This is a genomic window from Promicromonospora sp. AC04 (assembly GCF_003058225.1).
GTDB lineage: Bacteria > Actinomycetota > Actinomycetes > Actinomycetales > Cellulomonadaceae > Promicromonospora.
Window position 1 is genome coordinate 400873 of the sequence record NZ_QBUG01000003.1, and the last position, 57671, is coordinate 458543.

Below are 57671 nucleotides of genomic sequence, written 5' to 3' on the forward strand. Positions count from 1 at the left end.
GCAGTCCAAGGACAAGGTGCTCGAGGGCTACGTCAACACCATCTACCTGGGCCGGGGTGCATACGGCGTCGAGGCCGCGTCGCAGGCGTACTTCGGGCACTCGGCCAAGGAGATGACAATCTCCCAGTCGGCCTTCTTGGCGGGCATCATCCCGAACCCGACCTACTGGGACCCACGGCAGGGCGAGGCCGCCGAGGCGCAGGCGAGGTCCCGCTGGGGACGCACGCTGAACCTGATGCTGGAGCAGGGCTACATCACCAAGCAGGATCGCGCCTCTGCGAAGTACCCGAAGCTCGTCAAGTACGCCCAGGGCTCGGGCGACAACCGGACCGCCTATCTGCTGGAGCAGGTGGCCAACGAGCTCGACGGGAAAGGGATCACGGCCGAGGACCTCACGAAGAGCGGCTACGAGGTCCACACGTCGATCGACCGCAAGATGCAGGCCGCTGCGGCCGAGACCATGAAGCTGCCGGAGGATGCGAGCAAGTACGCCCGTGCGTCACTGACTTCCATCGACCCGAAGACGGGTGAGATCAAGGCGATGTACGGCGGCCCGGACTATTCGGTCTACCCGACCAACGCCGCGACCTTTGAGGCGCAGGGTGCGTCCACCTTCAAGCCGTTCACGCTGATCGGAGCGCTGAAGGAAAATATCCCGCTCAGCAAGAGATACAGCGCCATCGACGGCACGGTGATCGAGGGCTGGAACCAGGTGGACGGTGGCCCCGACGTGCCGCTCTACAACTTCAACAACGAGTCGTGGAGCAGCCTCGACCTGACGCAGGCGACGGCGGACTCGGTGAACGTCGTGTACGGCCAGCTCAACAAGGAAATCGGACCGGAGATGACGGCGCAGGTCGGGTACGAGCTCGGCATCCCGCAGGCCGACGACAACCCGGACACCCGCGACTGCTGCACCATCGGCAGCAACCTGGCCAACGTGCTGGGCACCGCTTACGTGACCAACGTGGACCTGGCGCGTGCCTACTCGACCATCGCCGCGCAGGGCTACCGCACCGAGCCGCACATGGTGACCAGGGTGATGAACGGCGAGCAGCTGATGTACGAGGGGCGCACCACGAGCGAGCAAGTATTCGACCCGCAGGTCATGGCGGCGGCGACCTATGCCATGAGCAAGGTGGTCGAGGAGGGGTCGGGCGTGCCCGCCCTAGCACTCAACCGCCCGGCCGCGGGCAAGACGGGCTCCTCGAACGACAACCAGTCGGCGTGGTTCGCGGGCTTCGTGCCGCAGCTCACGACGGTGGTCGGGCTCTACGAGTACAACACCGACGCGAACGAGTACGAGCAGATCAAACCGTTCGGTGGCTACGAGCAGATCACCGGTGGCTCCTGGCCGGTCACTGCCTGGACCGACTACATGATCAAGGCCACCGAGGGCATGGAGGTCGAAGAGCTTCCGGAGTACGAGCCGCCGGCACCGCCGCCGTCGCCCACGCCGACGCCGTCGCCTTCGCCGTCGAGCAGCCCGTCGGACGAGCCGGAGACGGTAGTGGTGCCCGACAACCTGGTCGGCCAGCAGATCGTCGCGGTGGCGCAGGCACTCGGGGGCCTCCAGCTCGTTCCCAATCAGGTGAATGTGGACAGCGACAAGCCCGCGGGCGAGGTGCTCTTCGTGGAGAACGCGGGCCAGGAAGTGGACGTGAACTCGGAGATCGAGGTGCAGGTCTCGAACGGTTCCGGTTACGAGGAAGAGACCACGAACGTGCCCTTTGGTCTGACCAACCAGGAGCAGAGCTACGCCGAGGACCAGCTCAAGGCCGCCGAGCTGAATCCGGTCATCCAGGAGGAGTCGTCGGACAGCGTGGCCGAGGGCTCGGTGATCTCCGTCGACCCGGGCGAGGGCGAGGAGGTGCCGGTGGGCAGCGACGTGACGCTTGTCATCTCCACCGGGCCGGAGGGCGGCGGCGACCCGACCGGCGACCCGTCGGACGGGGGCGGCATCTTCGGATAGCGGGTCTCGACGGGCTTGACCAGCGATGGTCATCAGCGCAGGTGGCGGGCTCGGCCGGCGGCGGGTGAAAACCCCGGCCGACGGCGGGTGAAAATGCTGGCCGAGCCCGTCGCGACCTGCGCCGTCGGACACGGGGCGTACACAAGGTAACCCCGTTTGTGCTACTTGCTGCGAACATCGATCCTCTATCGTTTCCTCGGTTCAGTGCCCTCACTGAACCGATTCGAGGAACGAGGAAGACGTGGCGAACTGGAGTCCCCCTCCGATCTGGCCGCAGACGCCCCGACGCCGGCAGGGCATCTGGAACTACCCCCGGCCGCACCGCACGGGGATCCGCGCCTGGGTCCCGTCGTGGCGAGTTGTCGTCGGTACCGTACTGACCGGGATGTCGCTGGTTGTCGGCGTGTTCACCGCCGGGTGGATTGGCTGGGCGGTCCCATCGGAGCGCCCCGAGATCGGCTCGGAGACCACTACCGTCTACTACGCGAACGGCCAGGTCATGGGCAAGTTCGCGGCCGTGGACCGGACCATCCGGTCCCTCGACGAGTTTCCCGCGTTCGTGCCCGCGGCCGTCCTGGCATCCGAGGACCAGAACTTCGAGAACCACATGGGCGTCGACCCGGTGGGCATCGTCCGCTCACTGGTCAACAACGTGACCGGCGGGGCCCAGCAGGGCGCGTCCACGCTGACGCAGCAGTACGTGGAGAACACCTACTTCCAGCCGGGGCAGTCGAGCTACGCGGACAAGTTCCGCGAGATCGTCCTCGCCCTGAAGGTGGACCAGGAGAAGTCGAAGGACGAGATCCTCGAGGGCTACCTGAACAGCATCTACCTGGGCCGCGGCGCCTACGGGTTCGAGGCTGCGGCGAAGGCGTACTTCGACAAGCCGGCGGCCGAGCTCACCGTCTCCGAGACCGCGATGCTGGTGGGGATCATCCCGTCGCCGTCGTACTGGGACCCCCGGTTCGGTGAGGAGTCGCGGGCCATCGCCGAGGCGAGGTGGGCGCGCGTGCTGCGGAACATGGCCGAGACGGGGGCCATCACCGAGGAGGAGCGCAAGTCCGCCACCTTCCCCGAGCCGGTCGAGTACAAGCCGGTGTCGCGCGCGGGTCAGGTGGGATACCTGCTCGAAGAGGTCCGCAAGGAGCTCGCGGAGCAAGGTATCGCCGAGGACGATCTCATGAAGAACGGGTATGAGATCCAGACGACCATCAACCCGAAGTGGCAGAAGGCGGCGGTCACTGCGGCGAACACCATCCCGTACGACGGCGACAACCCCGCGTCGAAGGGACTTGGTGTCTCGATCGTGTCGGTCGATCCCGCGGACGGGTCCATCCGCGCCCTCTACGGCGGCAAGGACTACGAGAAGGTCCAGTTCAACGCCGCCACCGACGGCAAGGCGCAGCCCGGCTCCACGTTCAAGCCGTTCACGCTCATAGGCGCGCTCGAAGAGGGGCACGAGCTCAACGAGCGCTTCACGGGAAACAGCCCGATGCAGATCCCGGGCTGGAGCGTGCTCAACAAGGAGACCGGGGTCGAGGAAGAGGTGGAGCTCACGAACTTCGGCACCGAGGAGGGCGGCGAGTCGTTCGGTGAGATCGACCTGATCGACGCCACGGCGAACTCGGTCAACACGGTCTACGCGCAGCTCAACGTGGCGATCGGGCCGGAGAAGTCGCAGGACGTCGCGATCCGCGCTGGGATTCCCAAGGAGTCCACGAACGCCCAGCTGTCCAACGTGCTCGGCACCGAGTCGGTGCGCGCCGTCGACCTCGCGGGCGCGTACGCCACCTTCGCCGCCCAGGGCACGCGGAGCGAGACGCACATGGTGACGTCGGTGACCGAGGGCGACAAGCTCATCTACGAGTGGGACAAGGTGCCCGTCACGGGCGCCATCAGCTCCGAAGTCATGGCCAAGGCGACGTACGCGATGGAGCAGGTGGTCGAGGAGGGTTCCGGCGCTACGGCGCAGGAGCTCGGGCGTCCCGTTGCAGGCAAGACCGGGTCCACCAACGGGAACAAGTCGGCGTGGTTCGCCGGCTACATCCCGCAGCTCGCGACGGTCGTGGGTCTCTACCAGAGCGACGAAAACGGGGACCAGGCCTCGATCACCCCGTTCGGCGAGTGGGCGGACGGCAGCATCACCGGTGCCACGTGGCCGGTCACGGCGTGGACCGAGTACATGAAGCTGGTGACCGAGGGCATGGAGGTCAAGGAGTTCCCGGAGTACGAGCCGCCGCTCCCGTTGCCGTCGCCCTCGCCGACACCTTCGCCCACGCCGACTCCGACGGACAACCCGAATGACAAGGTGAGAGTCCCGACCGGGCTGGTCGGTCAGCAGTTCGCGTGGGTCGCGTCCGCGCTCGCGGGCGTCCAGCTCATCCCGCAGCAGGTGGACGTCGAGAGCGACCAGCCCGTTGGCACCGTGCTCTCCGTGCAGAACGAGGGCCAAGAGGTGAAGCGGAACTCGACCATCAGGGTCGAGGTCTCGTCGGGGCCGACTGAAGAGACCACGACAGTGCCGAGCGGCCTTGTCGGGGGCGACGAGGGCAACGCCGAGCGGCAGCTCCAGCGCGCGGGACTCGAGGCGGCCATCGAGTACCAGTCCTCCGAGACCGTGGCAGAAGGCACCGTCATGGACGTCAATCCGGACGAGGGCGCTACTGTGACCGCGGGCAGCCAGGTGCAGGTGATCGTCTCCTCGGGTACGGCAGTGTTCCCCAGCAGTGACCCGAGCGCCACGCCGACAGGCAACGGGAACGGGGGCGGAGGCGGTGGTGGTTAGCAGCCGCCGTCGCCGGAGCCCGTGATTGAGGGGCCGTCTCCTTCGGGAGGCGGCCCCTCAGCCGTGGCCGTGGCCCGACGGCGGACGGCGGGGGATCGCCTGTGAGAGGGGTCTCGCCCGCTCGATTCCGCCGTCGTGCACATGGCGGGTAGGCTTGGCCCTTGCTGTGAACCCTCCTGTCACGGAACGACCGTGACCGCTGAGACCAGAGGAGGTGGGTATACACATGCGTCAGTACGAACTGATGGTGATCCTGGACCCGGAGGTCGAGGAGCGCACCGTTGCCCCGTCGCTCGACAAGTACCTGTCGGTCATCACGACCGAGGGTGGCACCGTTGACAAGGTGGACATCTGGGGTCGCCGCCGCTTGGCGTTCGACATCACGAAGAAGTCCGAGGGCATCTACGCCGTGGTCGACTTCACCGCGACGTCTGCTACCGCCAAGGAGCTGGACCGCCAGCTCGGCCTCAACGAGGTCGTGCTCCGGACCAAGATCCTGCGCACCGGCGACAAGTGAGTCGTCGGGACTGAACCCTCCTACGCCCGCGCGAGTGTCAGTGGTTCGTGGTTGCATTCACCGCGAACCCACGTACCGCGTACGGAACGTCGACTGAATCGAGGAATTGGCATGGCTGGTGAAACTGTCATCACAGTGATCGGGAACCTCACCGGGGACCCCGAACTGCGCTTCACCCCTTCAGGTGCGGCGGTCGCCAACTTCACGGTGGCGTCGACCCCGCGGACCTTCGACCGCCAGAGCAACGAGTGGAAGGACGGGGAGACCCTGTTCATGCGCTGCTCGATCTGGCGCGAGGCCGCGGAGAGCGTCGCGGAGTCGCTGACCAAGGGCACGCGCGTCATCGCGCAGGGTCGCCTGGTCCAGCGCTCCTACGAGACCCGTGAGGGCGAGAAGCGCACCGTCGTCGAGCTGCAGGTGGACGAGATCGGTCCGTCCCTGCGCTACGCCACGGCCAAGGTCACCCGGGCCCAGCGGTCCGGTGGTGGCGGCTTCGGTGGCGGTGGCGGTGGCTACAACGGAGGCGGCGGCCAGCAGGGCGGCGGCTCCGGTGGAGGATTCAGCTCTTCCGGTGGCGGTCAGAGCAATGACGACCCGTGGGCCACGGCAGGCCCGGCGTCGTCCGGTGGTTCGTTCTCGGACGACCCGCCGTTCTGATCGGCACCACCCAGTTCACCTTTTTTGCTCGCACGGCCCGCCAGGCCGAGTGAGCAGCACCTGACAAAGGAGCAACACCATGGCGAAGCCTGTGGTGCGCAAGCCCAAGAAGAAGATCAACCCGCTGAAGTCGGCGAAGATCAACAACATCGACTACAAGGACACGGCGCTCCTGCGCAAGTTCATCTCCGACCGCGGGAAGATCCGTGCGCGTCGTGTCACCGGCGTCTCCGTGCAGGAGCAGCGTCAGATCGCGAAGGCCGTGAAGAACGCCCGCGAGATGGCCCTGCTGCCGTACACGTCGACGGCTCGCTGAGGAAGGGATCGAGAACAATGGCAAAGCTGATCCTGACCCACGAGGTGACCGGCCTGGGTGAGCCCGGCGACGTGGTTGAGGTCAAGGACGGGTACGCCCGTAACTTCCTCATCCCGCGCTCGCTGGCGACGCCCTGGACCAAGGGCGCCGAGTCCGACATCAACGCGATCCGCAAGGCTCGCAAGAGCCGCGAGGTCGCATCGCTGGACGACGCGAAGGCACTGGCCGACTCGCTGTCCGCGAAGCCGGTAGTCGTCGCTGCGAACGCCGGCCCCGGTGGCCGTCTGTTCGGTGCGGTGACCACGGCGGACATCGCCGGTGCGGTTGCCGCTGCCGGCGGCCCGTCCGTCGACAAGCGCAAGATCGAGATCGGTCAGTCCATCAAGGCGACCGGTGACTACACCGTGTCGATCCGCCTGCACCCTGAGGTGTCGGCCAAGATCGGCGTGAAGGTCGTCGCCGACTGAGCTTCGGCTCGGTTGATCGTTTGACTGCGCGGTCGTCTGATCGCGAGAAGCCCCGGTTCCCCTGTGTGGGAGCCGGGGCTTCTGTGTGCGTGGTGCCAGGTCTACGGCTCCGGCAGGATGTCCGACTCGTTCGAGAGCAGCGCGTCCAGCGTCAGGGCCGCGGTCCAGGAGAACTGGCAGGTTCCCCGGCCGGCCCCCGTGTCAGGGTCCACGTACTCGGGAAACCCCTCTGGTGCGGCGACGGCGAAATGCTCCCGCAGGCGAGCTGCCAGGTCGTCGCGGCCCAGTGCCCGGACGGCGCGCAGCAGCAGCCACGACATGTTGAACCACGCGGGTCCCCGCCAGTACAGCGCGGGGTCGAACGCCGGGTCCTTGCGCGAGGTGCTCGGCACGAACGGCCCGCCGCCGAGGAACCCGGCGCCGGTGAGCGTCGCGAGCATCCGCTCGGCCCGTCCGGCCCTGACTGATGCGGCCAGGAGCAGCGGGACCAAGCCGTTCACTGTTGCCCGGCGAACTTGCTCCCCGGTCGTGTCGTCCAATGCCACGTACAGCCCGAGCTCCTCGTCCCAGAGGTGCTCGTCCATCGCGGCGATCACTCGAGCGGCGGCTGCCTCGTGCGCTCTGCTCCCGAGGCTCGACGACGTGCCGCCGTCGTCGTCCGATGGCGTGTCGTCGCCGGTACCCGACGGCCCTGGACCTCCAGGGCCGGGCAGCACGCCGCGGGCAGTATCTGGTCGGCTTCCATGGCCACGTTCCTGCCCGCCTCCTGCGTCCGGCAGCGACTGCGCCATCCGGGCCAGGGCGAGCTCCGAGACCGCTAGTACCGAGCTGAACAGGGGGCAGACCATGGCGAAGCCGATGGGGACGTCGTCGGCGCAGCCTGCGTCACGGTAGGTCTCGGCGAGCCGGTAGTAGCGCCGGTAGTCACGGCTGCCAGGGCGTTCGCCGGCCCCCGCGTGCTGTAGATCCGGGCGCTGGATGGGGGTGCGCGCCTCCGGTGGCACACGTTCGAGCGCGTCGTCCCACAGGGGCGAGTTGTCGGTGCCGGTCTCCCACGGATGCTTCGTCACCGGCAGGCCGACGCCGCCCGCGCGCCGGACGTGCAGGTATTCATGCCAACGCGCGAGTCGCGGGTACACCCACGCGAGGAATCCCTCCCGCGCGGAACCGGCCGGATCCGCGCAGTGCACCAGCCACGCGGCCCAGGCGTGCATCGGCGGCTGCACAAGCCCGGAGGTCGCCGGCCTCGGCAGCGCCGATTCCGCCGCCGCCCCGGCCGCCGCGCGTTCCGGCCGCCAGAAGCCGGGCCCGGGGGCGTAGTCGTCGTCGCGTCCGACGTCGTAGACGATCTGCGGCACGCGCCCGTCGGACCACTGGGCGTCGAGGAGCGCGACCAGCTCCGCCCGGGCGCGCGCCGGCTCACGGTGCCGGGTGCCGATCGCGATGAACGCCGAGTCCCAGCTCCACTGGTGCGGGTACAGCCCCGTGGCCGGGACGGTGTGCCGGCCGGTCCAGTTGGTGTCGAGGACGCGGGCGGCGGCGTCGGCGGCGTCTTCCCGCAAGTCCTTGTGCATCTTCCGACAATAGGCTAGACATAAGTGCAAGATCCACTCGCTCGATGACGAGGAGATGTCATGCTCCGGCAGAACCGGGCGGCTACGGCCCGCCTGACGATCGCAGCGACGGCGGCCGCGGCCGCCGTCCTCACGCTCACCGCCTGCGGCAGCGGCGGCCCCGAGTCCGACGGGACGATCACCGTCTGGACCGTCGAGACCCAGCCCGAGCGTCTCGCGATCCAGGAGGCCGCGATGGACGCCTGGGCCGCGGACGCCGGCGTCGAGACCGAGCTGGTGCCGGTCGAGGAGGACCAGGTCTCCCAGCTCCTGTCCGCGGCGGCCCTGTCCGGCGAGGACATGCCGGACGTGGTCAACGCGATCAGCCCCGGCCTGGTCCGGTCCTTCGACCGGGACGGCTACCTCGACCGCGACGCAGCGGCCGAGGTGGTCGAGGCGCTCGGCGAGGACACGTTCACGCCGTCGGCCCTGGAGCTGACGAGTGACGGCGACGAGCTGCTCGCGGTGCCCTCGGACGCCTGGCCGATGATGGTGTTCTACCGCACCGACCTCTTCGAGGAGGCCGGCCTGGAGCCGCCCGCCACCTACGACGACCTGCGCGCGGCCGCCGAGGAGCTCACGACGAGCGGCCGGTACGGGATCACGCTGTCCACGGACGCGGCCGACCCGTTCACCCAGCAGACGCTCGAGTTCCTGGCCCAGGGGAACGGCTGCGAGCTCGTGGACGACGCGGGGGAGGCGACCCTCGACAGCCCCGAGTGCACCGAGACGATCGAGCTGTACGGCGACCTGGCCAGCGAGTTCTCGCCGGAGGGCTCGCAGGGCGTCGAGTCCACGCGCTCCTCCTACTTCGCCGGGCAGGCGGCGATGACCGTCTGGTCCTCCTTCCTGCTCGACGAGATGGCCGGCCTGCGGGAGGAGTTCACGCCGTCGTGCGACGAGTGCGCCGACGACCCGGGCTGGCTCGCCGAGAACACCGGCGTGGTGCCCGTGGTGGAGGGGCCGTCCTCGGGTGGCGACGCCGCCGGCTACGTCGAGTTCGTGTCCTGGGGTATCACCGACGGTGCGGACCCGGAGACCACGGACTTCGTGGAGTACATGATGTCCGACGCCTACGTGGACTGGCTGGCCATGGCCCCCGAGGGCAAGGTGCCGGTGCGCACCGGCACGGCCGACAACAGAGGCGAGTACACGGACGCGTGGTCCGAGCTGGAGATCGGCGTCGACACCAAGGCGAAGTTCTCCGACGTCTGGCCCGCCGAGGTCACCGACACCCTGGCCGCGGCCCCCGAGTCCGCGGACCGCTGGGCGCTGCCGCAGGGTCAGGGCGCGATCCTGGGCCCGATCACGAGCGAGCTGCCGCTCGCCAAGGCGGCGGCCGACCTCGGGTCGGGCAGCATCGACGCCGCCGAGGCGCAGACAACCATGCAGGAAGCGGTCACGGAGATCGCCACCCGCGACTGACGCCGTCGGTTGTGGGCGCGACCGTTGCGACTACGTGCCCGTTCTAGGCGCAACGATCGCGCCCACAACGAAGTAAGGAGGGAGGTAGGGGTGGCTTCGAAGTTGCGGAGGTTCGAGAACCGGGACGGGGTCACGCTCGTCGCGCCCGTTGTGCTGGTGGTGGCCGCGATCATCGTGGTCCCCATCGTGTGGACCGTCGTGCTCTCGTTCCAGGACGCGCGCTACGTGGACGTGGCCCGCAACGGCCTGTTCAACGAGCTCACGCTCGACAACTACGCGGACGTGCTCGCCTCGCCCGCGTTCTGGCAGGCGCTGCTCACCACCGTCCTGTACTCGGTGGCGACCACCGTCGGCTCGATAGCGGTGGGCCTCGTGGCGGCGCTCGCGTTCCGGGACCGGTTCCGCTTCCGTGCGCCGCTGCGCGCGGTGATGCTGCTCCCGTACGTGGCGCCGGTCGTCGCCACCACGTTCGTGTGGCAGGTGGCGCTGAACCCGCAGTACGGGGTGGTGAACGCGTTCGGCACGCAGGTGCTCGGGTGGGAGCACCCGGTCAACTTCCTCAGCTCCGCGCCCACGGCCCTGATCACCGTCATCGTCTACGACATCTGGCGGTACTTCCCGTTCGCGTTCATGTTCCTCGGGGCGGCCCTGACGGGCCTCAGCCGCGAGATCGAGGAGGCCGCGGTGGTCGACGGCGCCACTCCGGTGCAGAAGTTCTGGTTCATCGTGCTGCCCCAGCTGCTGCCCACGGTGGCGCTGCTGGTGCTGTTCCGCATGGTCATGGCCTTCAACGAGTTCGACGACGTCTACCTGCTCACCGGTGGCGCCGCCGGCACCCAGGTCGCCTCGGTGCGGGTGTTCGAGCAGCTCACCGGGTCGAGCGACATCGGCGGCGCGAGCGCGACCGCCGCCGTGATGGCCGTGTTCCTGGGCGTCGCGCTGGTCATCTACCTGCGCCTGACCGCCCGGCAGCGGGAGGAGACACGATGAGCACGATAACCACCCAGAGCAGCGTCCTGCGGGTGCTACGCGTCGTCACCATCGTGGCGCTCGTCCTGGCCACGGTGGTGCCGTTCCTCTACATGCTCAGCTTGAGCTTCGTGCGCATCGACGACCTGCTGCGCGACCCGTTGCGTGTGCTGCCCGCGCTCGACCGGATCACTGCCGAGACCTACCGCGAGGTGCTGGCCTCGGAGGAGGACGGTGGGTACGGGTTCGCGCGGTTCATGCGCAACTCCGCGATCGTCGCGGTCGCGGCCTCGGCGCTGACCGTCGCGCTGGTGGTCCCGGCGGCGTACGCGCTCACGCGTCTGCGGTTCGCCGGCCGCTCGCAGGTCTCCTGGCTGTTCCTGGCCGTGTACCTGTTCCCCACGATCATCATCGCCGTGCCGGTGTTCGTCGGTTTCCAGGTGCTAGGGCTCGGATCGTCCCTGGTCGGGCTCGTGATCGCGTACATCGCGCTGACCGTGCCGGTCTCGGTGCACATGCTGCGCAACTACCTGGCGGGCATCCCGGAGTCGATCGACGAGGCGGCGGTGATCGACGGCGCCTCGCGCCTCCAGATCCTGACCCGCATCACGGTGCCGCTCGCGATGCCGACCATCATGTCGACAGCGCTCTACTCGTTCATGATCGCGTGGAACGAGTTCCTGTTCGCGCTCCTGTTCCTCTCGGCCAAGCAGGACCTGTGGACGGTGTCGCTCGGGCTGACCCGCCTCGCCGACGGTCAGGAGGTCTCCAAGACCGTTCTCATGGCGGGCAGCGTGCTCCTCACCGTGCCGATCGTGATTCTGTACGGAGTGGCCGAGCGGGCCCTCACCGAGGGGCTGACCGCCGGCGCCGACAAGGGATAATCGGCCCAGGGGAGAAACAGAGGCTAGAGAGTGGCAGCAGGCGCGGGCGAGATCCTGCAGCTCATCCGGAGCGGGCGGGCGACCACGCGCACCCAGGTGCTCGAGGCGACCGGGCTGTCGCGCGTCACGGTGGCGCAGCGGATGGACGCGCTCGTGGCGGCGGGCATCGTCCGCGCGGCGGGCTCCGCCGGGGCCACGGGCGGACGGCGCTCGGAGCGGTTCGTCTTCGACCCGGCCGACTCGCTGGTGCTCGTGGCGGCCCTGGAGCTGGGTGAGCCCGTGCCTGACGCCGCTGCCCAGCGCGGCCCGCAGGCTCGTCCTTCGGACGCTGCGTCCGATTCCGCGCCCTTGCGGGGCTCGCAAGCTCACTCCTCGGACGCGGCCGAGCTCGCCGTCGTCGACCCGCACGGGGCCCTGCTGGCCCGGATGCCCCTCGCCGTGGACGTCGCGGCGGGGCCCGGCGTCGTGGTGCCGCAGCTGCTCGACGCCTTCGACGAGCTCCTGGCCGACGCCGGGATCAAGCCGGCCGCCGTCGGCGGAGTCGCGCTGTCCGTGCCCGGACCCGTCGACCCGCAGGACCACCGCCTGTCCGACCCGCCCGTCATGCCGGGCTGGGGCGCGTGGCCCGTCGTGGAGGCCGTGCGCGAGCGGTTCGACGTTCCCGTCCACCTCGAGAACGACGCCGACGCGATGGCGTACGGCGAGTTCACCGAGCTCGGCGCGGGGCGCGGTAACCGGCCGCAGCCGTTCGTGCTGGTCAAGGTGTCCGGATACCTCGGGGCGGGGCTCGTCATCGACGGCAACACCTATCGCGGGACCGACGGCGGAGCGGGCGACGTCGGGCACGTCGACGTGGGTGGCGACGCCATCTGCCGGTGCGGCAGGCGGGGCTGCCTCGCCGCGGAGGCCGGCGGGGCCGCGCTGCTGCGCCGCCTCGCGGAGGCGGGGTCCGACGTCGGCTCGCTCGCCGAGCTGCGAGCGCTCGCCGAGCGCGGCGACCCGCTCGTGACCGCCGAGCTGGACCGGGCCGCCGGGCTGATCGGGCGGGTGCTGGCGGTGGTGGTCGGGGTGCTCAACCCGGCCGACCTCGTCGTGGCCGGCGAGCTCGCGGTGCCGACCATGATCGCCGGGATCCGCGCGGGCGTGTACGCGGGGGCGCAGCCTCGGGCGACCGCACGGCTGCGGATCCGGCCCGCCGTGCTGGGGCCGGACGCCGTGCTCATCGGGCTGGCGCGCGTCGCCGTCGACGACCGGTTCTCGGCCGAGGCGGTCGACGCCCGGCTGGGCTGATTGCCGCGAGAACGATGCAGGCCTTCGCGATGTCCCGGCGTCGGCGTCGGGCTGGCTCTTGCATGAGCGGGTGATCTTCGGCGTTTTACTGAGTTGTGATCAGTAAAAGCGTTCCGCCGGGCCGTACCCACAGGTAACTTCTGCGCAGACGCCCGCGACGACGGGCTTCCTGCTCGCCAACGGTGGCGAGCCCGGCGGACAGGGGCGCCGGTCCGACAACTTTCCGCGGGGCAACGACGCCCGCGGAGCGAGAGGCGAACCGATGACGCAACTCCATGCATCCCGAGCACCAAGACCAGGCCCAGGACCCACGATCCTGACGGCGGTGGGCGTCGCCATGCTGCTCGCCGGCGCGATCGTGGCCACAGCCTTCATGCTGCTGTTCCAGGGCGGCGTCGCCGACGGCGCGGAACAGCTGGCCGACGGCGCGGGCCAGCTGAACGACGGCGTCCAGGCCGACCTGGTCTCCGGCGTCGGCGACCTCGGCGCCGGGGCCACGGACCTCAACACCGCCGTGCAGGAGGACGTGGTGCCGGGCGTCGAGGCGCTCGCGGACGGGGCGGGACAGCTCGACTCGGGCGCCGGCGACCTGCGCGAAGGCGTGATCAAGCTGCACGACGGATCCAAGAAGATCGCGGACGGCACCGCCGAGACGGCGGAGGACGTCTCCGACCTGGCTGACGCGTCACTGCTGCTCACGGCTGGGTCGACGAAGCTGAACGCGGGGCTCGGCGAGCTGAACGACGGTTCGGCGGAGCTCAACGCCGGTCTCGGGACCTTGAACTCGAAGGCTCCGGTGTTGGCTGACGGTGCGGAACGGCTCGCGGGCGGGTCTCTGCTTGTGGCGGCCGGTGTGGCGACGGTCAGCGACGGCGTGACCCCGCTCGACGCGGGTGCACGACAGCTTGCCTCCGGGGCGCAACTCGTTGCCGACGGCGTCGGGGAGGTCGACTCCGCCGCGGCGCAGATCGCGGGCGGTTCCGCACAGGTCCGTGACGGCAACCAGGCGCTCAGCGCCGGGCTCTCGCAGCTCGCGGCCAACAACAGCACGATCCTCGGCGGGACCACTGCTCTCCAGGCCGGTACCAACAAGCTCGCGGCCGGAGCAGTGACCCTCGACGCGGGGGCGGAGCAGGTCGCCGGCGGCCTCGCGCAGCTCAATGCCGGGGCGCCCGCGCTGGCCAAGGGCGCACGCGACGCGGCCACGGGCGCGGAGGAACTGGAGTCCGGGGCTGCGGCAGTGGCCGGTGGCGTCTCGGCGGCACAGGCAGGGGCGGACACGCTGGCCGGGAAGATCGGTGGCCTGGTCGCCGGGGCGGACCAGGTGCAGGGCGGCAACCTGGCCCTCCAGGACAAGCTGACCCAGCTCGCCGGCGCCACGGACGACCCCACGCTCAAGGCGCAGCTCGAGGCGCTCGCGTCGTCGTCGGGTGGCCTGGCGGCCGGTGCCGGTCAGGTCAGCGCCGGAGCTTCTCAGGCGCAGGCCGGTGCGTCAGGGCTCGCCTCATCGCTCGTCGACCTGTCTGCGGGAGCGTCGAAGGTGGCCGGCGGTGCGGAGAAGCTGGCTGACGGCACGGCTCTGGTGTCGGCCGGTGCACAGAAGGTCGAAGGTGGCCTCGCGCCCCTCACGGCCGGTGCGGCCAACCTGGCGGCCGGCTCGGAAGACCTCAAGGTCGGCAGTGCGAACCTGCAGGCAGGACTCGGGCAGCTCGCACCTGGGATCCAGCAGTACGTGGCCGGCGTCGGCTCGGCGTACGCGGGCAGCACCGAACTCGTCGCGGGCGCGAAGACCCTTGCAGGCGGCACTGCGACGCTGGCTCGGAACACGCCGGTGCTCGCGGCGGGAGCCGAGTCGCTCGCAACCGGGAACGCCTCGCTGGCGGCTGGCACGGGACAGCTCAAGGGTGGCCTGCCTGCCCTGCTCACGGGTGCAACCCAGGTCGCTGGCGGAAACGTCGAGCTGGCCGCGCAGACACCGGCCCTCGTCTCGGGCGTTCAGCAGCTGTACGCCGGATCCGGAAGGCTCGTCGACGGGTCCGGGCTGCTCTACGACGGTTCCGGCCGCCTCGTCGACGGCATCATCGAGGTGCGCGACCGCGTCGTGCCGAAGGTGGAGAAGTCGCAGCGCCTCGCCGACGGGTCGGTAACCGTCCGCGACGGGCTCAAGGCCGCCCGACTGGGCACACGCACGCTCGTCGAAGGTACGGGTGCGCTCGACGAGGGCACGCAGGCGCTCGCGGCGGGTGCCACCACCCTGGCCGACGGCACGCAGCAGCTCGCCGACGGCTCCACGGAGCTCGCGGCCGGCACCACGGAGGTGGCGTCCGGTACAGCGCAGCTCTCCGACGGTACGGGCCTGCTCCGCACCAGCGTGAACGGATCGGGGGCAGGCACCGTCGGCGTCGTCGTGATCGTCATCGCGGCGCTCGGGGCTCTGGTGGCGGTCGCGGGCCTGATCCTGCTGCGTCGGCGCCACGCCTGACCCGGTGACCAGATCGCCGGGGTGGAGCGCACCGCTCCGCCCCGGCGATCGGCGCGTCAGAGGACGGCGAGCATCTGGTCCAGCCGGTCGATCTCCGCCATCTGGTCGGCGGCGATGTTGTTCGCCAGCTCGAGGACCCGCTCCTCGCTGCCGGACCCCGCGATCTCCTCGCACATGGTGAGCGCGCCCTCGTGGTGCTTGATCATCCCCTCGAGGAACAGCCGGTCGAACTCCGTCCCGGACGCCTCCTCGAGCTCCGCCATCTCGGCGTCGGTCAGCATGCCCGGCATGTCGGCGTCGTGCCCGTGCTCCGGTGCCCGAGGCCCTGAGCCGTCCCCGCCCTCGGCGGTCACCGGCACGGGGTACTCGTTCTCCTCCAGCCAGCCGGACATGAGGTCGACCTCGCTGTCCTGCACCACGTCGATGCGGTTCGCGAAGGTCTTCAGCTGTTCGGACGCGGCACGCTCCGGGGCCAGCTCCGCCATCTCGATCGCCTGCCCGTGGTGCCAGATCATGTCGGTCAGGAAGTCGGCGTCGGCCTTCGAGAAGGGTGCCTGGGCGGGGGCTCCCTCGTAGTCCTCGGGCGCGATCGTCTCGGCCGTCTCGCCCGGCTTCCCGGGCTGCAGGACGACGGAGCTGGGCGTCGAGACCGGCTCCGGTTCGGCGTCGGGCCCGCAGGCGGACAGGACGAGGGCCGGCACGACCACGACCAGACCGATCGCGAAAGTCCGGACGCGCGAGCGTCGTACGGCACCTGTCAGCATCTCCACGGGGCGATCCTCTCGTACGCGCTGTCGCGCCTGCGTCATCTCTCGGGCATCGGCCGCCCTGGCTCCGGGCCTTCGCGGACCGGCGGGTGACGCTAGCGCCGGAATCTACCAAGGTGCGATCACGTGCATGCGTCGTCGCCGAATGCACCTTCCGCGCCACTAGGTGATGGTTTGTCACCACCATGTTAAAGATCCCGAAACTCCTGGTCCTGAGAGGTCCCTGTGAGTGACACTGCCTCAACCGACCTAGGAGGTGTGACGCCCGTGCGTCGTCCAACCTTTACTCGATCGCGTGCTCGGGGTGCCGCTGGTGCCGCCCTGACCGTGATGTTCGCTGCTGCGGCCGTGGCATTCGCCGGCCCGGTGGCGGCGTCCGCCGCGGATCCGGACGTTCCCCCGGGTGAAGTCGCGTCCTCGAACATGACCCACCTGAGCAACCAGCCCAAGGACGGCGCGCTGCAGGGCACGGGCTCGGACATCGCGTTCCAGGGCAAGTACGCGTTTGCCGGCAACTACGACGGCTTCACCGTCTACGACCTGTCCGACCCGGAGAACCCGGAGCAGGTGGTGCAGGTGTACTGCCCGGGCTCGCAGAACGACGTCTCGGTCTACAAGGACATCCTGGTGCTGTCCACGGACTCGTCCCGCAGCGACGACTCGTGCGCGTCGACGTCGCTCCCGGCCACCGAGAAGGCGGCATGGGAGGGCATCAAGATCTGGGACATCTCGAACCCGCTCGCCCCGGAGTACGTCAAGTCGATCGAGACCGAGTGCGGTTCGCACACGCACTCGCTCGCGCCGGCCAAGGACGGCCGGAACCTCTACGCGTACGTCTCGTCGTACTCGCCGAACGCGACGTACCCGGACTGCCAGCCGCCGCACGACTTCGTCTCGATCGTGAAGATCCCGGTGAAGCACCCGACGTCGGCCGAGCTGGTCGCCACGCCGAACCTCTTCCCGGACGGCGGCTACGAGGGCAGGCCCGGCGCCTCCGCCACGAGCGGCTGCCACGACATCACGACCTACGCCAAGTACGACCTGGCCGCCGGCGCGTGCATGGGCGACGGCATCCTCATGGACATCTCGAACCGTGAGCGTCCGAAGGTGATCAGCCAGGTGCGGGACACGGAGAACTTCGCGTTCTGGCACTCGGCCACCTTCAACAACGACGCCACCAAGGTGGTCTTCACCGACGAGCTCGGCGGCGGTGGTCTCGCGACCTGCACCGGCGAGTACGCGCCGGAGCTGGGTGCCAACGGCATCTACGACATCAAGCGCTCGTGGAGCGGTAAGAAGAAGCTCGAGTTCGCCGCCTACTACAAGATCCCGCGGATCAACACGGCGAACGAGAACTGCGTGGCGCACAACGGCTCGCTGATCCCGGTCAAGGGCAAGGACCTGATGGTCCAGTCCTGGTACCAGGGCGGCGTCTCGGTGTACGACTTCACCGACTCGGACAACCCGCGTGAGGTCGCCTGGTTCGACCGTGGCGAGGGCCTGAGCGGCGGCGGCACCTGGTCCACGTACTACTACAACGGGTACGCCTACTCGAACGACCTCTCGATCGGGTTCGACACGTTCGAGATCGACGACTCGATCGACGGCCGTGCCGAGCGGGTCCAGCAGTACGACCTGAACCCGCAGATGCAGACGCCGTTCCGGTACTGATCGCCGGCACCTGACGAGGGCCGCACTCACCCAGCCGGGTGGGTGCGGCCCTCGGTCGTTGGGACGGCCGGCCGGCAGGACCGCCACGGCCTGGCGTGCCCAGGGGTTTGTATGGGAACCTCCCGGACATGACGTCCCAGGGCTCGACGACCGAGGAGACCACCCCGCCGTCGGGCGACGTGCCTGATCCGGGGCCGACGACGCCGTCGGCCTACGGGCTGGGGCGACGGCTGCGGATCATGGGCGCCGTGCTCGCCGGAGGCCTCGCCGTGGTGCTGGCGCTGCTGCTGTGGCTCGGCGTGCTGGTCCCGGCCAAGCAGGAGGCCGCGGGGTACTCGGAGGCCGACTCCGCCTACGCCGCGGTGGCGATCGAGCACAACGCGCAGGCCGTGCAGCTCACGGCTCTAGCGCCGGGGCGGTCCACCGACGACGACGTGCTCGCCCTGGCGGTAGAGGTGGGCGAGGCGTCGGCGGGACGCGTCGGCGAGCTCGCCGCCTGGCTGGAGGCGCGCGAGATCCCGGTTCCGGCGTCGGGCAGGGAGGCGCTGGCGCTCGCCGAGGGTGGCCTCGAGACCGAGCTGCCCGACAACGGCAGCGGGCCGAGGGCCGGCTCCAGCGCGCACTCGCACGAGGGCGGGAACCACGGCATGCTCACCGACGACCAGGTCGACGCGATCGCCGGGCTCGACGGGTCGGAGTTCGACATCGCGCTGCTGGCCGCGCTCGTCGAGCACCACTACGGCGGGCTGCAGCCGGCCGACGAGGAGATCACGGGCGGTGAGGACGCCGAGGCGAAGGCCCTGGCGCAGTCGGAGGCCGACGCGATCCGGGTCGAGGTGGAGGACGTCCGTGACGTGCTGGCCGCCATCGGCGGACCGGGCTCCAACGACGGTTCCGGTTCCTAGCAGGGCGTCCCGGCGGGGCGTCCCGACAGGGCTGCCTGGCGGAGCGTCAGGGCGCCGTCACGAAGATGTCGAACAGCTCCGGGTGGTGGCCGTGCACCAGGACGGCGAACACCACGGCGTCGAACAGCAGGTGCACCGCCACCACGTAGCTCAGCGACTTGAACTTCGCGAAGATCCAGCCCTGGACCAGGGCGAACGGCACGGTCAGCAGCGGCCCCCACTCGCGGTAGCCGAGCTCCCACAGGAACGACACGAAGATCATCGACTGCAGGACGTTCGCCTGCCACATCGGGAAGTGCTTGCACAGCAGGGCGAACACGACGCAGATGAAGAACAGCTCGTCCCAGATGCCGACGGCGTTCACGCCGATGAACAGCCGCCAGATGTCCTGCGTCCCGTCGAGGTCGGGCCAGTTCAGGTACGCGCCCGAGCCCAGGAAGTAGAACGGCAGCAGGAAGTACCCGATGACCACCACGAGCGCGAGGTAGATCCACTGCCCGGGGCTCCAGCGCTTTCCGGTCGCCACGGGGAACTGGATGGTGTCCTGCTTGAGCACGAACCGCGACAGTGCCCACGGCACCAGCACGGACCCGCCGAGTGCGAGCGTGAAGCGCAGCATCCCGGCGTCGGAGAGGTCCGCCTGCAGGGAGATCGTCGAGATGATCCCCATGCCGACGCCGATCAGCGCGAGGTCGCGGCCCAGGGCGCGGTCGGCCCACAGGCCCAGCGCGATGCCCAGCACCAGCGGCACGTACGCGACCGGCCGCACGTGGATGGCGAACAGCAGGATCGCCGACGCCGACACGAGGAAGGCGGCGGTGAGGCGCGCTGGGCCGACCAGCGAGGCAGGCAGAGTGAGGGTCACGGGGACGAGGCTCCCACACCGGCTGGGTACGTTGTCGATGCCTGGGCCTGGTTCTTCGTGTTCCGGGGCAACTAGAGTCTGTGGCCGGTAAGGAATTATCCAGGATCCGGCCCCCATGACGGGCCGGCCACCCCGGCAAGGAGGCCGCTGTGCGCTCACCCGAGCACGTTGAGCTGGTTCGGAACAATCCGGACCTTCCCCCGGTCGCGGTCATCGACCGCAGACCCATGACCACCGGCAAGAAGCTGATCTTCGCCGCAATCGGACTCGTCGCCGCGATCGCGTGGGCCCTCGTCGCGTTCGTGCGGGGCGAGTCGGTCAACGGCGCGTACTTCGTGGTCGCCGCCGTCGGCACGTACGTCATCGCGTACCGCTTCTACGCCCGGCTGATCGAGTACAAGGTCGTCCGGCCGCGGGACGACCGTGCCACGCCCGCCGAGGAGCACGAGAACGGCCGGGACTTCGCGCCCACGGACCGCCGCGTGCTGTTCGGGCACCACTTCGCCGCCATCGCGGGCGCGGGCCCGCTGGTCGGCCCGGTGCTCGCCGCCCAGATGGGGTACCTGCCCGGCACGCTGTGGATCATCATCGGTGCGGTCCTGGCGGGGTGCGTCCAGGACTACCTCGTCCTGTGGCTGTCCACCCGCCGCCGCGGCCGCTCGCTGGGCCAGATGATCCGCGACGAGATGGGCTCGATCGGCGGTGCCGCCGGCCTGATCGGCGTGTTCGTCATCATGATCATCATCCTGGCCGTCCTCGCCCTCGTGGTGGTCAACGCCCTGGCGGAGTCGCCGTGGGGCGTGTTCTCCGTAGGCATGACCATCCCGATCGCCCTGTTCATGGGCGTGTACCTCCGATACCTGCGGCCCGGCCGGGTGGCGGAGGTGTCCGTGATCGGTGTGGCGCTGCTGGTCCTCGCGATCGTCGCGGGCGGCTGGGTGGCGGACACCGCCTGGGGCGCCGAGACGTTCACCCTCGAGCCGGTGACCGTCGCCTGGCTCATCGTGGGCTACGGGTTCCTCGCGTCCGTGCTGCCGGTCTGGCTGCTGCTCGCCCCGCGCGACTACCTGTCCACGTTCATGAAGGTCGGCACCATCGTGCTGCTCGCCGTCGGCGTGATCATCGCGCAGCCAGCGGTGCAGGCCCCCGCCGTGTCGAGCTTCGCGATCGAGGGCAACGGCCCGGCGTTCGCCGGTTCGCTGTTCCCGTTCCTGTTCATCACCATCGCCTGTGGTGCGCTGTCCGGGTTCCACGCCCTGATCTCGTCCGGCACGAGCCCCAAGCTGGTCGAGAAGGAGAGCCAGCTGAGGCTCATCGGCTACGGCGGCATGCTCACCGAATCGTTCGTGGCGATCATGGCGCTGGTCACGGCCATCTCCATCGACCAGAACCTGTACTTCACGATGAACGCCCCGGCCACGCTCACCGGCGGCGAGCCGGGTACCGCCGCGGACTACGTGAACGGCCTCGGCCTGGCGGGCCCGCCCGCCACGGCGGCGGACATCCAGGGGGCCGCCGACGCCGTCGGCGAGGAGTCGATCATCTCCCGCACCGGCGGTGCACCGACGCTCGCGTTCGGCATGTCCCAGATCCTCGGTTCGTTCCTGGGCGGCGCCAGCCTGCAGGCGTTCTGGTACCACTTCGCGATCATGTTCGAGGCGCTGTTCATCCTCACGACGGTCGACGCCGGAACGCGCGTCGCCCGCTTCATGCTCTCCGACACGCTCGGCAACCTCGGCGGCCCGCTGCGCCGGTTCCGGGATCCGTCGTGGCGCGTGGGCGCGTGGATCTGCTCGGTAGTGGTGTGCGGCCTGTGGGGCGCGATCCTGCTCATGGGCGTCACCGACCCGCTGGGTGGCATCAACTCGCTCTTCCCGCTGTTCGGCATCGCGAACCAGCTGCTCGCCGCCATGGCGCTCGCCCTGGTCACGGTCGTCGTGGTCAAGAAGGGCTACCTCAAGTGGGCGTGGATCCCCGCGGTCCCGCTGGTATGGGACCTGGCGGTGACCATGACGGCGTCGTTCCAGAAGATCTTCTCGCCCGAGCCGAGCCTCGGGTTCTGGGCGCAGCACAACGCGTTCCGCGAGGCGCGGGACGCGGGCGAGACGTCGTTCGGGACCGCTGCCGACCCGGCGGCGATGGATTCCGTCATCCGCAACACGTTCCTGCAGGGCACCCTGGCGATCGTGTTCGCGGTGCTGGTGCTGATCGTCGCCCTGGTGGCGCTGTGGGTGTGCGTCAAGGCGATCCGGGCCGGCGGTCTGCCGACCACCGAGGAGCCGGACTCGCGGTCGGCCACCTTCGCGCCGTCGAGCCTCGTGTCCACGGATGCCGAACGGGAGGTGGCGGCCCAGTGGACCGCCTACTACCAGGAGCACCCGGACCAGCTCCGGACGGGGACGCACGCGTGAGTGCGGTTCCCGCGCAGGGCCCGACGGCGGACGGCGGCGCGCTCGGCGTCGTCCGCCGGGGCTGGCGCGCTCTCGCCTGGTACGTCACCGGCGTGCTGGGCGAGAGCGACTACCAGCGGTACGTGGCGCACCTGCGCCGCGTGCACCAGGACGCCGAGGTGCCGACCGTCCGGGACTACTGGCGCGACCGGTACGCGGCCCAGGACGCGAACCCGGGCGCGCGCTGCTGCTGAGCCCGGGCGTGTGCGCCGGGGCGCATGATCGGTAGCAGGTCAGGAGATCGGCAGCTTGGACTGCCGGTCTCCTGACCTTTTCCGATCCCCGGCTCGTCTACGTCAGGTGGTCGTAGTCGCCTCTGGTCCACGCGGCGTGGCGCTCCGCGGAGCGCAGCACGATCTGACGGGCGTCGACCGGGATGACGCCCCGGAAGTTGTTGTAGAGCCGGTCGAACTCGAACCGCCGCACGTGGTGCGCGACCCGTAGCACCACCGGTCCCGACAGCGGGAGCCGGTTCGGATAGCTGCGCATGAAGGACACCGATGTCCGGTCCGGGTTCGCGAAGATCGTGTCGCCACTCAGCAGCACGCCCTTCCCCGCCGCGCCGGACGCCCAGTGCGCCACCGCGGAGCCCGGGAAGTGCCCGCCCGGCTGGCTCAGCGTCACGCCGGGCAGCACCTCGCGGTCGTCCTTCCACAGCTCGACGGCGTCGTCGGACCGGGCGAGCCAGCCGGCGTCGGCCTCGCTGACCAGGATCGGGACCCCGCCCAGCCGACGGCTCCACTCGACCTGCACCCCGTACATGTGCGGGTGGCTCGCCACGATGTACGCGAGCCCGCCGAGGTCGCGCACGGCGTCGACCGCAGCGTCGTCGACGAAGCCCGGGACGTCGAACAGGAGGTTTCCCGCCGCGGTCCGGACGAGCTTCGCGGTGGGGCCGATGCCGACGTCGGGCACCGTGGTGAGGCCGAACAGGTCCGGCTCCAGCTCTTCGACGGCGATGCTCTGCCCGTCGGCCTCGAGCTCCGCCAGTGTGGTCCAGTGCTGGCCGTCGGCGGGCACCCACTGGCGCTCGTCGGCGCAGACGGCGCACACATCGGGCCGGGACTCGTGCTCTACGCCGCAGGTGCGGCAGATCCAGAACGTCATTGAACGGCTTCCCTTCGTCGGGCAGGTGCTCTGTCACCATGCGCCAGCCGGCGGGTCGTGTCCAGCAAGTTTCGCCGGCTCCGAATCGTGGCTGCGGCCCGGTCGGCGTGGCCTCCCGGCGCGTCGGCAGGTGAATCGTTTCGGATCCCGGGGAGCCCTGGTGCGCGGCCCCCTCGATCCCTACCCTCGTGACCACCTGAATCTACAACGATGTAGGACTCAAGGAGGAATGACCATGGCACCAACGTCACAGCGTCGTCCGCGGCTTCTCGCCGCGGGGGCCGCAGCACTGTCGATAGTCGTCTCCCTGCTCGGCGCGCCGACGGTCGCCGCAGCTCCCGGCGGCGCGACGCCAGGCGTCGCGGATCCCGGCACGACGCCGGCCGTCTCCCCGGCGTCCGTCTCCCCGGCGTCGGACGTCGCACAGGCCGCTGCCTGCGGCGACGGCGCCGACGCCCTGGTCACCGGAAGCCAGTCGTCGGGGTTCACCACCACTTACCGCGGCCGAACCGTCTACCAGGGTGAGTACTACATCACCGCGATCTGGGAGGCGCTCGGCGCGCTCACGCCGGGGCGCACCAGCCAGGAGAAGGTGTCGGTCATGGCCAGCGCCTGGATCGGCAACAACACGATCGACCTCCCGAGCCATACGGCGTTCGAGGTCTGCGGCACCCTGGACACCGGGTACGTCGCCGGAGGGGGCGCGATCCAGGCAATCGGGGTCCAGGACGTGTCCATCCCCAACCTGAACCTGACCGGGGCCCCGTACTTCGGCCTGCGCTTTGCCGACGTGCACGGCCTGCACCTGGGCCAGATCAACCTGCGGATGAGCGGTGGCCTCGGCATCCGGTTCGAGCGCGACCTGCCGGGCAGCACGGACGTGCGCATGGACAACATCTACGTGTCGGGCGCGGGCAGCCACGCCGTCGAGACCTGGCACATCGACGGACTGACCATCGGCACCGTCACCGCGCGGAACGTCGGTGAGTCGGGGCTGCTGCTGCAGGGCACCAGCGACGCCACCGTCGGGACAGTCGACGGCGAGAACGTCGCCACCGGTACCGGCTACGCCACGTTCCGCATGGCCAACGAGAACGGCCCCGACGTCACCGTGAACCACGTCCGGTCGCGGGGCGGCGGCCGGGGCGTGTTCTGCGTGTCCAACTCGCGGGGCGCGCGCATCAACTCCGTCGACCTGGCGAGCAACGGCAACAACTCGATCCTCATCGAGAACTGCTCGGACATCACGATCGCCGGCGGCACGGTCAACGGGGGCGGCGAGGTGCGGCTTGCCGCGCGGACGGAGTTCCCCAACAACCGGAACATCAACATCACGCTCCGCGTCGACAACACCTCCGTGCGCGAGTCGCCGTGCGGGGAGAACACCACGTGGAACCTGAGCGGGAACGGAGCGCGCAACATCTGCTGATCCGACTCCGCCTCAAGGTGGAAGCGGCCATGCCCCCGGCTTCCTAGGCTGGGGGCATGGCCGATGCTCCACCTCAGTCCGACTCGCGGCAGCCTGACGTCCCCGACGTCCGGCGTCCCGCCGCAGCGCCTCGACCCGTCGAGCGTGCCGCCGGCCGGCTGCTCGACTGGTTCGGCGTCGACTCCGACTGGGAGCGGGTCCCCGCGGGCCGCGACGCCTATCGCAGGGACCTGCTGCTCGGCGCCGGGTTCGCGGTGTTCGCGGCGGTCTCCATCGAGCTGGGCCGCAGCATGGGCATCTTCGAGGACGTGGAGGAGCCGCTGTGGCTCGTCTTCCTGCTCGGGGTGCTCAGCACGGTCCCGCTGGCGTGGCGCCGCCGCTACCCGCTGGTTTCGCTCGTGCTCGTGTACGGGTCGTTCCTCGGGCTCGGCCTGACGATCCCCCCGGTCACCGTGCTCGTGCCGATGCAGGTCATGTACTTCGTCGCGCTGTTCACGGCGGTGGCGTGGGCGCGGGACCGGCGGGCGATGCTCGTGGTGGTCAGCATCTGCGTGCTGGTCATGTTCACGTGGCTCATCTGGATGTTCGCGGTGCAGCAGGGCATCGAGACCATCATCGAGGAGTACCCGACCCCCGCGGACTGGCCCGGCCTGGTCGAGCCGTATCTCGCGAACACCATCTACCAGCTCATCATGAACATCGCGTTCTTCGGCGGCGCGGTGCTGGCGGGCCAGATGCGGTGGAACGCGGCCCGACGCCGGGAGCAGCTCGCCGAGCAGGCAGTCACCATCGAGATGCAGGGGGCCGCCCTGACCGACCAGGCAGTGGTGACCGAGCGGGTGCGGATCGCGCGCGAGCTGCACGACGTCGTCGCGCACCACGTGTCCGTGATCGGCATTCAGGCGGCCGCGGCCCGCCGGGTCCTGGACCGTGACCCCGCCCTCGCGGCGGAGGCCCTGGCCACCATCGAGCGCGAGTCGCGCGAGGGCGTCGCGCAGATGCGGAACCTGGTGGGCACCCTCCGCTCCGTGCCCGACGGCGGTGCGCCCGCCGGGTCCGACGGCGCCTCCCGGGCGCCCGAGCCGGGGCTGGCCGACCTCCCGGCCCTGACCGCCGCCGACCACGACGGCCTCGACACCACGTTCCGCCAGGTCGAGGAGCCGCCGGGCGCAGCACTCGACGTGCCCGCTCCCATGGGGCTCAGCCTGTTCCGAACCGCGCAGGAGGCGATGGCGAACGTGCGGAAGCACTCGACGGCCCGGTCCGCGACGGTCACGCTGCGCGTGGTGCGTGGTCCCGAGGCGCTGACCGACCAGCGGTTCGCGCACGGTTTCGCGGAGGTGGAGGTGCTCGACGACGGCCGTCCTCGCCACGGGACGTCCGGCTCCGGGCTAGGACAGCTCGGGATCCGGGAACGCGCGGCGACGCACCAGGGCTTGGTCGAGATCGGGCCGCGCGCGACCGGCGGGTACCGGGTGAGGATGCGGCTGCCGCTGCCCGCGCAGGCGTCTGCGCCCGCTGCGACGGCGGCCAGGACAGGACGGGCGGCAGCGGTCCGGCCGGGCGCCTCGTCGGATGCCCAGTCGGGGGTGGCCGGATGACGCGCGTGCTGCTGGTCGACGATCAGGCGCTCGTGCGTTCCGGCTTCTCCCTCATCCTCTCGGTGGAGGACGACCTGGAGGTGGTCGGCGAGGCGGGCGACGGCGCGGCGGCGATCGAGCTGACGCGCGAGCTCCGGCCCGACATCGTGCTCATGGACGTCCAGATGCCCGTGATGGACGGCATCGAGGCGACCCGCCGGATCGTGGCGGAGGGCCTCGCGAAGGTGCTGGTCCTGACCACGTTCGACCACGACGAGTACGTGTTCGACGGTCTCGCTGCCGGGGCGTCCGGGTTCCTGCTGAAGAACTCGGACGCGGAGCACCTGGTCGAGGCCGTGCGGACGGTGGCGGCCGGCCACGCGCTGCTCGCTCCGCAGATCACGCGGCGCGTGATCGAGCAGATGGTGGCGGGGGAGCGAACGCCGTCGGGCACGGTGGGTGGCACGCGAACCGCTCACGAGCCGGCTCCCGCGGGCTTCGCCCACCTCACCCCGCGCGAGCGCGAGGTGCTGGAGCTGGTGGGCACCGGTCTGTCGAACGCGGAGATCGCCTCGAGCCTGTTCCTCGGCGAGGCGACGGTGAAGACGCACGTCTCGAACCTGCTGTCCAAGCTCCACCTGCGCGACCGGGTCCAGGCGGTGGTCCTCGCCCACCGGGCGGGCCTGGTCTGAACGAGCGGTGCGACCGACGGATGTCACCGATCGTTGACATTGGGTCGACATGTCATCGATCGGTGACACACGCTCGGGGTGTCACCGATCGTTGACACCAAGCCGATATAGCCGATCTTCTTGTTCGATGGGGCGGCCAATGGAGCCCTGTTCAGGGTGAATTTCATGGCCGGTCTGCGAATGCGAAAGAAGCGGGGCCCGTAGCAGGGCCCCGCTTCTTTGCTTCTGTTGTTGCGCCGGAATGGCCTCCGGTAATTCGGACTATTCGGCCGATTCTGCTGAGGGGCTCGCCGACGGTTCCGGCGAGGGCTCTGTTGTCGGTTCCGTTGACGGCTCCACCGACGGTTCTGTTGACGGCTCGGGCGACGGTTCCGTGGTCGGCTGCGCCGTGGGCTGCACGGTCGGCTCCGCGGTCGGCGGGTCGGTGGGCTCCTCCGACGGCGGGTCGGACGGCTCCGGCGTTGGAGTCGGCGTCGGCGTCGGGCTCGGTGTCGGCGTCGGCGTCGGAGTGGGCGAGGGTGTCGGAGTGGGCGTCGGCCGAGGTGTCGGCTTGTGCGTCGGCGGCTTCGTCGGCTCCTGCGTGGGCCGGTCGGACGGAACGGACGGCCTGGCGGGACCGGCGCCGTTCCCGAGGTCGACGTCCGGCTCGGGCGCGATCGGGAAGTCGGCGACCGGCGGTTCTGTGTACGGCCCCGGCGCGTCCTCATGCTCGCTCTCGGGCGCCGGCGTGTACGTGAACGGGTTGGCCTGCGGCGCGGGCTTGCCCTGCACGTCGACCGTGCCGCCCTCGCTCGGCGCGGACACGGGCTCGCGCTTCAGCATCATGGGCGGCAGGCCCTGCAGTGTGTCGGGCATCGAGGCCCCGGCCGTGGTCAGCCGGTCCTGCTCCTTCCCCGGCGGCTGCACTGCCACTGCACCCATGATCCCTGCCGTCAGCACCAAGGCTGCGGCCGCTCCTGTGACGATCAAACGCTTGCGCACGCTTTGCTCCCCCTGCGGGTTCAGATATTGCCTTGTGCCCCTCTGCCATGACGTTCCGGTCTCTGTGGACCGGGCCGCGAATCATCCTCAGGAGTAAGTCGCTCATTCCTCCGAGGACGGGCCGTCAAGCCATTCAGCGCCGCGTTCATTACATGCGGCGTTCCGGACGGGACAATACGTGGCAGAACGCCGTCGGCAACCGGTGCCTGTAATACCAGGTCAACCGCTGTTACCGCGATGACGGTGCGCAGTGCGATCGGCAGAATGGCGTGCAAGATCGGCGGCTTGAAATGTCCATTTCATGACATTCTTCCGGCCGCGCCTCACGCGGCCGCAGCGGGCCGCAGGAGCCCCGGCAGGCCACGCCCGTCGCCCGGCGGAGTGCGGTTCCGTCTCGAGGCGGATCCACCCCCGACGTCGGACCCATAGCGTGATGGCCATGAGCGATCTGGAAGTGCGGGACCTGACCCGCGTGTTCGCCTCGGGCGACACACCCCGGCGGGCGGTGGACGGCGTGAGCTTCACGGCGTCGTCGGGCCTGCTCACGGGGTTCGTCGGCGGGAACGGGGCCGGCAAGACGACGACCATGCGGATGATCATGGGAGTCCTGGCGATCACGAGCGGCGAGGTGCGGTTCGGCGGCGCACCCGTGACCCGGCGCGATCGCCGCGAGTTCGGGTACATGCCCGAGGAGCGCGGCCTCTACCCGAAGCAGCCGGTGCTGGAGCAGCTGGTCTACCTGGCGCGGCTGCGCGGCATCGATGCGCCGGTAGCCCGGCGCGAGGTGCTGGAGCACCTCGACCGGCTCGGGCTCGCCGGCCGGGCGAAGGATCACGTGGAGAAGCTGTCGCTCGGCAACCAGCAGCGGGTGCAGATCGTCGCCGCGATCATGGGACAGCCGAAGGCGCTCGTCCTGGACGAGCCGTTCAGCGGCCTCGACCCCGCCGCCGTCGACGCGATGGCGGACCTGCTGCGCGAGCACACGCGGCGCGGCGTCCCCGTGCTCTTCAGCTCGCACCAGCTCGACCTCGTGGAACGGCTGTGCGAGCGGCTCGTCATCCTCGGCGGGGGCAAGGTCCTCGCGGACGGCACCCCCGACGACCTGCGGGCCACGGGCGTGACGCGGCACCGGCTGATCCTGTCGGGCGACGCCGGATTCGTGCGCGGCGTGCCGGGAGTGCTGGCCGTGGACGTGGACGGCTCGTCCGCGCTCGTCGAGGTGCACGACGACGCCGCGGCCACCCGCCTCCTGTCCGCCGCCCTGCAGCGGGGTGCGGTCCAGGAGTTCTCCCCCGTACGGCCGACGCTGGCCCAGATCTACCGCGAGGTGACCGCGTGAGCCGCGGGCTCTCGCGGAGAGGAGATGGCATGAGGAACGCATGGATGCTGGTGGCGACCCGCGAGGTCGTCGTGCGGGCGCTCAACAAGGGGTTCCTGATCGGCCTCGCGGTCAACATCGTGCTGATCGGCGGGCTGATCGGCTTCTCGGCCTTCATGGACGGCCGCACCGAGTCGTTCGACGTCGCAGTCGTCGCCGGGGACGACGCAGCGGCGGCGGCGGTCGAGGCTGCCGGCCAGGAGGCCGCGGCGTCGGACCAGGAGATCGAGCTCAGTCCGGTGCGGGTGGACGACGCGGCAGCGGCCGAGGCCGCCCTCGAGGACGAGACCGCTGACGCGTGGCTCAGCTCCGGCGCCGACGGCGCCACCTGGTCCCTGTCGGGCTGGCGGGAGCCCGACGCGGACCTCGCCGAGCTGGTCGAGACCACGGTGCGCGACCAGGTCATGGCAGACCGGGCGACCGACCACGGCACCACCATGGAGGCCCTCACGGCGGGCACCGAGATCGAGACCGAACGCCTCGACGGCAACCCGGTGGACCCGCAGATCGTGTTCATGGCCGGGTTCGTGCTCGCGTTCCTGTTCTTCATGGGGACCGTCGGGTCGGGCGCGATGATCGCGGGCAGCGTGATCGAGGAGAAGCAGTCCCGGCTCGTCGAGATCATCGCGACCGCCGTGCCGCTGCGGCAGCTGCTGGCGGGCAAGATCATCGGCAGCTCCGTGATCGCGCTGGCACAGAACGTGCTCCTGGTGGTCGTCGGCCTCATCGGGGCCTCGTTCACCGACCTCTCGGCCGTCCTGCCCGCGATGACCGCCACGATGGTCTGGTTCGTCGTCTTCTTCACCGTCGGGTTCGTCGCGGTGGCTGCCCTGTACGCGGTGGCGGGCTCGCTCGCGTCCCGCACCGAGGACCTCCAGTACACGACGAGCCCCCTGATGATGCTGCTCATGGGCGTTTACATCGTGACGTTCTCGGCCGACGGCGTGTTCGAACGCGTCCTGTCCTACATCCCGCCGGCGTCCATCGTGTCGATGCCGGTCCGGGTGCTCAACGGGGACACCCTGTGGTGGGAGCCGCTGGTCTCGCTCCTCATCCTCGTGGCCGCGACGTTCGGTGCCGTGCTGCTGAGCGAGCGCGCCTACCGCGGGGCACTCATGCAGACCGGCGGCCGGGTCACGTGGAGATCGGCACTGACCTCGGACCGGGGCACTACCCTCGGGGCGTGACCGAACGCACACAGCACGATGACGCAGCGCCCGGGAGCCCCGAGCCCAAGAAGGTACACACCTTCGACCTGATCGACGAGGTCCCCGGTGCGTCCGACGGCGAGGCCGGTCCGGACGGCTCCGAGTCCGCCGCCGACGGGGCCGGCACCGAGAACGACTTGGCCGAGGAGCCCGCGCCGCGCGGGCCCGGCCGGGCGGCGGTGGCGCTCGCGGGTGCCCGGACCGCCGTCGGGCGGACGGCGCGGCGTGGTGGGGCGGCCGTCCGACGGCGGCTGCCCACCACCCGCCGCGGCAGGGTGCTGCTGGTCGGCGGGACGGCCGCCGTGGTCGTGCTGGCGGTCGTGGCCGGGGTGCTGGTGAACGCCCAGCTGCGCGAGCGGGCGCTCATCGCCGCCCCGGGGGGCGTGCGGAGCCTGGCGGAGAAGCCCAGCGAGCAGTGGTCGATCGATCTCGACGACCCGATCATGGCGACCCTGGTCGAGATGCCGGGCGTGCTCGCGATCGCCGGGGACGAGAAGGTCCGCGGTGTGGACCCGGCTTCGGGCGAGGTGCTCTGGACCGTCGATGTCGGCGAGAACCTGAACTGCGGCCCGACGACGCACCTCGGCATCGGCGGGCCGGGCGCCCTGGACCCGGTCGATCCCCTGGTCTGCGTCAGCTCCTCCGGCGACGACAAGCAGGAGGTCACGGCCATCGATCCGGACGGGGCGGCCACGACCCGCGAGCTCGACCCGGACGCCCTGGTCGCTCCGGCGGCCGGCGGTGGTCTGCTCTCCTTCGAGCTCACGGGCGGCGAGCAGGAGCAGCGGCCAGTGGTGGTCGACAAGGTGGGCGCCCCGCACCTCCCGAAGGGGTTCGTGGGGCCGGACCTGGTGGTTCGTCAGGAGGACGCCGCCACCGGCGCGGAGCGTTGGAGCGAGACCGTCGCGTTCAGCGACCCGCGGGCCGAGAACTGCGTCACCTACAGCGACGACGACCCGGCGCCCGACAACGAGCCCGAACCGGCGCTCGACGTCGCCGGCTCGCTGGGCTGGGAGCTGACCGGCGACATCGTGGAGGTGCAGGGCTGCGGCGTCTCGGCGGCGTTCCTGCTCGACGGCACACGCCTCGACGACCCGAAGGATCCGGCGGACCCCCCGGCCGACGGCGTGGACACCGCATCGTTCGCGTCTCTGCCCGACGGCGGCTGGGTCGGGCCCGGCGCGACGCCCAGCGACGCCGGTGTGCCCAACGACGTCGCGCACCTGCCGGAGGGCGGCACCGTCACGCTCGACGGCCAGGTCCTCGTCCCGTGGGCCACCGACGGCCGGGACCCGGGGCTGCTGCTGACTCGCGCCGGGACGGGCACCGACGCCGTGTCCACCGACAAGGACGACGCGGGTGCGCAGCTCTGGACGGACCCCCGCCTCGGGGCGACGGTGGTGCTGGTCCGGGTGTCCGGTACCGCCGTCGTCGTGGACGAGGAGGGCGCGGTGCGTGCGATCGACCTCGGTACGGGCGCGGACCGCTGGACCCTGGATCCCGAGGTCTTCTCGCTCGCCGACATGGCCTGGGCCGCTGAATCGCTGATCTTCGGGGCCTTCACGGACGGTGACACCCTGCTGCTCCCGGTGACGGCGGACCCGGACGGAGAGAGCTCCGGCCTGCGGCTGCTCGCCATCGATGTCCGCGACGGCTCGATGCGCTGGGACATCAAGCAGGACACCCCGTACACGCAGCTGGTGAGCGTCGACGGGTACCTCGCGCAGATCACGCAGCAGGGCGTCGTCGGGCTCGGCTGAGCCTGCCGTTCCGCCGGCCTGCGGGCTCGGCCGAACCCGCAGGTCACCCGGATAGGCTCTCGTCATGTCACGGCACGACGAGCGGGAACCCGTTGTCTTCGACCTGGTCGAGGACAACGGGCCGGATGCTGGCCCGGGCGAAGGCCCGGACGCCGCCGACGTCGCCTCGCCGGACTCCCCCGACCGGCGGCCGTCCCGGCTGCCCCGCTTGCCCCGGCTGTCGCGGCGCACCTGGCTGGTCGCTGCCGCCGCGGTCACCGTCGTGGTGGTGACGGTGGCCGCGGTCGATCTCGTCCGTGACCAGCGGCGTGCGGACCTGATGCGCACCTCGTCGGTGGGGGTGGCGTCGCTCGCCTATCCGCCGGAGGAAGTCTGGACGGTGCCGTTCGACGTCCCCGCCACGGTGGACCAGAGCTGGTTCATGAGCCAGCAGCTCGTGATCATGGACGGGCGGCTGGTGGTGCCCCCGGGCAGAGCACAGAGCTTCACGGTCGATGCTTCGGACGGGGCGGCCGAACCGGCGCCGGTCGGGTTCGAGGATGTTGTGGCCGTCGACCCGGGCTCGGGCGAGGTGGCCTGGCGGGTCGCCGTGGGCGAGCGCCCCGTGTGCGGCCCGGTCGGCTACGACGCGTCGATCTCGACAGACACGCTGGTGTGCGTGCACGGCCCGGAGAACGAGCGGGAGGTGCTCACGATCGCACCGGACGGGAGCACCCGGTCCCGGGCCGCGGACCTGGCCGAAGGAGAGCAGGTCTTCCCCGCGCCGGACGGCATGGTCGTGCGGGTGGCGCGGATCGGGGACGCCGGGGACGCAGCGGAGCAGGTTGAGTGCAACAGCATGGGCGCGTGCACGCCGGCGGTCCTGACCGAGGGGCGCGACGTCCTGGTCACCGCCGAGGACGCCGAGACGGGCACCGAACGCTGGACGCGCACCATCGCGTTCGCGCCGGTGGATGCGTCCAACTGCCAGCAGTACGACGGCATGGGCGAGGTGACGGGCGTCGACCCCGATCAGGTAACGGTCCATGCCGGGGCCAGGATGGTCGACGTGGACGGCTGCGGTATCCGGGGGACGCTGTCGGCGCTGGGCGTGCGGCTCGATCTCGCGGGTGGCGACGGGTCCGGCCAAGCATGGGTGACCGAGCTCGGCAAGGGCGCCTTCGGCGTGGGGGCCGGGACGGACACCGTCGTCGTCGACGAGGCAGGGAAGACCCTGCGCACCCTGTCCGGCTGGGTGCAGACCGGTGCGGTGTCCCCCGACGCGCCCGACGACCTGTGGTTCGTCGCCGACGGGAGCGGTTTCGGGTTCGACGCCGTGCGCGAGGACGGGTCGGTGGCCTGGACGGACAAGTACAGCGGGGGCGTGCTGCTCGTCGCGCGGGACGTGGTGGTCGTCGACCGCGGGAACAAGGTGGCGGGCCTGGACCGTGTCACCGGCGCGGAGCTCTGGACCTGGTCCGGCGAGCACGTGCTCGGGCTGGCTCGCTACCGGACCCTGACCGACGGCGAGACGGTGGCCCTGGAGCATCTGCCGCAGGAGAGCTCCGGCGAGGGGCTGCTCGTCGCCCTCGATCTCGACACCGGCGAGCAGCTCTGGGACGCGCCGCTGACCAATACGGCAGTCGCGGTCGACGGGCACATCGTCGAGATCACCCTGGACGGCGTAGTCGGCCGGGGCTGACGCCGTGCGAGGACCGAGCCGAAGGCGCGGCGCCGGGGCGGGCCCGGCAGACGGGGACTGATCAGGGGGTCCCGCCCGGAGTTACGCTCAGCCGCATGGGGCGCGACCCGGACGAGGGTGCCGCGTTCGTCTTCGACCTGGTCGACGACGAGGCGGCCGATGCCGACGCGCCGACGAGCCCGGCCGGAGCGGACGGCGACGATTCTCAGGAGGGCGAGCCGCCACCGGGCGGCCTGGGACCGAGGTGGCGCCGCGCGGTGCCGGTCGTGACGGTCCTCGCGATCGCGCTGGGGACAGGGATCGCGGTCGACGGCGTGCGCGACGCCGCCCGGATGGAGCGGATGCGGGACGTCTCCGGGGGCGTGACGGACCTGTCCTCGCCGCTCGACGTGATGTGGGCCTGGACCGGGGCGGTCGACCTCGGCGAGGGCACCACCGACGTCGCGGTGCTCGGCGACGAGCTGGTGTTCGAGTCCGAGGGTCGGCTCGTCGCGCTGGACCCGGCCACCGGAGACGAGACCTGGACCGTCTCGCTCGGCGAGGACCCGGAGTGCGGCCCGATGGCCTCACCGGCGTGGGACGACCCGAGGACGCCATCACTGGTGTGCCTGCAGGGGCGCGTCGCGGAGCGCGAGGCGATGGTGGTCGGGCCCGGCGGCGCGACGTCGGCCCCGCGGGTGCTCGGCGCCGCGGACGCGGCGGAGCACGGGCTGCCCCATACCGGGCCGGACGGGACGGTGCTGCGCGGGAGGCGAGCAGGACCGGCGTCGGAGGTGGATCGCGACGTGACGTGCGACCTGGTGGGAGAGTGCTCCGGGTACGTCCGGACCGGGCGGGACCTCGTGCTTCGCGCGGAGGACGCCGTCACGGGCGAGGAGCGCTGGACCGTGACCGTCCCGTTCCGGGTCACCGAGGCGGTCCAGTGCACCAGGAGGTTCGGCGGGGAGTGGGGCGGCTCGGAGAACCGCGTCGACCTGAGCGGGCAGCTGGACCCGGATGCCTTCGGCGCCCGCGTCTGGTCCGACCTGGTGAACGTGGAGGGCTGCGGGGTCCAGGCGGCCGTCACCCCGGACGGCGTGCTCCTCGGCGCCGAGCTCGAACCGGGCACCAGCTACATGGACGCGCTCGGTACTGGTGGGTACCTGGGGACGTCCTGGAGCGACGTGCCACGCACCACCCTGTACGACGCGGACGGCGACGTCGTCGCCGAGGTCAGCGGGTACGTGATCGTTCAGAAGTCCACCGACGAGTCCGGTGCGGCGGTACTTCTCGCGATCGACGACCTCGGGCGACGGCTGTCGGCCTACGAGACCGACGGGACCGCGCGCTGGGACATTGCGCTCCAGTCGAGCGGCCAGGAGTTCCTCGCCCAGGTGGGCGAGACGGTGGTGATCACGACAGGGGCCGGGACCGTGCGCGGGCTGGACCTGGCCACGGGAGAGGGCGAGTGGCTCTGGGACGGTTCCACCGCGCCGGGAGACTCGGACGGCGGCTACTTCGGGACCGCCTACGTGGTCCAGACGTTCACCGACGGCGAGCTCGTGCTGCTGCTGACCGAGACGGACGGCACCGGGACCCGGGGCATGGTGGCGCTCGACGCGGCCACGGGCGAGATGGTCTGGGAGCAGGCCGGAGGCGGGGCGGCAGGCGTGTTCGACCCGCGGGGCGGCGACGTCCTCGAGCGGGGAGTCACGGGCGACCTGATCGCGGTGGACGGCAACCTGCTGGAGGTCAGCTCGGTCGGCGTCCGCCGGCTCGGGTGAGCCGCCTGCCGCGCCCCGGGTGACCTCCCCGACATACTCTCGACCGCATGGCACGTGATCCGGGCGAGGGCGGTGCATTCGTCTTCGACCTGGTCGACGACGAGGCGGCCGATCCCGAGGCTCCACGTGCCCGGTCCCGGCCAGCCGGCGCGGACGATCCGGACGATGACGATCCGGGCGATGACGATCCCGGGACAGATGAGCCGCCGCCGTCGGGCGGACCGAGCAGGAACGTGCGAGCCGTCGCGCCGGTCGCGGCGGTCCTTGCGATCGTCCTCGGCACGGGCCTGGCGGCGGAGGGCGCGCAGGACAACGCGCGGATCGAACGGATGCGCGACGTCCACGGGGGCGTCGCCGACGTCTCCTCCCCGCTGAGGGAGACGTGGAAGTGGGAGGGCCTCGTCGGTTCCCGCCGGGCGATCGAGGAGGGGCGGGGGAACGAGGTGGCCGTGCTCGGCGACGTGCTCGTCTTCGAGTCCGACGGCGAGCTGGTCGCCCTGCGCCCGGCTACCGGCGAGGAGGTGTGGACCGTCCCCCTGGGAGAAGCCCCGGACTGCGGACCGCTCGGTGCCGCGGGCTGGGAGGAGACCACGACGCCCGCTCTGGTCTGCCTCGCGGGTTCCGGCGCGAACCGCGAGGTCACGGTGGTCGGGCCCGACGGCGTGGCCTCGGCCCCGCGGCTGCTCGGCGCCGCGGACACGAAGCGGTACGGCGAGCCCCGGCCCGGGCCGGACGGGACCGTGCTGCGCGCGAAGCGCGAGGCGTCCGGGCCGGCCGTGAGCTCGGGTGACGCCGTGTGCACCGACACGGGCGAGTGCACGGGGACGGTCGAGGCGGGCCGGGACCTCGTGCTCCGCGCCGAGGACGCCGTCACGGGCGAGGAGCGCTGGAGCGTGACCGTCCCGTTCCGGGCTACGCGGGCCGACCAGTGCAACAACTGGCTCGGCACGTCCTGGGACGGGTCCGGCAACATGGTGGACCTCGAGCAGATGCTCGACCCCGGCGCGTTCGGCGCCCGGATCCAGGGCACCCTCGTGCAGCTGTACGGCTGCGGCATCGAGGCGGCCGTCACCCCGGACGGGGTGCCGCTCGGCATGACCATCGAGCCCGGGACGGGCGGCGTGAACAGCCTCGTCGCGGGCGGGTACACCGGGTTCACGTTCGATGACACCGTGCGGACCGTCCTGTACGCCGCCGACGGCGAGGTCGTCGGCGAGATCACCGGACACGCGCTCGAACCGGGAGTGACGGACGGGTCGGGTCCAGGGACGCTCCTTGCGACGGATTCGTCCGGGCGGCGCCTGCGGGCCTACGAGTCGGACGGGACGCCACGCTGGGTAATCACGACGCGGGCGGACGCCCAGCTGTTCCTCGCGCTGGTGGGCGGGACGGCGATGGTCATGACCGAGGTCGGGACCGTGCGCGGGCTGGATGCCGCCACGGGCGCCGAGCGGTGGGTGTGGGACGGCTCGGACGACGTCGGCGGCGGGTACCTGGAAGACCTGTTCGTGTCCCGGGCTTTCACCGATGGCCAGTCCGCGCTGCTGCTCACCGAGGACGGGGCCGGTGGCGCAGGGCTGGTGGCGCTCGACGTGGCCTCCGGCGAGGTGGTCTGGGAGCAGCATGGTGACGAGGCGGTCACCGGTGGCACGGCCCAGGGATTCGACACCGCGCTCGTCGCCGTGGACGGCAACCTGCTGGAGGTCACGCCGTCCGGCGTCCGGGGGCTGGGGTGACGGGGGCTGGGCGTCCGGGGGCTCGCTGACGGATGCGCCGTGTGCCGCCGTCGCCGTGTTTTCGCCTGGGTTCTTGCGTGAAACGTTGACCGGCCGGGCATACGCTCGGCTGCATGGCACGTCATCCGGACGAGGATGATGCTTTCGTCTTCGACCTGGCCGACGACGAGGGGGGTGTCGATGCGCCACCCGACCCGCCGGATACCGATGGTGACGGCGCCCCGGACGAGGCGGGGTCGACGGCGAGCATGCCTCCGGCGTCGGGCGGCTCGGTCGGGGGACGGCGGACACTCGTGGGCGCGGCGGTGCTGGCGATCGCGCTTGGGACGGGGCTCGTCGTCGACAGCGTGGGCGATGCCGCGCGGATCGAGCGGATCCGCGGGATGAGCGGCGGCGTCGTGGACGTGTCCTCGCCGCTCGACGAGGTGTGGGCATGGGCGGGCGAGGTCGGTCCCCGGGAGGCTTTCCTGGCCGGGGACGGGCACCTGGTCGCCGCCCTCGGCGACGTGCTGGCCTTCGAGTCCGACGGCGAGCTGGTGGCCCTGCGCGCGGCCACCGGCGAGGAGGCGTGGACCGTTCCGCTCGGCGAGGACCCGGACTGCGGGCCAACCGGTTATCGGGGGTGGTCGGAGATCGCGACGACGGTTCTGGTGTGCCTGCAGGGCGCTGGTGCCGGCCGGGAGGTCCTCACCGTGGGGCCCGACGGCGAGGCATCCGTCCCTCGGGCGTTCGACGCTCGGGACGTGCGGCGGTACGGATACCCCCGTCCCGGTCCGGAGGGGACCGTGCTCCGCGCCAAACGGATCGGTCCCGAGTCGGCGGTGGACCTGGGCAGTGCCGAGTGCCCCGATATGGGGGAGTGCAGCGGGACCGTCGAGGCCGGCCGTGACCTGCTGCTCCGCGCCGAGAACGCCGTCTCGGGCGAGGAGCGCTGGCGCGCGACGGTCCCGTTCCGGGCGATGGCGGCCGAGGGCTGCAAGGCCGGGCCCCGCATGCCATGGGACAGGTCGAACGACATCGTGCGGGCCGGCGAACGGCTCGACACCGAGGCGTTCGGCGCGCGGATCGAGGGCGGCCTCGTCGACGTGTGGGGGTGCGGCATCCGGGCCGGCGTCACCCCGGACGGGGCGGTGCTGGACGGGGTGCCCGGGTCGGGCTGGGTGGTCAGCCTCGATACGGGCGGGTACGCCGCGCAGGCGGGGGCCGAGGTGTTCGACGGTGCGATGCGGAGCGCGCTCTTCTCCCCCGACGGTGGCGTCGTCAGCGAGGTCTCCGGGTACCTGGACCGTCCGGAGACGACGGACGAGCCCTACGCGGCGACGCTCCTCGCGATCGACCGGTCCGGGCCGTACCTGCGCTCCTACGAGGCGGACGGAACGCAGCGCTGGGGTGTCGCGGTCGAGGTGGGCTGGCCCATGTTCATCGCTCAGGTGGACGGGACAGTCGTGACCACGACCTGGACAGGAGGCATCCGCGGGCTGGACCTCGCCACGGGGGACGGGCGGTGGGCGTGGGACCCCGAAGGCCTGTACGACTGGTCGTACGACAACACGTACGTGACCCAGGCCTTCACTGACGGGCAGTCGCTGCTCCTGCTGCTGCGGAGCGGGTCCGGCGGCTCCGGGCTGGTGTCGCTCGACGTGGCGTCGGGCGAGGTGGTCTGGGACGGGACCGCGTCCGGCGTCCTCACCCCGTGGGTGGACACGATGCTGCTGGTCGCGGTGGACGGGAACCTGCTGGAGGTCACGCGATTCGGCGTCCGGCGGCTGGGCTGATCTCGTCGACCGCCGTCGCGTGTCGGTGAGCGGTCATATGGTGGGCTCCATGGTGAAGATCGGCGCACACGTAGACCTGACCGACGCGATCGGCGCGGCAAAGACGCTCGGCGCGGACGCGGTGCAGGTGTTCCTCAGCGACCCGCAGGCCTGGAAGGTCCCGGACCTTCCGTACGAGGGCGGCGCGGAGGTGCTCCGGGCCGACGTCGCGGCGGCCGGCCTGGACCTCTACGTGCACGCGCCGTACGTGATCAACGTGGCGTCGACCAACAACCGCATCCGTATCCCGAGCCGCAAGCTGCTGCAGCAGATCATGGACGGAGCGAGCGCGGTCGGCGCCAAGGGCGTCGTCGTGCACGGCGGGCACGTCACCGCGAACGACGAGCCGGCCAAGGGCTTCGACAACTGGCGCAAGGCCATCGACGCCCTGGAGACCGATGTTCCCGTGCTCATCGAGAACACGGCGGGCGGGGACTACTCGATGGCGCGCCGCCTGGAGCGGATCGAGCAGCTGTGGGCGGCCCTGACCACGGCGAACGGCGGGGACAACGTCGGGTTCACCCTCGACACGTGCCACGCCTGGGCCGGCGGCCTCGACCTCGCGACGGCCGCGGACCAGGTCCGCGCGATCACCGGCCGCATCGACCTGGTGCACGCCAACGACTCGCGCGACGTCGCCGGGTCGGGCGCTGACCGGCACATCAACTTCGGCAAGGGGCTCATCCCGGAGGAGCTGCTGGTGGGCGTTATCGCGGCCGCGGGCGCCCCCGTCATCTGCGAGACCAAGGGCGACATGGCGCCGGACATCGCCTGGCTTCGGGAGCGCCTGGGCTGACGTTCGGCTGCGGCTGTTCCGGAACTGCCAGGAGCTGAACTCCGGAACTGCCGCACTTGAACTCCGGAACTGCCAGGGGCTGAACTCCGAAACCGCCGTCACTCGGGCCGTTCAACAGGTCCGTGCCGGGCTCTCATCGGGCAGGCCGTCCTCGAGGAGCCGCGCCACTACATCGCGAGCGAGCACGCAGGACCAGGTGAGTTCTTACCTGTCGTGACTGCCTGGCAAGATCGGACGTATGGCAACGACGCAGCGGGTAGTGGTCACGGGTGCGAGCGGGAAGCTCGGCCGGTTCGTGGTGGAGCACCTGGCGGACTCGGGGTATGACGTGGTCTCGACCGACCGCGTGGCGCCTCCGCAGGACAGTCCGGGCAGGTTCACGGTCGCGGACCTGACGGACCTCGGCCAGGTGATCGAGCTGCTTTCCGGCGTCGACGAGGGACAGGCGGCCGACGCCGTCGTGCACCTGTCAGCGATCCCCGCGCCCGGCATGGCGACCAACGCCGCGACCTTCCGCAACAACGTGCCCAGCACGTACAACGTGCTGCGGGCCGCCCAGGTCGTAGGCATCCGGAACGTGGTGACGGCGTCGTCCGAGACGGTGCTCGGCCTGCCGTTCGACGTGCCACCGCCGTACATCCCGGTGGACGAGGAGTACGACGTGGTGCCGCAGTCCACCTACTCGCTCGGCAAGTCGCTCGAGGAGGAGATGGCGAAGCACTTCACGCGCTGGGACCCGGCGCTGAAGGTCGCGGCGCTGCGGTTCTCGAACGTGATGCGTCCCGAGGACTACGCCCGCTTCCCGTCCTGGCAGGAGGATTCCCAGGCCAGGCGCTGGAACCTGTGGGGCTACATCGACGGGCGCGACGGCGCGCAGGCGGTGCGCCGTGCGCTGGAGGCCGACTTCACGGGGTTCGAGGCGTTCGTCATCGCCAACGACGACACGGTGATGGTGCGGGAGTCGGCCGACCTCGCGGCCGAGGTGTTCCCGGACGTGCCGCTCAAGCGCCCGCTCCAGGGCCGGGAGACGCTCCTGAGCATCGACAAGGCCCGCCGTGTCCTGGGCTACGCCCCGGAACACCATTGGCAGGACGAAGTCTGACAGTTGTCTGGCCAGCGAGGTTTCGGCCCACGGCTCGCCGGATCCGCCGCCGACCCGTAGATTGCTGACCCGACGGACTGCCCAAGCGTGCCGGGCGCCTCGGACTTGCCAGCCACACATCGGCGGCGAACCAATCTGCTGACAACGCCGCCCGTTCCAAGTTGGGCGGCCTCTTGCCGGATCCAGCCAGGAAGGAAGACCGTGCGGGTAGGCGTCTACATCGACGGCTTCAACCTCTACTACGGAGCTCGCGGCCTCTGCGGGCGGGGAACGGCCGGCTGGCGATGGCTCGATCTCCGAGCGCTCGCCTCGCGGCTCGTTGCTGAGCAGGCTGGCTGGGTCGATGCCAGTGTCATCAGGGTCGTCTACTGCACAGCCCGGGTGAACGGCGCCGATAATTGGATCGGACAACAGGAGCAGGACGTCTATCTGCGTGCCCTCGCCGCCACAAAGTCCATCGACGAACTCGCCATGGGCACGTACGTCTCTAGGGTCGCGACCGCTCCATTGGCGATTGTAGGCAGGCGTGGCCGGCCTGAACTTGTCCATCCCCAGTGGCCGCTCATGGTTCGTGACGGCGGTAATAGTGATTCTCCGGGTGCAACGTTCATGGCGTCCGTCGCCCGCCGCGAGGAGAAGGGGTCGGACGTAAACGTCGCGTCGCACCTGCTGATCGACGTTCTGAGTGGGATGGTGGATGCGGCAGTTGTGATCAGCAACGACTCGGATCTTGAGTTCCCTGTCCGCCACGCACGCGGGCTGGTGCCGGTAGGGCTCGTCAACCCGACCAAGGGTTACCCGGCAGGTCGCCTCAATGATGCGCCCACTGTCGGTGTCGGCTCGCATTGGTGGTATCAGATCAGGCCGGTAGACCTGCACGCTTCGCAACTCGCTCCGACGATCGGCAAAATCAACAAGCCCGGCTCGTGGTGACTGCCACTACACAACCCAGGTTGTGTAAGGCGTATTGCGTATGTCAACATGGAGCCATACCGCCCGCCGACTCTGTCGGCGGGTTTACTTTTTTGGTAGCCATGGTCGAACGGCAGGACGACCTCTGACACGCCCACAACGAGCGGGCTAGCTCGGCAGCGGCGTCCGGACCGCGCTGCCGATGACGGCCTGGCAGCTGCGGAGGAACGAAGCCCCGACCTTTGAGGGGTCGCCGAGGTAGCCGGCGACCATCACCCCGTCGCGGAGCAGCATCAGGTCCTCGGCGATCGCAGCGGGATCGGCCAGCCCGAGCGGCGCGACGAGCCGTTCGAACGCACTCGCCCACCAGCCGCGGTGTGCGTCGACGACCTTGCGGACGGAGCTGTCGCGGTCGGGGTACTCGGCGGCGGCGTTGATGAACGGGCACCCGCGGAAGCCAGGTTCGCAGGCTGCCATGCCGGTGTGCTCGGCCATCAGGCGCAGCGTGGCGTCGACATCGCCGTCGCCGTGGGCGATGGCCGCGTCGACGCCGTCACGTTCGCCCTTCGCGCGAGACTCGAGGTACGCGACGATCAGGTCGTCCTTGCTCTGAAAGTGCCGGTAGAACGTCACCTTCGTGGTGCCCGCGCGATCGATGACCTTGTCGACGCTCACGGCACGCAGCCCCTGCGCGTAGAACAGCTCGTTCGCCGCCTCGATCAGGCGTTCTCGCATGGACCCTTGCACGGTCGCGATCATACGTGGCTCCTCTCAGCACTCCCCTTGCGCCCGACGGGCGTCGATGTGTACTGTCGCCATCGGTAGAGTTACTAGTCATTCTACCTAGATGTATCGCCGAGGGAAGGGCGCCCCCGAGCCTCGGCCTCGACCGAAAGGGAACTCCGATGTCCACCACTGCGGAATCGACTGCAGTAGCCACCGCTACTTCGCTGAAGAACCTGTACTTCGTCCGATTCGGCTTTGCCATCGTCTGGGCGGCCGGGATGTTCGCCGTCGGGAAGGAGCTCGGCCCGGTCACCATCGCGCTGCTCGTGCTGTACCCGCTGTTCGACGTCGCCGCCGCCGTCGTCGACTTCCGGTCCGCCAAGACGGCCCGACCCACGGTCGGCCTGTACTTCAACATGGCCTTGAGCCTGCTCACCGCCATCGGGCTGGGAATCGCCGTCACCTCGGGTATCCCTGCGGTGCTGCGCGTGTGGGGTGTCTGGGCGGTCACCGCCGGGCTCGTCCAGCTCATCGTCGCCGTCCGCCGCTACAAGCTCGGTGGGCAGTGGGCCATGATCCTCAGCGGCGGCATCTCCGTGCTCGCGGGGTCGAACTTCTACCTCACCGCCGGCACGCCCAAGGGCGTGCTGACCTCGGTCGCCGGGTATGCGGTCCTGGGTGGCATCTTCTTCCTCGTCTCCGCGCTGCGCCTGAACCGTGTCGCGAAGAAGGACAGCTGATGACCGAGAACACTTTCGACGTAGTGGTCATCGGCGCGGGCCCGGTCGGCGAGAACGTCGCCGACCGGATCGTGCAGGGCGGCCTCACCGTGGCGATCGTGGAGAGCGAGCTCGTCGGCGGCGAGTGCTCCTACTGGGCCTGCATGCCCACCAAGGCCCTCCTGCGCGACGCCGCCGCGCTGCGCGCCGTCCGGAGCCTTCCCGGAGCGCGCGCCGCCGTGACCGGAGAGCTGGACGCGGCCGCCGTCCTGCACCGTCGCGATGCCTTCGCCTCGAACTGGGACGACGGCGGTCAGGTCGCCTGGCTGCAGGGCGCCGGCATCTCCCTGGTCCGCGGCGTCGGCCGGATCAGCGCGGCCCGGACCGTCGAGGTGACGGGCGCCGACGGCGATGTGACCGTGCTCGAAGCGCGACACGCGGTGGTCATCGCCACCGGCAGCAGCGCCGTCCTCCCGCCGATCCCCGGGCTGGCCGACGCCGCACCGTGGACCAGCCGCGAGGCAGCGGCCGCCAAGGCCGTCCCCGGACGGCTGGCGATCATCGGCGGTGGCGTGGTGGGCACCGAGATGGCCACCGCGTTCTCGGCCCTCGGGGCGCAGGTCACGATGATCGCCCGCGACGGGCTGCTGCCCACCGTGGAGTCCTTCGCGAGCGACCTGGTGGCCGAGACGCTGAAGGCGCAGGGCGTGGCGCTGCACCTGCTCACCGAGCCCGAGAGCGTCCGTCGCGACGAGACCGGTACGGTGCACGTCGCCCTCGCCGACGGCACGACGCTCGACGCCGACGAGGTCCTGGTCGCGACCGGCCGCAAGCCGAACACCGGCGATCTCGGCCTCGAACACGTCGGGCTCACCCCCGGCGCCTGGCTGCACGTGGACGACTCCCTGCGGGTCGACCAGCTCCTGCAGGTCGTCAACAGCGACGGCACCCCGGTCGACGACGGCTGGCTCTACGCCGCGGGCGACGTCAACCACCGGGCGCTCCTGACGCACCAGGGCAAGTACCAGGCCCGGGCGGTGGGCGACACCATCGTCGCCCGCGCCACCGGCGCCCCCGTGGATCTCGCCCCATGGGGCAGGCACTCGGCCACCGCTGACGAGCGCGCCGTGCCGCAGGTGATCTTCACCGACCCGGAGATCGCCGCCGTCGGCCACACCGCCGCCTCCGCAGAGGCGGCAGGGCTCCGCATCCGCGCCGTCGAGTACGACGTCGGATCCGTCGCAGGCGCCTCCCTGCACGCCGACGGGTACGCGGGCCGGGCCTGCATGATCGTCGACGAGGACAGGAAGGTGCTCGTCGGCTTCACCGTGGTGGGCCCCGACGTCGCGGAGCTGCTGCACGCCGCGACGATCGCGATCACCGCGGAGGTGCCGATCGACCGGCTGTGGCACGCGGTCCCCGCGTACCCGACGGTGAGCGAGATCTGGCTCCGGCTCCTCGAGACCTACGGCCGTGCCGCCTAGCGACTGGTCTCCCTTGTTGTGTGCGTGATCGCTGCGCCCAAGACTGGCGGCAAGATCACGCCCACAACAAGGGGGCTAGCCCGGTAAAAGGGGGAGCGCGATCTGGTCGCTCGTCCTGATCTCCGACCAGGCCCGCGCCCGGGGGAGCCGGTGGATGGTGATGTCCGTGGGCCGGCTGCCCGACGGCGTCGGGGGCGGCACCGCGAGCACGTCCGCCCCGGGCAGCGGGCCGAGATCCAGGCGGGTCAGCGCCGCGACGTCGGGCACCGGGACCTGGTAGGTCCGGAACGGGCCCAGCGGCGGGATGTCGTCCCGGGCCAGGGCCTGGGCGGTGATCTCCTGGAGGCGTGCGTCCTCGAGCTGCGGGGTCTGGTCCAGCACGAACGCCGTCGCCTGCAGCACGCCGGGTCCGTTGACGGACGCGCCGCCGTCGGCCACGCGATCGTCGGACGCGCGGGCCACGCCGCCGTCGGACGCCGCGCCCGGCCCCACCCACGCGACGACCTTCCAGAACAGGCGGGGGATGCGGACGCCGCGGTAGAGCGGGTCGTCGGCCGCGAAGACTGGTCCGGTGTGCACCACGAGCCGATGGTCGTAGGCGGCCGCGTACTCGAGCACGTGGTCCTCGAGCCCGTTCCACAGCTCCTTGGACTGGTTGAACCTGTTCACCTGCGGCGCGGCGTTCGTGTAGGTGAACGTGTCGTGGTTGGCCCGGGCCGCGGTCTCGGCGTCGCCCCAGACCGGGTCGAGGCGACGCACGAGGTGGCCGCGGTCGAGCGGGTTGCCCGAGTACAGCTCGCTGCCCGACTGCTCGCCGGTCGGGACGCGGCGCTCCAGCCGCCACCGGCCGGACCGGCGCAGCGCCAGGAGCGCGGCGCCGTCGACGACGCAGGCAGTGGCCGCGGCGAGGCGGCGGCTCGGGTCGAGCAGCACGGAGAAGTGGGTGTAGTCCAGGACACGTACCTCGACCGGCGAGACGGGGAGCGGGACGGTGAAACCGAGGAACTCTGCGTCATAGCCGGTCACAGGAAGACAGCCAACCAGAGTCAGCCAGGTCATGACCAGACCAACAACCGGACACGATGAACGGGCAATGGCAATCTGGTCCTAGGCTCTAGCCCGTGAGTGAATCAACTCAGACCGTTCGCGGCAACGCCCGGCACGAGGTACCCGACCCGCTGCGCGAGGACGTGCGCCTGCTCGGCGGACTTCTCGGCAGGATCCTCCGCGAGGACGGGGGCCAGGACCTGCTGGACGACGTCGAACGTCTCCGCGAGCTGACCATCCGCGCCTACGGCGACCCGTCGCCGCACGCGCTGGACGAGGCCGCGGACGTCGTGGCGTCCTTCTCGGTGGAGCGTGCCGAGCAGGTCGCCCGTGCATTCACCTGCTACTTCCATCTCGCGAACCTCGCGGAGGAGTTCCACCGCGTGCGCGTGCTGCGCGCCCGGGAGGCCGAGACGACTACCGGTCCGGCCGTCCTGGAGGACACGATCCCGGCCGCGTTCGCGCAGCTCACCGAGGAGGTGGGGCGGGACGAGGCGCTGCGCCGGCTCGGCGAGCTGGAGTTCCGGCCGGTCCTCACCGCGCACCCGACCGAGGCCCGCCGTCGGGCCATCAGCGGGACCATTCGCCGCGTCTCGGACCTCCTGGCCGAGCGGGACACGCGCCGCCTCGGCGGCGTGACCCTCGCCGAGAACGAACGGCGCATCCTCGCCGAGATCGACACGATGTGGCGCACCGCGCCCGTGCGGACCAGCAAGCCGTCCGTGCTCGACGAGGTGAAGACCGTGATGGGCGTGTTCGACGCCGTCCTCGTGGACGTCTTCGGCGACGTGTACCGGCGCCTCGACGACTGGCTCCTGGCCGACGACGCCGGCCGCGTCTCCCCCGTCGCGAAGCCGTTCGTGAAGCTCGGGACCTGGATCGGCGGCGACCGTGACGGCAACCCGAACGTCACCGCGGAGGTCACGCGCCAGGCCGCGGCGCTGGCCGCGGAGCACGCCCTTGCGGCGCTGGAGCGGCTCGCGGTCGAGACCGGGCGCAAGCTGACCTTGGACGCGGAGGGCACGACGCCGTCGTCGGACCTGAACGCGCTGTGGCGGCGGATCCGGCAGCTGTCCGAGGACGTGGCCCGGCGCGCCGAGGAGGCGTCGCCGAACGAGCCGCACCGCGCGGTCATGCTCGCGATCGCGGAGCGGATCGCGGCCACCCGGTCGCGCGACGCCGACCTCGCGTACGCGAACGCGGAGCTGCTCGAGGCGGACCTGCTCGTTGTGCAGGACTCGCTGGTGGCGACCGGCGCGGCGCGCGCCGCGTACGGCGACCTGCAGCGGCTGGTCTGGCAGGTGCAGACCTTCGGGTTCCACCTGGCGGAGCTCGAGGTGCGGCAGCACTCGCAGGTGCACGCCGCGGCCCTCGACGAGATCCGCGAGCTGGGGGTCGACGGCGCGCTGAGCGACCGCACCCGCGAGGTGCTCGACACCTACCGTGCCCTCGGCGCCATCCAGCGCCGGTTCGGCGAGCGGGCGGCGCGCCGCTACATCGTGTCGTTCACGCAGGCGCCGGAGCACCTCGCCGCCGTCTACGAGCTGGCCTCCTACGCGTTCGCGGACGACCCCGAGGCCGGGCCGGTGATCGACGCGATCCCGCTGTTCGAGACCTTCGCGGACCTGCAGAACTCGGTGCCGATCCTGGAGGCGATGCTGACGCTGCCCGCCGTGCGGAAGCGGCTGGCCGAGAACGGCCGGCGCGTCGAGGTGATGCTCGGCTACTCGGACTCGTCCAAGGACGTCGGCCCCGTTGCGGCGACGCTCGCCCTGCACGACGCCCAGTCCCGGATCGCAGAGTGGGCGCGGAACAACGACCTGAAGCTGACCCTGTTCCATGGCCGTGGTGGCGCGCTCGGCCGGGGCGGCGGCCCCGCCAACCGGGCCGTGCTCGCCCAGCCGCCGCACTCGGTGGACGGCCGGTTCAAGCTGACCGAGCAGGGTGAGGTCATCCTGGCCCGGTACGGCGACCCGGTCATCGCGTCCCGGCACATCGAGCAGGTGGCCGCGGCGACCCTGCTGGCCTCAGCGCCGTCGGTCGAGGCGGTCAACGAGAGCGCGGCGGCGAAGTTCGCCCCGCTCGCCGAGGCCCTCGACGCGACGTCCCGCGCACGGTTCCACGAGCTGGTGAAGGCCGACGGGTTCCCGCAGTGGTTCGCGCAGGTCACGCCCCTGGAGGAGGTCGGCCTGCTGCCCATCGGGTCGCGGCCCGCCAAGCGCGGCCTCTCGGTGAACTCACTCGACGACCTGCGCGCGATCCCCTGGGTCTTCTCCTGGTCGCAGGCCCGCATCAACCTCGCCGGCTGGTTCGGCCTGGGTACGGCGTTGGCCACGGCCGGTGACGTCGAGCTGCTGCGCGCGGCTCGTGCCGAGTGGCCGCTGTTCGCGACCATGCTCGACAACGTCGAGATGTCGCTCGCCAAGACCGACGAGCGGATCGCCGCGCAGTACCTCGCGCTGGGTTCGCGCGACGACCTTGCGGCGATGGTGCTCGACGAGCTCCGCCTCACCCGGGAGTGGGTGCTGAAGATCAGCGGCAACGAGTGGCCGCTCGCGTCCAAGCGGGTGCTCGGCCGGGCCGTGCAGCTTCGGTCGCCCTACGTGGATGCCCTGTCGTTGCTGCAGGTCCGCGCGCTGCGTGGGCTGCGGACCGGGTCCGACGGCGGCTCCGCGGTGGACGGCGACTACGCCGGCCGGCTGCAGCACCTGCTGCTGCTGACGGTCAACGGGGTCTCGGCGGGCCTGCAGAACACGGGATGAGTTGGGGTCCTTGGTTGGGGTCGGTCGGATGCGGGGGTTCTGGGTGCGAGGTCGGTCCTTTGCCGTGAGGTCGGTCGCATGCGGGGGCTCCGGGCGCGAGATCGGTCCTTTGCCTTGAGATCGGTCCATTGAAGGGCCGATCTCAAGGCAAAGGACCGATCTCAGTGACGGGTGTGGTGCAACCGACCGAACTCAACAGAAGATCTCAGGGCACGCGCGCCGAGCCGGGCGCCTGACAGCAGGATTCCAGCGCACACAGGGAGAAGCGATGGCCGCAATTCTGATCGGGACGTCCCACGGGACCGACGACCCCGCAGGCCAGGCCGCCGTGCGCGCGTTGCTCGACGGCGTCCGCGCAGCGCGGCCCGAGCTCGACGTGCGCGAGGCGTTCGTGGACGTGCAGCAGCCGGAGGTCGGCGAGGTCCTGGCCGGGGCCGTACGGGACGCGGGTGCTGTGGGCGCGGGTGCGGCGTCGTCCGACGGCGGGCCGGCCGCCGTCGTGGTGCCGCTGCTCCTGTCGACGGGGTACCACGTGCGGCACGACATCGCGCAGGCCGTTGCCGCCGTCAACGCAGCTGGTGCTCCAGGCGGTAGTGCTCCAGGCGGTGGTGCTGCGGATCGTAGTGCCGCGGGTGGTGCTGACGCTGTCGGTGCAGACGCGGTCGCCCCCGATGCGGCCGGCGGTGGGCGCATCGCGGTCGCGGCCGAGCCGCTCGGGCCGCACCCGCTGCTCGTCGAGATCCTGGCCGACCGGTATGCCGCCGCCGAGGCGGCGCACGGCCCGTTCCGGTCCGACGACGCCGTTGTGCTCGCCGCGGCCGGGTCCTCGGTGGCCGCCGCCGCGACCGCCGTCGAGGAGGTCACGAGCGCGCTGGCCCAGCGGTTGGGGCGCGCCGTGACGCCGTCGTACGGGGCGGGCGCGGAGCCGCGCGTCCCCGCCGCGGTGGCCGCGGCGCGAGCCGGTGTGCCCGGTGCGCCCGGTGCTCCAGGTGTGCCCGGTGCGGCGCGCGTGATCGTCGTGTCCTACCTGCTCGCGCCTGGGTACTTTCTGGACCGGGTGCTGGAGGCGGGCGCCGACGTCGTGACCGACCCGGTCGCCGGCCCGGCCGAGGCCGACAAGGCCGACCCCCGCCTGGTGCAGGTGGTCCTGGACCGCTACGACGCGGCCGTCAGCTCCTGACCTACCGGTCAGCCGTACAGGTCAGCCGGCCTCTCAGACGTGCGGGCCACCCGTGCGGCCCGCACGCCGGACACGCCAGGACGGCTCACGCCCAGCCGAACGCCGCCCGCACCCGCTCAACGCTGGACCTCAGGCCCAGCCGAACGCCGCCCGCACCCGCTCAACGCTGGACCTCAGGCCCAGCCGAACGCCGCCCGCACCCGCTCAACGCTGGACCTCAGGCCCAGCCGAACGCCGCCCGCACCCGCTCAACGCTGGACCTCAGGCCCAGCCGAACGCCGCCCGCACCCGCTCAACGCTGGACCTCAGGCCCCACTGCGCCGTCAGCGCCTCCAGCGCGCCCGGGTTGGCAGGCGCCTTGGGCACCGCCGGATCAAAAGTGGGTAGCGGCGCGTCCCGCGCCACCTGCACGACGACGGGTGCGACCTGCAGATAGGCATCGGCCTCCAGCAGGCGACGACGCTGCGTCGAGGTCAGGCCCTTGTCACCGGCGTCCCGGGCCGCGAGGATCCCGGCCAGCGTGCCGTACTGGGCGAGCAGCTTCGCCGCGGTCTTTTCACCGACGCCCGGTACGCCCGGCAGGCCGTCGCTCGGGTCGCCCCGGAGCGTCGCCATGTCCGCGTAGGCCTGCCCGGAGGCGACGGCGTACTTCTCGGCCAGCCGCTGCTCGTTCACCACGTCGGGGTCCCGGATTCCGCGCGCGGGATACAGCACGCGGACGCCGGCGGCGTCGTCCACCAGCTGGAACAGGTCGCGGTCGCCCGTGACGATGTCCACCGGCCCGGCTCCCTGCTCGACGGCGCGGGTCGTCAGGGTCCCGATGACGTCGTCCGCCTCGTAGCCGGGAACGCCCACCCGCGCTATGCCGAGCGCCGCCAGCAGGTCCACGATGATCGGCACCTGCGCGAGCAGTGCCTCGGGCACCTCCTCGATTCCGGTGGTGCCGGGCACCTCCCGCGCGACGCGGTGCGCCTTGTAGCTCGGGATGGCCTCGACGCGGAAGGCGGGGCGCCAGTCGTCGTCCCAGCACGCGACCATGCGGTCGGGACCATGCGTCGTGGCGAGCCACGCGATCGTGTCCAGCAGGCCGCGGACGGCGTTCACCGGCATGCCGGAGGGGGCGCGCAGCGAGTCGGGGACACCGAAGAACGCGCGGAAGTACAGCGAGGCGCTGTCGAGGAGCATGAGGCTCATGCGGTGAAGCCTGCCACGGCCCACTGACACGCGCCGTCGAGCGCGAACAGGCGTGCGTTGTCGTGCGTCAGGACGGTAGCGGGCACCAGGCGGCGGCCCGGCCAGGGGCCAAATCCGGGCATGGGCGTAAAGTCCGGTTATGGCGAGCAAAAAACAACAGGTGATCGAGGTCGTCGAAGGACTGGGCCTCGGCATGGCGGCAATCGGCGAAAAGCGAGTCACCTCGTCGAAGGACGGTCTTGAGCCCGCGCTGAATCACGCATGGTCGCACTGGGACCACACGAGCGACTACCCGCTGATCGAGCGGGCGCAGCGGCCCGCCAACGAGCTCTGGGCAGGGATCGCGGGATCGAATCTACGGACGAACGCGGCAGTCGTCTGGCGGGAAGGCGACGGCAGCTTCGTCGTCGACATCACGCTGACGAACCGGACGCCCGACGAGGCGGCCCGCTTTGTCGGCGATCGACCGCTCAACGAGTGGAAGGCGCTGGCGGCGCTCTTCCTCGGCGAACTCGAGGCCGGCGAGGGGTAGGTCCGTCGCCTGCTCGCACTCCTGCGCCTCGTGCGAGCGGTCAGCCGAACATCCCGCCTACCGCGACGCCGAGGCCTGCCGACAGCACCGTCAGCAGCAGCGTGCCGAGGGTGTTCGCCAGCGCGAGCCGCATCCGGCCGGACTGGGCCAGGCGCACGGATTCCACAGTGGCTGTGGAAAACGTAGTGAACCCGCCGCACAGGCCGGTGGTGAGGGCGAACTGCACCAGGAGAGCGACATCACTGGGCACACCGTGGTGCGCGAGAGTGAAGAACAACGTCGAGAACACGCCGATGAGGAACGAGCCCGACACGTTCACCACGAATGTCCCCCACGGGAACCCACCGTTGTGCCGGGCGCGGATCTCGCCGTCGACCATGAACCGGGCGGCGGCGCCCACGGCACCGCCGACCGCCACCACGAGCAGCTCGAGCATCGGTGTCACCTGCCCTTCCGGCGGCGGTCGGCGCGCGCGGCGATCGCGATCCCGCCGAGGCAGGCCGCCGTGCCGCCCGCGATGGTGAGCACCACGTAGAGCAGGGCGAGCCAGCCGAGCCCGGCGGCGAACAGGCGTTCAGTCTCCAGCGCCAGTGTCGAGTAGGTGGTGTACCCGCCGAGCACGCCCGTGCCGATGCCGATGCGGATCTTGCGGCGTCGAACGGTCTCGCGGCCGCGGCGGCCGAGGGCCTCCAGGAGGTACCCCAGGGCGAGCGCGCCGGAGATGTTCACGACGAGCGTCCCGACCGGGAACCAGAGGATCGTCTCGCCAGTGCTGCCCGGGAACATCCTGGTCAGGGGCGTCAGCAGGATCCCGGCCCACATGCTCACCAGATACCGGGCGACCGACCCGCCCGCACCGCCCAGCGCGACGAGGCCCACGTACCGCCAGTCGCGGTGCGGTGCACTCTTCACGCGGCGAGTCCCCTCATGGATGCTCGAAAGGTCTGGGAAGAACCTATCGCTCACGGGGCCGACGTCGTCTCGGGGAGCACGACCACCGGCCGCTGCTGGTTGTGGATGAGCCGCCCGGCGACGGTTCCGCCCACGAGGTTCGTCGTCCAGCCACGCAGGCCCGGGCGCCGGGAGCCGACGACGATCATCACCGCCCCCACCTCGTCGGCCACCCGCCCCAGCTCGGCCGCCGGGTCGCCGGCGCCGCGCAGAGCACTCCAGGGCAGGCCGACGTCGACCATCGCCCGGTTCAGCCCTGCCAGGACGTCCGCGCCGTACGCGTCGGAGGACACGGCAATGTCCGGGTCCACCGACACGGTGAACCCCCGCGAGTCCGAGACGGCTGTCTCGTCGACCCACACGCATACGAGCTCGATCAGGCTTCCACCCAGCGACTGGACGAGCGACGCTGCCCGCCGAGCCAGGTCCGGGTGCTTGTGGTCAACGCCGACCACTACGGATCGCACAGTCACCCTTGTGAGGGTATGGGTAAATGCCTAGTCGAGGTGGTCCGGCAGGCCGAATCGGGGAAACCACTTCTCCGTGTCGATGAATGTGGTGATGCCGGTGATGTGCTTGCCGTCGTTCTCCAGCACCACGATCCCCCACGGGAAGTGGCCGCCCTTCGGGTCCGGCCGGTACTGCGCGAACCCCGGCGTGCCGTTGACGTGGATCGGCATACAGCGCGAACCCTCGCACCCGTGGCCGGGCCCGGTCATCCACGCCTGGATGTTCTCGATGCCCTCCAGCCACATCGCGTAGGGCGGCATGTTCATCACCGCGTCCTCGCGGAGCAGGTTGGCCAGTGCGGCCATGTCGTACCGTTCGAACGCCGCGACGTACCGCTCCAGCAGCTCGGAGTCGTCGGCCGACGGCTTCTCCGACGACTCCGAGGTGCCGGACCGGTCCGGGGCCTTCTCGGCGAGCGTGGCCCGCGCCCGCTGGAGCGCGCTGTTCACCGAGGCCACCGACGTGTCGAGCAGCGTGGCGACCTCCGCCGCGGGCCAGCGCAGCACCTCGCGCAGGATCAGCACCGCGCGCTGCTTGGCCGGCAGATGCTGCAGGGCGGCCACGAACGCGAGCCGCACCGACTCCCGCGCGACGGCGGTGTCCGCGGGGTCGCTCGCACCAGGCAGCACGTGCTCCGTCGGGACCGGCTCCACCCACGCGTACTCGGGCAGCACCGTCGCGAGGCTCTCCTCGACCGGGTCGGCCGCAGCGCCGAGACCCATGGGGCGCTCCCGCTTGGCACGGCTGGAGCCGAGCTGGTCGAAGCACACGTTGGTGGCGATCCGGTACAGCCAGGTGCGCAGGGAGGAGCGGCCCTCGAACCGCTCGTACGACCGCCAGGCGCGCAGGAGTGTCTCCTGCACCGCGTCGTCGGCGTCGAACGTGCCGCCCAGCAGTCGGTAGCAGTATCCGGTGAGCTCGCGGCGATACACCTCGAGCTGTTCGGAGAGCTCGGCTCCGGCCAGGTCCTCACCGAGGCTCTGCTTGGGATGTGACGCTGTCTGTGCCATAGATCACACCGTACGCGGCACCACTGACACGCCGGAGGGGGATTCGTTCCTGACCGAAGTCCTCGGTCGAAAATTCACCCGGTCGGGTCACCCAAGATCGAGCTCGAACCAGACGGTCTTGCCGATCCGTCGCCGGCTTCCGCGCGGAGCGCCGGTCCGGTGAGCAGCCTGGTCCTCGCCGTGCCGGTCCACGCCCCACCGGGAAGCGAGCCGCTCCAGGAACTGCACGCCACGCCCGCCGAACTCCGTGACCGTCGGGTCGCGCAGCTCGGGCTGCGTGGTCGACGAGTCGCGCACTCCCACCCGCAGCCGGTCCAGGTCCACCTCGACGGTGGCCGTGAACGGTGCCTGCCCGTGGTCGACGGCGTTGGTCAGCACCTCCGACGTCAGCAGCATCACCGTGCGGCGCAGGGGCATCGGGATGCCGCAGCTCTCCAGCACGTCGTCGACCCAGATGCGGGCCGGGCCGACGTCGCACAGCGACGGGGCCAGCTTGCGCTCCGCCGTGGCGGGGCGCCCGAGCGACGGCGGGCCCGACGGGGCCGCTGCCCGCACCCGGACGGCGAGCACTGCGACATCGTCCCGCTGGTCGTCCGAGGCGAGGCGGCGGACGAGGGTGACGGGCAGGGCGGCGGTGGCCGTGTCGCCGAGCGCGCCGAGCGTCTTCTCCAGGCGGTTCAGCCACTGGTCAGGGGTGGTGCCACGCTGCTCGGCGAGCCCGTCCGTGTAGAGCAGGAGGGTGTCGCCGGGGTGCAGCGTGGTGACGTGGTCGGAGCGTTTCGACGTCGGCCGCACGCCCAGCATCATGTCCGGCAGCACCGTCAGGCGCTCCACCGTGCCGTCCTCGCGGAGCACGAGGGGCGGGGGGTGGCCGGCACTGGACCAGGTGAGCTGGTAGGAGGCGCCCGGCATCCGCTCCAGCCGGGCCACCACGGCGGTCCCGCTGGCGAGCAGCCCCAGGCCCGAATTGGCCTTGTCGAGCAGCGACAGCAGGGCCGACGGCGACTCGTCGTGGCTCCACGCGAACGCGCGCAGCAGGGACCTGAGCTGGCCCATCTTCGCCGCGGCACGCATGTCGTGGCCGGTCACGTCGCCGATCATGAACATGGTCGCGTCGTCGTCCACCGCCACGGCGTCGTACCAGTCGCCGCCGATCTGGTCGGAGCGGGTGGCGGGCGAGTACGTCGCCGCCATGTCGAGGTGCGGCACCTCGGGCAGGCGGCTGAGCATCGCCCGCTGGAGCGTCTTCGCGGACTCGCGCCGCTCCTCAAGCAGCCGGGCGCGTTCCAGGGCGTGGCCCGTGTAGTGGGAGAGGCCGGTCTGGAGCGCGTACGAGTCCTTGTCCGGCCCGCGGTCGCGCTCCCACGAGAGTGCTATGACGGCGACCACTGCACCGGCGGTCACGACGGGAAGGAACGCCCGGGCGCCGATCTCCGGGTCGCAGAGGTCCTTGACCAACGGGAACGCCGAGAACATCTCCTCGCCCGTCCGGAAGAACACGGGCCGGCCGGTGCGGGCGGCCTCGGCCAGCGGCCGTGCCTCGTCCAGCTTGGCCTGGCGGAACCGCTGCGGGAGCTGCGGCTCGGCGTGGACGAGAGACCGGTACGTGATGCCCCGGCCGTCGGCGTCGGTCAGGGCGAACGCGCAGTACCGCGCGCCGATCCCGGCGGTTCCGACCTCGACGATGACCTCTTCGACCTGGTCCATCGTGTTCGCGTTCGCGAAGGCCTCGCTCAGGGAGAGCAGGAAGCGGCTGCGGCGGTTCGCCCGGACCGCCGTCTCCTGGATGCGGCGCGCGCGCTCCCGCTCGGCGCGCAGGCGCAGCTCGGCGGTGCAGGCGGCGGCGAGGTCGGCGAGGGAGGCCAGGTCGTCCTCGGACCACTCGCGCGGCTCGTCGACCACCGCGCACAGCGCACCGACGGCGCGGCCACGCAGGTCGAAGACCGGGTAGCCCGCGACCGCGACGAGGCCCATCTCGCGGACGAGATAGTTGTCGCGCAGCAGGGGGTCCTGGCGCGCATCCGACGTCACGACCGGTTCACCGTGCTTGGCGATGACGTTCGTGAGCGTGCCCGGGTACTGCAGCAGGCGGTTCGACTGCATGGGCTCCGGCACCCCGGACGCACCCGCGAGGACCTGGCCTTCGCGCACGGCGAAGTAGACGACGGCGGCCGGTACCTTCAGGTGGCGTCGAACCAGGCGGGCAAACCGATCAAAGGCCTCATCCGCTGTGGGAGCACCAAGACCGACGTGCTCAAGGTCTCGCAGCGCCTGGAGGTCCGTCGGCATCTCCTCAGTATTGCGAGAGAAGTACGCGTGCGCGATAGATGTACCGGATGTGTCCCTTTTGCACCGGGCAGGTAGCCTGTTGGTCCGACGATCACACCTCGAGCAGGCCTCGCTGGTGCGCGAGGCTCACCGCCTCCGCCCGTCCCGAGGCGCCGAGCTTGGCCAGCAGGTTGGACACGTGCACGCTCACCGTCTTGGTCGAGATGAACAGCCGCTCACCGATCTGCCGGTTCGACAGCCCCTGCGCCACCAGGCCGAGCACCTCCTCCTCACGCTCGGTGAGGGTGGACGCCGTCGCGCGGCGTACGCCCGGCAGGTCGAGCCGCGCTCGCCGGGCCAGCGCGCGGACGGCGTCGGCCAGGGGTTTCGCGCCCATGTCCTCCGCCTCCGAGAGCGCCTCGGCCGCCTCGACCTCCGCGGCCTCGCGCTCGCCCGCGCCGAGCAGGGCCTCGGCCCAGCGGTAGCGCGAGCGCGCGACCTCGTAGCGGTACCCGAAGTCGAACGCGTTCACCGTGTCCTGCCAGGTGGCGGCGGCCTCCCGCCACAGCTCGCCGGACGTCGACTCGCTGCGCTCGGCCCCTGTGGCATGGCCCACCGCCGCGTGGAGGCGGGCGTTCTCCGCGGCGGCCCGCACCAGCCAGGCGCGCCCTTCCGGCCCGAGCACGCCCCCGCGCGGACGTCCCCGCTGCGCGGTCTCGCGGGCGATGGCAAGGAGCGAGTCGCCGCGGTCCAGGCGTTCGGCGGCGCGGGCCTCGACAGCGGTTGCGGCGGCCGAGCCAGGAGCACCAGCGCGTCCGGCCGACCGGTCGGCCTCGGCGGCGTCGGCCAGGGCGGCGATCGCGAGCGCGGACAACCAGATCCGGGCGAGGAACAGCTCGGACCACACCTCGCCGAGGTGGTTGGTGATCCGCTCGGCAAGGGCCGCCGCGTCGTCGTACCGCCCGGCCCAGGTGAGTGCGTCGACGAGGCAGCCGCCGCCGAAGAGCGCGATCATCCCGTCGCTCTGCCAGTGGTCGAACAGTGCCTCGCCGCGGGCGATCACGTCGTCGTCGCCGCGCGCGACCGCCGCGTACAACCGGCTTGCGTCCATGACGTGCTTGGACGTCGCGGGAACACCATCGGTGGGCCGCGACGTCAGGTCGCCGCTGAAGTAGAGCATGACCTCCTGCAGGATCCGCAGGTTGACGGTGTGCGCGCTCCAGGCCAGCCCCAGCTCTTCAGCCCGGGCGAGCGCGAGGCCCACTCGGCGCTCGGCGGTGTCGAGGTCGCCCGCGTAGAAGCGGTTGGCCGTGG

At 71.0% G+C, this 57671-nt stretch carries 48 protein-coding genes (2 of these 48 only partly in view); 33 read left to right on the forward strand and 15 right to left on the reverse strand.

Annotated elements, in window-relative coordinates:
- The 6 genes from C8K30_RS10910 to rplI all read left to right on the forward strand — a co-directional run.
- Window positions 1-1972 carry the 3' portion of a transglycosylase domain-containing protein gene (locus tag C8K30_RS10910; RefSeq protein ID WP_146197422.1) on the forward strand. 422 nt of this gene lie to the left of the window's left edge, so 1972 of the gene's 2394 nt are visible here — the last part of the coding sequence; its start codon lies off the left edge, out of view; its stop codon occupies window positions 1970-1972.
- Window positions 1973-2213: 241 nt separating this feature from the next.
- Window positions 2214-4757, forward strand: coding sequence for a transglycosylase domain-containing protein (locus tag C8K30_RS10915; protein WP_108492915.1), 2544 nt, complete (start codon window positions 2214-2216; stop codon window positions 4755-4757).
- Between the two features lie 226 nt (window positions 4758-4983).
- A complete protein-coding gene (gene rpsF, locus C8K30_RS10920) occupies window positions 4984-5274 on the forward strand; it encodes a 30S ribosomal protein S6 (protein ID WP_199230437.1) in 291 nt (96 codons plus the stop codon).
- A 111-nt stretch (window positions 5275-5385) separates the two neighbouring features.
- Window positions 5386-5931: a single-stranded DNA-binding protein gene (locus tag C8K30_RS10925; RefSeq protein ID WP_036964287.1), complete on the forward strand. Its 546-nt coding sequence runs from the start codon at window positions 5386-5388 to the stop codon at window positions 5929-5931.
- Window positions 5932-6010: 79 nt separating this feature from the next.
- Window positions 6011-6247, forward strand: coding sequence for a 30S ribosomal protein S18 (rpsR, locus tag C8K30_RS10930; protein WP_108492916.1), 237 nt, complete (start codon window positions 6011-6013; stop codon window positions 6245-6247).
- Window positions 6248-6264: 17 nt separating this feature from the next.
- Window positions 6265-6714 carry a 50S ribosomal protein L9 gene (gene rplI, locus C8K30_RS10935; RefSeq protein WP_108492917.1) on the forward strand — a complete coding sequence of 150 codons (450 nt, stop codon included), beginning with the start codon at window positions 6265-6267 and terminating at the stop codon, window positions 6712-6714.
- Window positions 6715-6815: 101 nt separating this feature from the next.
- On the opposite strand, the gene C8K30_RS10940 is transcribed toward rplI, so the two are convergent.
- On the reverse strand, window positions 6816-8288 hold the full coding sequence (locus C8K30_RS10940) for a trehalase family glycosidase (RefSeq protein WP_108492918.1): 1473 nt from the start codon (window positions 8286-8288) through the stop codon (window positions 6816-6818).
- Between the two features lie 60 nt (window positions 8289-8348).
- On the opposite strand from C8K30_RS10940, the gene C8K30_RS10945 reads away from it, so the two are divergent.
- The 5 genes from C8K30_RS10945 (at window position 8349) to C8K30_RS10965 (ending at window position 15377) form a co-directional block, all read left to right on the forward strand.
- Window positions 8349-9752: an ABC transporter substrate-binding protein gene (locus tag C8K30_RS10945; RefSeq protein ID WP_108492919.1), complete on the forward strand. Its 1404-nt coding sequence runs from the start codon at window positions 8349-8351 to the stop codon at window positions 9750-9752.
- Between the two features lie 90 nt (window positions 9753-9842).
- Window positions 9843-10742: a carbohydrate ABC transporter permease gene (locus C8K30_RS10950; protein WP_108492920.1), complete on the forward strand. Its 900-nt coding sequence runs from the start codon at window positions 9843-9845 to the stop codon at window positions 10740-10742.
- On the forward strand, window positions 10739-11605 hold the full coding sequence (locus tag C8K30_RS10955) for a carbohydrate ABC transporter permease (protein ID WP_108492921.1): 867 nt from the start codon (window positions 10739-10741) through the stop codon (window positions 11603-11605). The genes C8K30_RS10950 and C8K30_RS10955 overlap by 4 nt, the downstream gene beginning before the upstream one ends.
- Window positions 11606-11635: 30 nt before the next feature.
- Entirely contained in the window at window positions 11636-12895 is a 1260-nt protein-coding gene (locus C8K30_RS10960; RefSeq protein ID WP_108492922.1) for an ROK family protein, read from the forward strand.
- A 262-nt stretch (window positions 12896-13157) separates the two neighbouring features.
- Window positions 13158-15377 (forward strand): hypothetical protein, encoded by a 2220-nt coding sequence (locus C8K30_RS10965; RefSeq protein WP_108492923.1) that lies wholly within the window; start codon window positions 13158-13160, stop codon window positions 15375-15377.
- 56 nt (window positions 15378-15433) lie between these two features.
- Here the strand turns inward: C8K30_RS10965 and C8K30_RS10970 are convergent, their stop codons facing one another.
- The gene (locus C8K30_RS10970; RefSeq protein ID WP_233257134.1) at window positions 15434-16141 is read right to left on the reverse strand and encodes a DUF305 domain-containing protein; all 708 of its coding nucleotides are present in this window, start codon (window positions 16139-16141) and stop codon (window positions 15434-15436) included.
- Between the two features lie 426 nt (window positions 16142-16567).
- On the opposite strand from C8K30_RS10970, the gene C8K30_RS10975 reads away from it, so the two are divergent.
- Together C8K30_RS10975 and C8K30_RS10980 are read left to right on the forward strand one after the other, a co-directional pair.
- The gene (locus tag C8K30_RS10975) at window positions 16568-17815 is read left to right on the forward strand and encodes an LVIVD repeat-containing protein (RefSeq protein ID WP_233257108.1); all 1248 of its coding nucleotides are present in this window, start codon (window positions 16568-16570) and stop codon (window positions 17813-17815) included.
- 128 nt (window positions 17816-17943) lie between these two features.
- Entirely contained in the window at window positions 17944-18720 is a 777-nt protein-coding gene (locus C8K30_RS10980; protein ID WP_108492926.1) for a DUF305 domain-containing protein, read from the forward strand.
- A gap of 46 nt (window positions 18721-18766) precedes the next feature.
- Here the strand turns inward: C8K30_RS10980 and C8K30_RS10985 are convergent, their stop codons facing one another.
- The gene (locus C8K30_RS10985; RefSeq protein WP_108492927.1) at window positions 18767-19585 is read right to left on the reverse strand and encodes a type II CAAX prenyl endopeptidase Rce1 family protein; all 819 of its coding nucleotides are present in this window, start codon (window positions 19583-19585) and stop codon (window positions 18767-18769) included.
- Between the two features lie 149 nt (window positions 19586-19734).
- On the opposite strand from C8K30_RS10985, the gene C8K30_RS10990 reads away from it, so the two are divergent.
- Together C8K30_RS10990 and C8K30_RS10995 are read left to right on the forward strand one after the other, a co-directional pair.
- Entirely contained in the window at window positions 19735-21996 is a 2262-nt protein-coding gene (locus C8K30_RS10990) for a carbon starvation CstA family protein (RefSeq protein ID WP_108492928.1), read from the forward strand.
- Window positions 21993-22229: a YbdD/YjiX family protein gene (locus C8K30_RS10995; RefSeq protein ID WP_108492929.1), complete on the forward strand. Its 237-nt coding sequence runs from the start codon at window positions 21993-21995 to the stop codon at window positions 22227-22229. Before C8K30_RS10990 ends, C8K30_RS10995 begins: the two co-directional genes overlap by 4 nt.
- A 97-nt stretch (window positions 22230-22326) precedes the next feature.
- On the opposite strand, the gene C8K30_RS11000 is transcribed toward C8K30_RS10995, so the two are convergent.
- Window positions 22327-23142 (reverse strand): hydrolase, encoded by an 816-nt coding sequence (locus tag C8K30_RS11000; protein ID WP_108492930.1) that lies wholly within the window; start codon window positions 23140-23142, stop codon window positions 22327-22329.
- Between the two features lie 235 nt (window positions 23143-23377).
- Here C8K30_RS11000 and C8K30_RS11005 point away from each other — a divergent pair, with 235 nt between their 5' ends.
- Genes C8K30_RS11005 through C8K30_RS11015 form a run of 3 tightly spaced genes read left to right on the forward strand, consistent with a single transcriptional unit; the run spans window position 23378 to window position 26843 of the window.
- Window positions 23378-24571, forward strand: coding sequence for a right-handed parallel beta-helix repeat-containing protein (locus C8K30_RS11005; RefSeq protein WP_146197423.1), 1194 nt, complete (start codon window positions 23378-23380; stop codon window positions 24569-24571).
- A 56-nt stretch (window positions 24572-24627) separates the two neighbouring features.
- The gene (locus C8K30_RS11010) at window positions 24628-26172 is read left to right on the forward strand and encodes a sensor histidine kinase (protein WP_108492932.1); all 1545 of its coding nucleotides are present in this window, start codon (window positions 24628-24630) and stop codon (window positions 26170-26172) included.
- Window positions 26169-26843 (forward strand): response regulator transcription factor, encoded by a 675-nt coding sequence (locus tag C8K30_RS11015; protein ID WP_108492933.1) that lies wholly within the window; start codon window positions 26169-26171, stop codon window positions 26841-26843. The genes C8K30_RS11010 and C8K30_RS11015 overlap by 4 nt, the downstream gene beginning before the upstream one ends.
- Before the next feature lie 261 nt (window positions 26844-27104).
- Here the strand turns inward: C8K30_RS11015 and C8K30_RS11020 are convergent, their stop codons facing one another.
- On the reverse strand, window positions 27105-27824 hold the full coding sequence (locus tag C8K30_RS11020) for a hypothetical protein (RefSeq protein WP_146197424.1): 720 nt from the start codon (window positions 27822-27824) through the stop codon (window positions 27105-27107).
- 439 nt (window positions 27825-28263) lie between these two features.
- Here C8K30_RS11020 and C8K30_RS11025 point away from each other — a divergent pair, with 439 nt between their 5' ends.
- From C8K30_RS11025 to C8K30_RS11070, 10 genes are all read left to right on the forward strand, one after another.
- Window positions 28264-29163 carry an ABC transporter ATP-binding protein gene (locus C8K30_RS11025; protein ID WP_108493069.1) on the forward strand — a complete coding sequence of 300 codons (900 nt, stop codon included), beginning with the start codon at window positions 28264-28266 and terminating at the stop codon, window positions 29161-29163.
- A gap of 29 nt (window positions 29164-29192) precedes the next feature.
- Window positions 29193-30389, forward strand: a complete 1197-nt coding sequence (locus C8K30_RS11030) for an ABC transporter permease (RefSeq protein WP_108492935.1) — start codon at window positions 29193-29195, stop codon at window positions 30387-30389.
- Complete coding sequence (locus tag C8K30_RS11035; RefSeq protein ID WP_146197425.1) at window positions 30386-32170, forward strand: PQQ-binding-like beta-propeller repeat protein; 1785 nt, start codon at window positions 30386-30388, stop codon at window positions 32168-32170. Before C8K30_RS11030 ends, C8K30_RS11035 begins: the two co-directional genes overlap by 4 nt.
- 64 nt (window positions 32171-32234) lie before the next feature.
- Window positions 32235-33851: a PQQ-binding-like beta-propeller repeat protein gene (locus C8K30_RS11040; protein WP_108492937.1), complete on the forward strand. Its 1617-nt coding sequence runs from the start codon at window positions 32235-32237 to the stop codon at window positions 33849-33851.
- Between the two features lie 95 nt (window positions 33852-33946).
- Window positions 33947-35614, forward strand: coding sequence for a PQQ-binding-like beta-propeller repeat protein (locus tag C8K30_RS11045; protein ID WP_108492938.1), 1668 nt, complete (start codon window positions 33947-33949; stop codon window positions 35612-35614).
- 47 nt (window positions 35615-35661) lie between these two features.
- Complete coding sequence (locus tag C8K30_RS11050; protein WP_108492939.1) at window positions 35662-37350, forward strand: PQQ-binding-like beta-propeller repeat protein; 1689 nt, start codon at window positions 35662-35664, stop codon at window positions 37348-37350.
- A 113-nt stretch (window positions 37351-37463) separates the two neighbouring features.
- Window positions 37464-39125, forward strand: a complete 1662-nt coding sequence (locus C8K30_RS11055; protein ID WP_108492940.1) for a PQQ-binding-like beta-propeller repeat protein — start codon at window positions 37464-37466, stop codon at window positions 39123-39125.
- A gap of 49 nt (window positions 39126-39174) precedes the next feature.
- On the forward strand, window positions 39175-39960 hold the full coding sequence (locus C8K30_RS11060) for a deoxyribonuclease IV (RefSeq protein WP_108493070.1): 786 nt from the start codon (window positions 39175-39177) through the stop codon (window positions 39958-39960).
- A 238-nt stretch (window positions 39961-40198) separates the two neighbouring features.
- Window positions 40199-41062: an NAD(P)-dependent oxidoreductase gene (locus C8K30_RS11065; RefSeq protein ID WP_108492941.1), complete on the forward strand. Its 864-nt coding sequence runs from the start codon at window positions 40199-40201 to the stop codon at window positions 41060-41062.
- 201 nt (window positions 41063-41263) lie between these two features.
- Window positions 41264-41995: an NYN domain-containing protein gene (locus C8K30_RS11070; protein ID WP_108492942.1), complete on the forward strand. Its 732-nt coding sequence runs from the start codon at window positions 41264-41266 to the stop codon at window positions 41993-41995.
- 147 nt (window positions 41996-42142) lie between these two features.
- Here C8K30_RS11070 and C8K30_RS11075 read toward each other — a convergent pair whose 3' ends face one another.
- Window positions 42143-42733, reverse strand: coding sequence for a TetR/AcrR family transcriptional regulator (locus C8K30_RS11075; RefSeq protein ID WP_108492943.1), 591 nt, complete (start codon window positions 42731-42733; stop codon window positions 42143-42145).
- A gap of 146 nt (window positions 42734-42879) precedes the next feature.
- On the opposite strand from C8K30_RS11075, the gene C8K30_RS11080 reads away from it, so the two are divergent.
- Both C8K30_RS11080 and C8K30_RS11085 read left to right on the forward strand, forming a co-directional pair.
- A complete protein-coding gene (locus C8K30_RS11080) occupies window positions 42880-43440 on the forward strand; it encodes a hypothetical protein (RefSeq protein ID WP_108492944.1) in 561 nt (186 codons plus the stop codon).
- On the forward strand, window positions 43440-44903 hold the full coding sequence (locus C8K30_RS11085) for an NAD(P)/FAD-dependent oxidoreductase (RefSeq protein ID WP_108492945.1): 1464 nt from the start codon (window positions 43440-43442) through the stop codon (window positions 44901-44903). Before C8K30_RS11080 ends, C8K30_RS11085 begins: the two co-directional genes overlap by 1 nt.
- A gap of 75 nt (window positions 44904-44978) precedes the next feature.
- Here the strand turns inward: C8K30_RS11085 and C8K30_RS11090 are convergent, their stop codons facing one another.
- The gene (locus C8K30_RS11090) at window positions 44979-45929 is read right to left on the reverse strand and encodes a DNA/RNA non-specific endonuclease (RefSeq protein ID WP_108492946.1); all 951 of its coding nucleotides are present in this window, start codon (window positions 45927-45929) and stop codon (window positions 44979-44981) included.
- Window positions 45930-46024: 95 nt separating this feature from the next.
- Between C8K30_RS11090 and C8K30_RS11095 the strand changes: the two genes are divergently transcribed.
- Window positions 46025-48712, forward strand: a complete 2688-nt coding sequence (locus C8K30_RS11095; protein ID WP_199230439.1) for a phosphoenolpyruvate carboxylase — start codon at window positions 46025-46027, stop codon at window positions 48710-48712.
- Window positions 48713-48980: 268 nt separating this feature from the next.
- Window positions 48981-49892, forward strand: coding sequence for a sirohydrochlorin chelatase (locus tag C8K30_RS11100; protein ID WP_108492948.1), 912 nt, complete (start codon window positions 48981-48983; stop codon window positions 49890-49892).
- A gap of 261 nt (window positions 49893-50153) precedes the next feature.
- On the opposite strand, the gene C8K30_RS11105 is transcribed toward C8K30_RS11100, so the two are convergent.
- Entirely contained in the window at window positions 50154-51086 is a 933-nt protein-coding gene (locus tag C8K30_RS11105) for a 5'-3' exonuclease (RefSeq protein ID WP_233257109.1), read from the reverse strand.
- Window positions 51083-51208 carry a hypothetical protein gene (locus C8K30_RS31615; RefSeq protein WP_255415716.1) on the reverse strand — a complete coding sequence of 42 codons (126 nt, stop codon included), beginning with the start codon at window positions 51206-51208 and terminating at the stop codon, window positions 51083-51085. Before C8K30_RS31615 ends, C8K30_RS11105 begins: the two co-directional genes overlap by 4 nt.
- A 17-nt stretch (window positions 51209-51225) precedes the next feature.
- On the opposite strand from C8K30_RS31615, the gene C8K30_RS11110 reads away from it, so the two are divergent.
- Window positions 51226-51618, forward strand: coding sequence for a hypothetical protein (locus tag C8K30_RS11110; protein ID WP_146197426.1), 393 nt, complete (start codon window positions 51226-51228; stop codon window positions 51616-51618).
- Window positions 51619-51658: 40 nt separating this feature from the next.
- Here C8K30_RS11110 and C8K30_RS11115 read toward each other — a convergent pair whose 3' ends face one another.
- The 6 genes from C8K30_RS11115 to C8K30_RS11140 all read right to left on the reverse strand — a co-directional run.
- Complete coding sequence (locus tag C8K30_RS11115; RefSeq protein ID WP_108492950.1) at window positions 51659-52054, reverse strand: CrcB family protein; 396 nt, start codon at window positions 52052-52054, stop codon at window positions 51659-51661.
- Window positions 52055-52059: 5 nt separating this feature from the next.
- The gene (locus tag C8K30_RS11120) at window positions 52060-52530 is read right to left on the reverse strand and encodes a CrcB family protein (RefSeq protein WP_199230440.1); all 471 of its coding nucleotides are present in this window, start codon (window positions 52528-52530) and stop codon (window positions 52060-52062) included.
- A gap of 50 nt (window positions 52531-52580) precedes the next feature.
- On the reverse strand, window positions 52581-53042 hold the full coding sequence (locus C8K30_RS11125; protein ID WP_108492952.1) for a universal stress protein: 462 nt from the start codon (window positions 53040-53042) through the stop codon (window positions 52581-52583).
- Between the two features lie 24 nt (window positions 53043-53066).
- On the reverse strand, window positions 53067-54089 hold the full coding sequence (locus C8K30_RS11130) for a sigma-70 family RNA polymerase sigma factor (RefSeq protein ID WP_108492953.1): 1023 nt from the start codon (window positions 54087-54089) through the stop codon (window positions 53067-53069).
- 87 nt (window positions 54090-54176) lie between these two features.
- On the reverse strand, window positions 54177-56378 hold the full coding sequence (locus C8K30_RS11135; RefSeq protein WP_108492954.1) for a SpoIIE family protein phosphatase: 2202 nt from the start codon (window positions 56376-56378) through the stop codon (window positions 54177-54179).
- 91 nt (window positions 56379-56469) lie between these two features.
- A protein-coding gene (locus C8K30_RS11140) for a helix-turn-helix transcriptional regulator (RefSeq protein ID WP_233257110.1) crosses the window boundary here: on the reverse strand, window positions 56470-57671 show its final stretch. It continues 1819 nt past the right edge of the window; 1202 of the gene's 3021 nt are visible here — the last part of the coding sequence; the start codon falls outside the window, past its right edge; it ends in the stop codon at window positions 56470-56472.

What these genes read in the sequence shown, in the direction of transcription:
- C8K30_RS10955 (WP_108492921.1), top strand. Translation starts at nt 10,739, where the DNA reads ATGAGCACGATAACCACCCAGAGCAGCGTCCTGCGGGTGCTACGCGTC.
- C8K30_RS10975 (WP_233257108.1), top strand. Translation starts at nt 16,568, where the DNA reads ATGACCCACCTGAGCAACCAGCCCAAGGACGGCGCGCTGCAGGGCACG.
- C8K30_RS10945 (WP_108492919.1), top strand. Translation starts at nt 8,349, where the DNA reads ATGCTCCGGCAGAACCGGGCGGCTACGGCCCGCCTGACGATCGCAGCG.
- C8K30_RS11030 (WP_108492935.1), top strand. Translation starts at nt 29,193, where the DNA reads ATGAGGAACGCATGGATGCTGGTGGCGACCCGCGAGGTCGTCGTGCGG.
- C8K30_RS11055 (WP_108492940.1), top strand. Translation starts at nt 37,464, where the DNA reads ATGGCACGTCATCCGGACGAGGATGATGCTTTCGTCTTCGACCTGGCC.
- C8K30_RS11005 (WP_146197423.1), top strand. Translation starts at nt 23,378, where the DNA reads ATGGCACCAACGTCACAGCGTCGTCCGCGGCTTCTCGCCGCGGGGGCC.
- C8K30_RS10980 (WP_108492926.1), top strand. Translation starts at nt 17,944, where the DNA reads ATGACGTCCCAGGGCTCGACGACCGAGGAGACCACCCCGCCGTCGGGC.
- C8K30_RS11085 (WP_108492945.1), top strand. Translation starts at nt 43,440, where the DNA reads ATGACCGAGAACACTTTCGACGTAGTGGTCATCGGCGCGGGCCCGGTC.
- C8K30_RS11040 (WP_108492937.1), top strand. Translation starts at nt 32,235, where the DNA reads ATGTCACGGCACGACGAGCGGGAACCCGTTGTCTTCGACCTGGTCGAG.
- C8K30_RS10970 (WP_233257134.1), bottom strand. Translation starts at nt 16,141, where the DNA reads ATGCTGACAGGTGCCGTACGACGCTCGCGCGTCCGGACTTTCGCGATC.
- C8K30_RS31615 (WP_255415716.1), bottom strand. Translation starts at nt 51,208, where the DNA reads ATGCCCGGATTTGGCCCCTGGCCGGGCCGCCGCCTGGTGCCCGCTACC.
- C8K30_RS11000 (WP_108492930.1), bottom strand. Translation starts at nt 23,142, where the DNA reads ATGACGTTCTGGATCTGCCGCACCTGCGGCGTAGAGCACGAGTCCCGG.
- C8K30_RS11115 (WP_108492950.1), bottom strand. Translation starts at nt 52,054, where the DNA reads ATGCTCGAGCTGCTCGTGGTGGCGGTCGGCGGTGCCGTGGGCGCCGCC.
- C8K30_RS11075 (WP_108492943.1), bottom strand. Translation starts at nt 42,733, where the DNA reads ATGATCGCGACCGTGCAAGGGTCCATGCGAGAACGCCTGATCGAGGCG.
- C8K30_RS11080 (WP_108492944.1), top strand. Translation starts at nt 42,880, where the DNA reads ATGTCCACCACTGCGGAATCGACTGCAGTAGCCACCGCTACTTCGCTG.
- rpsF (WP_199230437.1), top strand. Translation starts at nt 4,984, where the DNA reads ATGCGTCAGTACGAACTGATGGTGATCCTGGACCCGGAGGTCGAGGAG.
- C8K30_RS11050 (WP_108492939.1), top strand. Translation starts at nt 35,662, where the DNA reads ATGGCACGTGATCCGGGCGAGGGCGGTGCATTCGTCTTCGACCTGGTC.
- C8K30_RS11110 (WP_146197426.1), top strand. Translation starts at nt 51,226, where the DNA reads ATGGCGAGCAAAAAACAACAGGTGATCGAGGTCGTCGAAGGACTGGGC.
- C8K30_RS11135 (WP_108492954.1), bottom strand. Translation starts at nt 56,378, where the DNA reads ATGCCGACGGACCTCCAGGCGCTGCGAGACCTTGAGCACGTCGGTCTT.
- C8K30_RS11045 (WP_108492938.1), top strand. Translation starts at nt 33,947, where the DNA reads ATGGGGCGCGACCCGGACGAGGGTGCCGCGTTCGTCTTCGACCTGGTC.
- C8K30_RS11025 (WP_108493069.1), top strand. Translation starts at nt 28,264, where the DNA reads ATGAGCGATCTGGAAGTGCGGGACCTGACCCGCGTGTTCGCCTCGGGC.
- C8K30_RS11065 (WP_108492941.1), top strand. Translation starts at nt 40,199, where the DNA reads ATGGCAACGACGCAGCGGGTAGTGGTCACGGGTGCGAGCGGGAAGCTC.
- C8K30_RS11100 (WP_108492948.1), top strand. Translation starts at nt 48,981, where the DNA reads ATGGCCGCAATTCTGATCGGGACGTCCCACGGGACCGACGACCCCGCA.
- rpsR (WP_108492916.1), top strand. Translation starts at nt 6,011, where the DNA reads ATGGCGAAGCCTGTGGTGCGCAAGCCCAAGAAGAAGATCAACCCGCTG.
- C8K30_RS10965 (WP_108492923.1), top strand. Translation starts at nt 13,158, where the DNA reads ATGACGCAACTCCATGCATCCCGAGCACCAAGACCAGGCCCAGGACCC.
- C8K30_RS10940 (WP_108492918.1), bottom strand. Translation starts at nt 8,288, where the DNA reads ATGCACAAGGACTTGCGGGAAGACGCCGCCGACGCCGCCGCCCGCGTC.
- C8K30_RS11105 (WP_233257109.1), bottom strand. Translation starts at nt 51,086, where the DNA reads ATGAGCCTCATGCTCCTCGACAGCGCCTCGCTGTACTTCCGCGCGTTC.
- C8K30_RS10925 (WP_036964287.1), top strand. Translation starts at nt 5,386, where the DNA reads ATGGCTGGTGAAACTGTCATCACAGTGATCGGGAACCTCACCGGGGAC.
- rplI (WP_108492917.1), top strand. Translation starts at nt 6,265, where the DNA reads ATGGCAAAGCTGATCCTGACCCACGAGGTGACCGGCCTGGGTGAGCCC.
- C8K30_RS11015 (WP_108492933.1), top strand. Translation starts at nt 26,169, where the DNA reads ATGACGCGCGTGCTGCTGGTCGACGATCAGGCGCTCGTGCGTTCCGGC.
- C8K30_RS11060 (WP_108493070.1), top strand. Translation starts at nt 39,175, where the DNA reads ATGGTGAAGATCGGCGCACACGTAGACCTGACCGACGCGATCGGCGCG.
- C8K30_RS11010 (WP_108492932.1), top strand. Translation starts at nt 24,628, where the DNA reads ATGGCCGATGCTCCACCTCAGTCCGACTCGCGGCAGCCTGACGTCCCC.
- C8K30_RS11130 (WP_108492953.1), bottom strand. Translation starts at nt 54,089, where the DNA reads ATGGCACAGACAGCGTCACATCCCAAGCAGAGCCTCGGTGAGGACCTG.